This is a genomic window from Labrenzia sp. CP4 (genome assembly GCF_001579905.1).
GTDB classification, from domain to species: Bacteria; Pseudomonadota; Alphaproteobacteria; order Rhizobiales; family Stappiaceae; genus Roseibium; species Roseibium algicola.
This window is the reverse complement of sequence record NZ_CP011927.1, coordinates 118889-173513: the sequence shown is the minus strand read 5'-3', so window position 1 is coordinate 173513 and position 54625 is coordinate 118889. Positions and strand designations below refer to the sequence as shown.

General features: G+C 60.3%; 59 protein-coding genes (2 of these 59 cut by a window edge). 34 read left to right on the top strand and 25 right to left on the bottom strand.

Annotated elements, in window-relative coordinates:
* The 3 genes from rho to hemE all read right to left on the bottom strand — a co-directional run.
* Positions 1–373: the 5' end (the start) of a transcription termination factor Rho gene (rho, locus tag ACP90_RS00825; RefSeq protein WP_023002463.1), read on the bottom strand. It extends 893 nt beyond the left edge of the window; 373 of the gene's 1266 nt are visible here — the first part of the coding sequence; its start codon is at positions 371–373; the stop codon falls past the left edge of the window.
* Between the two features lie 299 nt (positions 374–672).
* Positions 673–1101, bottom strand: coding sequence for a protoporphyrinogen oxidase HemJ (hemJ, locus tag ACP90_RS00820; protein WP_062486008.1), 429 nt, complete (start codon positions 1099–1101; stop codon positions 673–675).
* A gap of 4 nt (positions 1102–1105) precedes the next feature.
* On the bottom strand, positions 1106–2134 hold the full coding sequence (hemE, locus tag ACP90_RS00815) for a uroporphyrinogen decarboxylase (protein ID WP_023002461.1): 1029 nt from the start codon (positions 2132–2134) through the stop codon (positions 1106–1108).
* Positions 2135–2558: 424 nt separating this feature from the next.
* Between hemE and ACP90_RS00810 the strand changes: the two genes are divergently transcribed.
* The 5 genes from ACP90_RS00810 to dnaQ all read left to right on the top strand — a co-directional run bounded on the left by ACP90_RS00810 (position 2559) and on the right by dnaQ (position 6462).
* Entirely contained in the window at positions 2559–3419 is an 861-nt protein-coding gene (locus tag ACP90_RS00810) for a pyruvate, water dikinase regulatory protein (RefSeq protein WP_077291365.1), read from the top strand.
* A 12-nt stretch (positions 3420–3431) separates the two neighbouring features.
* Positions 3432–4031, top strand: coding sequence for a Maf-like protein (locus ACP90_RS00805; RefSeq protein ID WP_062486005.1), 600 nt, complete (start codon positions 3432–3434; stop codon positions 4029–4031).
* Positions 4028–4876, top strand: a complete 849-nt coding sequence (locus ACP90_RS00800) for a shikimate dehydrogenase (protein ID WP_201030442.1) — start codon at positions 4028–4030, stop codon at positions 4874–4876. The genes ACP90_RS00805 and ACP90_RS00800 overlap by 4 nt, the downstream gene beginning before the upstream one ends.
* On the top strand, positions 4873–5460 hold the full coding sequence (gene coaE / locus ACP90_RS00795) for a dephospho-CoA kinase (protein WP_062486002.1): 588 nt from the start codon (positions 4873–4875) through the stop codon (positions 5458–5460). Before ACP90_RS00800 ends, coaE begins: the two co-directional genes overlap by 4 nt.
* Positions 5461–5748: 288 nt before the next feature.
* Entirely contained in the window at positions 5749–6462 is a 714-nt protein-coding gene (dnaQ, locus tag ACP90_RS00790) for a DNA polymerase III subunit epsilon (protein ID WP_023002456.1), read from the top strand.
* Between the two features lie 33 nt (positions 6463–6495).
* Here dnaQ and ACP90_RS00785 read toward each other — a convergent pair whose 3' ends face one another.
* Positions 6496–7389: an aminoglycoside phosphotransferase family protein gene (locus tag ACP90_RS00785; RefSeq protein ID WP_062486000.1), complete on the bottom strand. Its 894-nt coding sequence runs from the start codon at positions 7387–7389 to the stop codon at positions 6496–6498.
* 21 nt (positions 7390–7410) lie between these two features.
* Positions 7411–8397 (bottom strand): D-glycerate dehydrogenase, encoded by a 987-nt coding sequence (locus tag ACP90_RS00780; RefSeq protein ID WP_062485997.1) that lies wholly within the window; start codon positions 8395–8397, stop codon positions 7411–7413.
* Between the two features lie 288 nt (positions 8398–8685).
* Here ACP90_RS00780 and ACP90_RS00775 point away from each other — a divergent pair, with 288 nt between their 5' ends.
* Positions 8686–9183: an SH3 domain-containing protein gene (locus tag ACP90_RS00775; RefSeq protein WP_031269978.1), complete on the top strand. Its 498-nt coding sequence runs from the start codon at positions 8686–8688 to the stop codon at positions 9181–9183.
* A 125-nt stretch (positions 9184–9308) separates the two neighbouring features.
* Here ACP90_RS00775 and fabI read toward each other — a convergent pair whose 3' ends face one another.
* The 3 genes from fabI to fabA all read right to left on the bottom strand — a co-directional run bounded on the left by fabI (position 9309) and on the right by fabA (position 12001).
* Positions 9309–10121 carry an enoyl-ACP reductase FabI gene (gene fabI, locus ACP90_RS00770; protein ID WP_023002452.1) on the bottom strand — a complete coding sequence of 271 codons (813 nt, stop codon included), beginning with the start codon at positions 10119–10121 and terminating at the stop codon, positions 9309–9311.
* A gap of 10 nt (positions 10122–10131) precedes the next feature.
* Complete coding sequence (fabB, locus tag ACP90_RS00765; protein WP_031269976.1) at positions 10132–11355, bottom strand: beta-ketoacyl-ACP synthase I; 1224 nt, start codon at positions 11353–11355, stop codon at positions 10132–10134.
* Positions 11356–11494: 139 nt separating this feature from the next.
* Positions 11495–12001 carry a 3-hydroxyacyl-[acyl-carrier-protein] dehydratase FabA gene (fabA, locus tag ACP90_RS00760; RefSeq protein ID WP_023002450.1) on the bottom strand — a complete coding sequence of 169 codons (507 nt, stop codon included), beginning with the start codon at positions 11999–12001 and terminating at the stop codon, positions 11495–11497.
* Between the two features lie 420 nt (positions 12002–12421).
* Here fabA and irrA point away from each other — a divergent pair, with 420 nt between their 5' ends.
* Positions 12422–12856, top strand: a complete 435-nt coding sequence (irrA, locus tag ACP90_RS00755) for an iron response transcriptional regulator IrrA (protein ID WP_023002449.1) — start codon at positions 12422–12424, stop codon at positions 12854–12856.
* 25 nt (positions 12857–12881) lie between these two features.
* Here irrA and ACP90_RS00750 read toward each other — a convergent pair whose 3' ends face one another.
* Together ACP90_RS00750 and nth are read right to left on the bottom strand one after the other, a co-directional pair.
* The gene (locus ACP90_RS00750) at positions 12882–13403 is read right to left on the bottom strand and encodes a GNAT family N-acetyltransferase (protein WP_158514150.1); all 522 of its coding nucleotides are present in this window, start codon (positions 13401–13403) and stop codon (positions 12882–12884) included.
* 23 nt (positions 13404–13426) lie between these two features.
* Positions 13427–14242, bottom strand: a complete 816-nt coding sequence (nth, locus tag ACP90_RS00745; protein WP_023002447.1) for an endonuclease III — start codon at positions 14240–14242, stop codon at positions 13427–13429.
* Positions 14243–14264: 22 nt separating this feature from the next.
* On the opposite strand from nth, the gene ACP90_RS00740 reads away from it, so the two are divergent.
* On the top strand, positions 14265–14786 hold the full coding sequence (locus tag ACP90_RS00740) for a DUF2244 domain-containing protein (protein WP_062485991.1): 522 nt from the start codon (positions 14265–14267) through the stop codon (positions 14784–14786).
* Here the strand turns inward: ACP90_RS00740 and ACP90_RS00735 are convergent.
* Together ACP90_RS00735 and mutS are read right to left on the bottom strand one after the other, a co-directional pair.
* Complete coding sequence (locus ACP90_RS00735) at positions 14783–15970, bottom strand: MFS transporter (RefSeq protein WP_062485988.1); 1188 nt, start codon at positions 15968–15970, stop codon at positions 14783–14785. The two genes, ACP90_RS00740 and ACP90_RS00735, sit on opposite strands and share 4 nt — an antisense overlap.
* A gap of 184 nt (positions 15971–16154) precedes the next feature.
* The gene (gene mutS, locus ACP90_RS00730; RefSeq protein ID WP_062485985.1) at positions 16155–18881 is read right to left on the bottom strand and encodes a DNA mismatch repair protein MutS; all 2727 of its coding nucleotides are present in this window, start codon (positions 18879–18881) and stop codon (positions 16155–16157) included.
* A 134-nt stretch (positions 18882–19015) separates the two neighbouring features.
* On the opposite strand from mutS, the gene ACP90_RS00725 reads away from it, so the two are divergent.
* The 5 genes from ACP90_RS00725 (at position 19016) to ACP90_RS27860 (ending at position 24389) form a co-directional block, all read left to right on the top strand.
* Positions 19016–21298 carry an NADP-dependent malic enzyme gene (locus tag ACP90_RS00725; RefSeq protein ID WP_023002443.1) on the top strand — a complete coding sequence of 761 codons (2283 nt, stop codon included), beginning with the start codon at positions 19016–19018 and terminating at the stop codon, positions 21296–21298.
* 176 nt (positions 21299–21474) lie between these two features.
* Positions 21475–21762 (top strand): GIY-YIG nuclease family protein, encoded by a 288-nt coding sequence (locus ACP90_RS00720; protein ID WP_062485982.1) that lies wholly within the window; start codon positions 21475–21477, stop codon positions 21760–21762.
* A gap of 233 nt (positions 21763–21995) precedes the next feature.
* Entirely contained in the window at positions 21996–22652 is a 657-nt protein-coding gene (locus tag ACP90_RS00715) for a phosphoribosylanthranilate isomerase (protein ID WP_062485979.1), read from the top strand.
* A 32-nt stretch (positions 22653–22684) separates the two neighbouring features.
* Positions 22685–23890, top strand: a complete 1206-nt coding sequence (gene trpB, locus ACP90_RS00710; RefSeq protein ID WP_088665219.1) for a tryptophan synthase subunit beta — start codon at positions 22685–22687, stop codon at positions 23888–23890.
* Positions 23891–24218: 328 nt separating this feature from the next.
* Entirely contained in the window at positions 24219–24389 is a 171-nt protein-coding gene (locus tag ACP90_RS27860; protein WP_082809627.1) for a DUF1127 domain-containing protein, read from the top strand.
* A 12-nt stretch (positions 24390–24401) separates the two neighbouring features.
* Here the strand turns inward: ACP90_RS27860 and ACP90_RS00705 are convergent, their stop codons facing one another.
* Positions 24402–24653, bottom strand: coding sequence for a hypothetical protein (locus ACP90_RS00705; RefSeq protein WP_088665214.1), 252 nt, complete (start codon positions 24651–24653; stop codon positions 24402–24404).
* Positions 24654–24872: 219 nt separating this feature from the next.
* Between ACP90_RS00705 and ACP90_RS00700 the strand changes: the two genes are divergently transcribed.
* The 5 genes from ACP90_RS00700 (at position 24873) to ACP90_RS00680 (ending at position 29824) form a co-directional block, all read left to right on the top strand.
* On the top strand, positions 24873–25055 hold the full coding sequence (locus tag ACP90_RS00700; protein ID WP_023002437.1) for a hypothetical protein: 183 nt from the start codon (positions 24873–24875) through the stop codon (positions 25053–25055).
* 136 nt (positions 25056–25191) lie between these two features.
* Positions 25192–26025, top strand: a complete 834-nt coding sequence (gene trpA / locus ACP90_RS00695; RefSeq protein WP_023002436.1) for a tryptophan synthase subunit alpha — start codon at positions 25192–25194, stop codon at positions 26023–26025.
* A gap of 92 nt (positions 26026–26117) precedes the next feature.
* The gene (gene accD, locus ACP90_RS00690; RefSeq protein ID WP_055660282.1) at positions 26118–27074 is read left to right on the top strand and encodes an acetyl-CoA carboxylase, carboxyltransferase subunit beta; all 957 of its coding nucleotides are present in this window, start codon (positions 26118–26120) and stop codon (positions 27072–27074) included.
* Between the two features lie 137 nt (positions 27075–27211).
* Positions 27212–28528, top strand: a complete 1317-nt coding sequence (locus ACP90_RS00685) for a folylpolyglutamate synthase/dihydrofolate synthase family protein (protein ID WP_062485970.1) — start codon at positions 27212–27214, stop codon at positions 28526–28528.
* Positions 28529–28561: 33 nt separating this feature from the next.
* Positions 28562–29824, top strand: coding sequence for a hypothetical protein (locus ACP90_RS00680; RefSeq protein WP_062485967.1), 1263 nt, complete (start codon positions 28562–28564; stop codon positions 29822–29824).
* 198 nt (positions 29825–30022) lie between these two features.
* On the opposite strand, the gene ACP90_RS00675 is transcribed toward ACP90_RS00680, so the two are convergent.
* Together ACP90_RS00675 and ACP90_RS00670 are read right to left on the bottom strand one after the other, a co-directional pair.
* Positions 30023–30940, bottom strand: coding sequence for a bifunctional helix-turn-helix domain-containing protein/methylated-DNA--[protein]-cysteine S-methyltransferase (locus tag ACP90_RS00675; RefSeq protein WP_062485964.1), 918 nt, complete (start codon positions 30938–30940; stop codon positions 30023–30025).
* A gap of 161 nt (positions 30941–31101) precedes the next feature.
* Positions 31102–31563 (bottom strand): Lrp/AsnC family transcriptional regulator, encoded by a 462-nt coding sequence (locus ACP90_RS00670; protein WP_023002430.1) that lies wholly within the window; start codon positions 31561–31563, stop codon positions 31102–31104.
* A gap of 130 nt (positions 31564–31693) precedes the next feature.
* On the opposite strand from ACP90_RS00670, the gene rocF reads away from it, so the two are divergent.
* The 3 genes from rocF to ACP90_RS00655 all read left to right on the top strand — a co-directional run bounded on the left by rocF (position 31694) and on the right by ACP90_RS00655 (position 34566).
* Positions 31694–32635: an arginase gene (gene rocF, locus ACP90_RS00665; protein ID WP_082809881.1), complete on the top strand. Its 942-nt coding sequence runs from the start codon at positions 31694–31696 to the stop codon at positions 32633–32635.
* Between the two features lie 11 nt (positions 32636–32646).
* Positions 32647–33732 (top strand): ornithine cyclodeaminase, encoded by a 1086-nt coding sequence (locus ACP90_RS00660; protein ID WP_062485961.1) that lies wholly within the window; start codon positions 32647–32649, stop codon positions 33730–33732.
* Positions 33733–34014: 282 nt separating this feature from the next.
* A complete protein-coding gene (locus ACP90_RS00655) occupies positions 34015–34566 on the top strand; it encodes a hypothetical protein (protein ID WP_062485959.1) in 552 nt (183 codons plus the stop codon).
* On the opposite strand, the gene pyrF is transcribed toward ACP90_RS00655, so the two are convergent.
* Together pyrF and ACP90_RS00645 are read right to left on the bottom strand one after the other, a co-directional pair.
* Positions 34510–35301, bottom strand: a complete 792-nt coding sequence (pyrF, locus tag ACP90_RS00650) for an orotidine-5'-phosphate decarboxylase (protein ID WP_062485957.1) — start codon at positions 35299–35301, stop codon at positions 34510–34512. The genes ACP90_RS00655 and pyrF overlap by 57 nt on opposite strands.
* Positions 35302–35376: 75 nt before the next feature.
* A complete protein-coding gene (locus ACP90_RS00645; protein ID WP_062485955.1) occupies positions 35377–36225 on the bottom strand; it encodes an SDR family NAD(P)-dependent oxidoreductase in 849 nt (282 codons plus the stop codon).
* Between the two features lie 178 nt (positions 36226–36403).
* Between ACP90_RS00645 and hisB the strand changes: the two genes are divergently transcribed.
* From hisB to coaA, 8 genes are all read left to right on the top strand, one after another.
* Positions 36404–36997 carry an imidazoleglycerol-phosphate dehydratase HisB gene (hisB, locus tag ACP90_RS00640; RefSeq protein ID WP_062485953.1) on the top strand — a complete coding sequence of 198 codons (594 nt, stop codon included), beginning with the start codon at positions 36404–36406 and terminating at the stop codon, positions 36995–36997.
* A gap of 15 nt (positions 36998–37012) precedes the next feature.
* Entirely contained in the window at positions 37013–37516 is a 504-nt protein-coding gene (locus ACP90_RS00635; protein WP_062485952.1) for a DUF2628 domain-containing protein, read from the top strand.
* On the top strand, positions 37513–38166 hold the full coding sequence (hisH, locus tag ACP90_RS00630; protein WP_023002422.1) for an imidazole glycerol phosphate synthase subunit HisH: 654 nt from the start codon (positions 37513–37515) through the stop codon (positions 38164–38166). Before ACP90_RS00635 ends, hisH begins: the two co-directional genes overlap by 4 nt.
* Positions 38167–38190: 24 nt before the next feature.
* On the top strand, positions 38191–38478 hold the full coding sequence (locus ACP90_RS00625) for a DUF1330 domain-containing protein (protein WP_023002421.1): 288 nt from the start codon (positions 38191–38193) through the stop codon (positions 38476–38478).
* Positions 38479–38484: 6 nt separating this feature from the next.
* A complete protein-coding gene (hisA, locus tag ACP90_RS00620; protein WP_062485950.1) occupies positions 38485–39228 on the top strand; it encodes a 1-(5-phosphoribosyl)-5-[(5-phosphoribosylamino)methylideneamino]imidazole-4-carboxamide isomerase in 744 nt (247 codons plus the stop codon).
* The gene (hisF, locus tag ACP90_RS00615) at positions 39225–40004 is read left to right on the top strand and encodes an imidazole glycerol phosphate synthase subunit HisF (protein WP_062485946.1); all 780 of its coding nucleotides are present in this window, start codon (positions 39225–39227) and stop codon (positions 40002–40004) included. Before hisA ends, hisF begins: the two co-directional genes overlap by 4 nt.
* Before the next feature lie 24 nt (positions 40005–40028).
* Complete coding sequence (locus tag ACP90_RS00610; protein WP_023002418.1) at positions 40029–40352, top strand: phosphoribosyl-ATP diphosphatase; 324 nt, start codon at positions 40029–40031, stop codon at positions 40350–40352.
* Positions 40353–40415: 63 nt separating this feature from the next.
* On the top strand, positions 40416–41381 hold the full coding sequence (gene coaA, locus ACP90_RS00605) for a type I pantothenate kinase (protein ID WP_023002417.1): 966 nt from the start codon (positions 40416–40418) through the stop codon (positions 41379–41381).
* Between the two features lie 21 nt (positions 41382–41402).
* On the opposite strand, the gene ACP90_RS00600 is transcribed toward coaA, so the two are convergent.
* Together ACP90_RS00600 and ACP90_RS00595 are read right to left on the bottom strand one after the other, a co-directional pair.
* The gene (locus ACP90_RS00600; protein ID WP_062491221.1) at positions 41403–42227 is read right to left on the bottom strand and encodes an alpha/beta hydrolase; all 825 of its coding nucleotides are present in this window, start codon (positions 42225–42227) and stop codon (positions 41403–41405) included.
* Between the two features lie 179 nt (positions 42228–42406).
* The gene (locus tag ACP90_RS00595; RefSeq protein ID WP_062485943.1) at positions 42407–42805 is read right to left on the bottom strand and encodes a RidA family protein; all 399 of its coding nucleotides are present in this window, start codon (positions 42803–42805) and stop codon (positions 42407–42409) included.
* A gap of 169 nt (positions 42806–42974) precedes the next feature.
* On the opposite strand from ACP90_RS00595, the gene ACP90_RS00590 reads away from it, so the two are divergent.
* Positions 42975–43553 carry a TetR/AcrR family transcriptional regulator gene (locus tag ACP90_RS00590; RefSeq protein ID WP_201030441.1) on the top strand — a complete coding sequence of 193 codons (579 nt, stop codon included), beginning with the start codon at positions 42975–42977 and terminating at the stop codon, positions 43551–43553.
* A 78-nt stretch (positions 43554–43631) separates the two neighbouring features.
* Here ACP90_RS00590 and ACP90_RS00585 read toward each other — a convergent pair whose 3' ends face one another.
* From ACP90_RS00585 to ACP90_RS00570, 4 genes are all read right to left on the bottom strand, one after another.
* Positions 43632–45320 carry a cache domain-containing protein gene (locus ACP90_RS00585; RefSeq protein WP_062485938.1) on the bottom strand — a complete coding sequence of 563 codons (1689 nt, stop codon included), beginning with the start codon at positions 45318–45320 and terminating at the stop codon, positions 43632–43634.
* 176 nt (positions 45321–45496) lie between these two features.
* Positions 45497–47377, bottom strand: coding sequence for a hypothetical protein (locus ACP90_RS00580; RefSeq protein ID WP_062485934.1), 1881 nt, complete (start codon positions 47375–47377; stop codon positions 45497–45499).
* Between the two features lie 100 nt (positions 47378–47477).
* Entirely contained in the window at positions 47478–48035 is a 558-nt protein-coding gene (locus ACP90_RS00575) for an ActR/PrrA/RegA family redox response regulator transcription factor (RefSeq protein ID WP_031269958.1), read from the bottom strand.
* 15 nt (positions 48036–48050) lie between these two features.
* Entirely contained in the window at positions 48051–49457 is a 1407-nt protein-coding gene (locus ACP90_RS00570; RefSeq protein ID WP_023002410.1) for an ActS/PrrB/RegB family redox-sensitive histidine kinase, read from the bottom strand.
* A 198-nt stretch (positions 49458–49655) separates the two neighbouring features.
* On the opposite strand from ACP90_RS00570, the gene secB reads away from it, so the two are divergent.
* Entirely contained in the window at positions 49656–50156 is a 501-nt protein-coding gene (gene secB / locus ACP90_RS00565; protein WP_031269955.1) for a protein-export chaperone SecB, read from the top strand.
* A gap of 140 nt (positions 50157–50296) precedes the next feature.
* On the opposite strand, the gene moeB is transcribed toward secB, so the two are convergent.
* Entirely contained in the window at positions 50297–51100 is an 804-nt protein-coding gene (gene moeB / locus ACP90_RS00560; protein WP_062485931.1) for a molybdopterin-synthase adenylyltransferase MoeB, read from the bottom strand.
* 96 nt (positions 51101–51196) lie between these two features.
* Positions 51197–52270 (bottom strand): heat-inducible transcriptional repressor HrcA, encoded by a 1074-nt coding sequence (gene hrcA / locus ACP90_RS00555; protein WP_031269953.1) that lies wholly within the window; start codon positions 52268–52270, stop codon positions 51197–51199.
* Between the two features lie 171 nt (positions 52271–52441).
* Between hrcA and rph the strand changes: the two genes are divergently transcribed.
* The 3 genes in view from rph to hemW are tightly spaced (at most 15 nt apart) and all read left to right on the top strand, a layout consistent with a single transcriptional unit that may run on beyond the window.
* Positions 52442–53155 (top strand): ribonuclease PH, encoded by a 714-nt coding sequence (gene rph / locus ACP90_RS00550; RefSeq protein WP_023002406.1) that lies wholly within the window; start codon positions 52442–52444, stop codon positions 53153–53155.
* Between the two features lie 11 nt (positions 53156–53166).
* Positions 53167–53805, top strand: coding sequence for an RdgB/HAM1 family non-canonical purine NTP pyrophosphatase (gene rdgB / locus ACP90_RS00545; RefSeq protein ID WP_062485928.1), 639 nt, complete (start codon positions 53167–53169; stop codon positions 53803–53805).
* Positions 53806–53820: 15 nt separating this feature from the next.
* Positions 53821–54625, top strand: the 5' portion of a protein-coding gene (gene hemW / locus ACP90_RS00540; protein WP_062491220.1) for a radical SAM family heme chaperone HemW. Its footprint extends 350 nt past the window's final position; only the first 805 of its 1155 coding nucleotides appear in the window; the start codon lies at positions 53821–53823; its stop codon lies beyond the right edge, outside the window.

Genomic DNA, 54625 nt, shown 5'->3' with positions numbered 1-54625 from the left:
CGAAATTGATGGTGTTGACTTTGAGAAGGGCAAAATACCGTTCGCCCTCTTTGGGGCTGCGGATCTGGCCTTCAACGGTGTCCCCTGTCCGCAGCGAAAAGCGGCGGATCTGCGAGGGCGAGACGTAAATGTCGTCCGGGCCCGGCAGATAGTTCGCATCCGGAGACCGGAGAAAGCCGAAGCCGTCCTGAAGGACTTCAACGACGCCTTCGCCGATAATCTCCACATCCTGAGCAGCTAGGTTCTTCAGGATGGCGAACATCAGCTCCTGCTTGCGCATGGTGCTGGCGTTTTCGACTTCAAGCTCCTCAGCAGTCTGGAGCAGCTCTGTCGGTGTTTTTTCTTTTAGGTCTTTGAGTTTCATTTCCCGCATCGAGTTGGGGTCTTTTTTTGTGTTGTTATGGATTTAGGTTTGGAAAGGTCGTTCTGCGCCGGATGGATGGGTCGGCCAGAAGATATCTGAGAGACTTTTAGGCGTGTCCAGATTGTACGGCGACTGCGGAGCGATTGAAAACGAACACTGTGCCGTATGAAGATGCGCGAAAGATACGTTGATTTGCAATAAAGCGCAAGCCCGGAATTCTGCCGGTTTTTTAGGCCACACTTAGAATTCGAAAGGTGAAAATGACGGCCGCATGTCTGCGGCTGTCTCTATTGCCTGTTTCGTGCCGCTTAAAACGGTTTGACGATGACGAAGATGACGATCCCGATCATCAGGACAGTCGGAACTTCGTTGAGTATCCGGTAGTAACGCTGCGACCTTTTGTTCTCGTCGCGGGCGAATTTCTTCACACAGCTGCTGAGATGGCCGTGAACACCGGACATGATCAGGACAAACGTGAACTTGACGTGGAACCACCCGTCCTGCCAGGCCTGCAGTTCCCAGGCGAGCCACAGGCCAAACCCCCAGGAGGCGATCATGGCCGGATTGATGATGGCCTTCAGCAGCCGCCGTTCCATGATCTTGAAGGTCTCGGACTGTTCCGACCCGATTTCCGTGGCCGCATGGTAGACGAACAGCCGCGGCAGATAGAGCATGCCGGCCATCCACGCGATGATCGAGATGACGTGGAGCGCCTTGATCCAGAGAAACAGATCCATGCGCTTATCCCTTCCTGACCAGCTCGACCATGCGGGCAACGTTTTCCGGATCCGCGTCCGGCGTCACACCATGCCCCAGGTTGAAGACCAGCGGACCCTTGTCGAAGGTGTTCAGGATATGGGCCACGCCCTCTTCCAGCGCCTTGCCGCCAGCCACCAGCCGCATCGGATCGAGATTGCCCTGGATCGGGACCTTCTTCTGAATATCGAGAGCAACCTGGTCCGGAGCCGTCCAGTCGAAACCGACCGCATCCACACCCGTACCTTCCACGAATGCCATCATCCGAGCCGAGGAAGCTTTCGGGAAACCGATGATCTTCGCGTCCGGTCGCACGGCCCGAACACCGTCAACGATCCGGCGGGTCGGTTCTATCGACCAGCGCTTGAAACCGGCTTCATCCAGTACGCCTGCCCAGGTATCGAAAATCTGGACCGCATCCGCGCCCGCATCCAGCTGTCGGATGAGATAGCGGATCGAGGCGGTGACGAGCTGATCGACGAAACGCTGCATCAGGTCAGGATCGCGATAGGCGCCCACACGAGCGGCAACCTGATCCTGGGTGGTGTGGCCGGCAACGGAATAGCAGGCAACCGTCCACGGAGCCCCACAGAAGCCCAGAAGCGTCGTTTCCTCTGGCAGCTCCGCACGCAGGCGGGAAACCGTCTCTATGACCGGTTTGAGATGATCCTCGGCACGATCCTGTTCCAGACGATCCAGAAGATCGGCAGACAGCGGTTCCAGAACGGGACCACGTCCTTCTTCAAAACGAACCGGGTACCCGATGGCGTCCGGTACGACGAAGATGTCGGAAAACAGAATGCTTGCATCAAAACCATACCGGCGGATCGGCTGGAGAGTGACCTCTGTTGCAAGGTCGGGCGAATAGCAGAACTCCAGAAAGTTTGCCGCCTTCGAACGCACTTCGCGATATTCGGGAAGATAGCGTCCGGCCTGACGCATCATCCAGATGGGAGGCGGCCAGAGCTTTTCTCCGGAGAGTACCCGCATCACGGACCTGTCTTGGGATTTCATGAGGTCGCCTTTCCCACATTTCAAATCAATAAAGATTCTTATTTTGAATCTGTTTTTTCTATTTGTGCGTGGATTACCGGGATCATTTTCTATCCACAATCCATCAGCCTGATTTTCTCGGCGGGAAAAAATCCGCTACTTGTTAAGCAGATTTCCTCCCCAGGAGTCGATAACAGGATTACGAATTGAATTACAATCACTTGTCCGCTTGTTTACGTTTCGTTAAGGAATTGGGCGGCAGTGGACAATCTGTCGATATGTCACAGCGCCTTTGTGAATCCACATCCATGCACAACCGTTTCGGGATCAGTTTCCGCTCGTTTAAGCATTGTTAATAAATTCGGCTGAGCGGGCATAAACTTCGTGCTAGGCACTGGGTGGCAGACATCTTACCCAAATCATCAACAGGCCTGGGGATGACAACGTGAACAAGTCGAGACACTACTTCCATCTCCATCTCGTGTCCGACTCCACCGGCGAAACGCTGATGACAGTGGCCCGTGCGGCAACGGTCCAGTACGAGAACGTGCAGGAAATCGAGCATGTCTATCCGTTGGTGCGCTCCCAGAAGCAGCTCGACCGGGTAATCACTGAAATCGAAAAGGCACCCGGCATCGTCCTCTATACCCTGGTCGATGTGGAAATCGCCGGCCGGCTGGAACTGAAGTGTCGCGAGCTGGGTGTGCCCTTCGTCAATATCCTGGATCCGGTCTTCGCGGTCTTCCAGTCCTATCTCAATGTCACCCAAACCCACCGGGTCGGCGGACAGCATGAACTGGATGCGGAGTATTTTCGCCGGATGGAAGCGCTCAACTACACCATGTTGCATGATGACGGTCAGATCTGGGACGATCTGGAATCCGCCGATATCGTGCTGATCGGCATTTCGCGCACATCCAAGACGCCAACCTGCATCTATCTGGCCAACCGGGGCATCAAGGCTGCAAACGTGCCGCTGGTCCCGGGCATTGCCCTGCCCGAACATGTGAAGAAACTCAAGCAGCCGATGATTGTCGGTCTGATCGCTTCTGCCGAACGCATTCAGCAAATCCGCCGCAACCGTGTGCTGTCATTGAATTCGGAAGGCTATAACGACACGTATGTCGACCGGAAGGAGATCTCCCAGGAGATCAACATGACCCGCAGGCTCTGCACGGAACATGGCTGGCCGCTGATTGACGTTACGCGTCGTTCTGTCGAGGAGACAGCTGCGGAGATCCTGACCCTTTTCAAGGAATTCAAATCAGGGCAGGAAGGCGGAGGAGAAACCGGGCGCGCCGGATAACCAACAAAAGGGATGGAAATGGCACTTGTCTTGGCAAGCGGAAGCAGGATCCGCGCTGATCTTCTGAAAAACGCCGGGCTCGACATCGAGGTCGACCCGGCCGATGTCGACGAGCGTGTTGTCGAAGCTCCGCTCCTGGAAGCAGGCTTTCCTCCGGAAGACCTGGCAAGCGTTCTGGCGGAAGCCAAGGCGAATGACGTCAGTGACCGCCGCGCCGGAGATCTTGTCATCGGTGCCGATCAGATTCTGGCGTTCGAAGGTGAAAGACGCACAAAACCGGAGGACATGGAAGCTGCGCGCCGGCAACTGCTCGCCTTTTCCGGCAAGACCCACGAACTGCATTCCGCCGTGGTGATTTCAAAGGATGGCGAAGCAATCTGGCGCCACGTTTCCACGGCACGGCTGACCATGCGCGAACTGAGCCCGGCCTTCATTGGCCATTATCTGGCTGCGGCCGGTGAGGACGTGCTTTCCAGCGTCGGCGCCTATCAGCTGGAAAGTCTCGGCGTGCAGCTTTTTGAAAAGATAGATGGCGACTATTTCACCATTCTTGGCCTGCCGCTTTTGCCTCTTCTGGCAGAACTGCGCAGCCTGAAGGTGATCGAAACATGAGCGGATCCGTGAAAAAAGCGGCCATCACAGGCCATCCGGTCACACACTCCCGCTCTCCGCTGGTGCATGGATACTGGTTGAAGAAGCATGGTATCGCCGGAGAATATGGCCGGGTCGATGTTCCGCCGGAAACTGCCGAGGACTTCTACCGGAATTTTGCTGACGCGGGTCTGTCCGGCGCCAATGTCACTGTTCCGAACAAGGAAGTGGCTGCCGCAGCCTGCGACTGGCTGGACGATGCGGCAAATTCCATGGGGGCTGCCAACACGATCTGGCTGGACGACAGCGGCCGGCTGTGCGGGGCCAATACGGATGGTCTCGGCTTTCTCGGCAATCTTGATCAGCTCGCCCCCGGGTGGGACGTTTCACGTGAATCTGCCGTGGTCCTGGGGGCAGGCGGAGCCGCACGTGCCGTAGTGTGGGCATTGCTCTCACGGAAATTCACAAGAGTGCATATCGTCAACCGGACATTCGAAAAAGCAAAAGCCATTGCGGATATGTTTGGGTCCGGAACAATTGCCCATGAATGGGACAACCTGGGGACAGTGCTTGAAGAAGCTGATCTTCTGGTGAACACCACTTCGCTCGGCATGGCCGGCAAGGCGCCGCTGGAAATCGACCTGTCACCCTTGCCGAAGACGGCAATCGTCACTGACGCAGTCTATGCTCCACTTGAAACCGATCTGCTGCGCAGCGCGAAGGCGCGGGGCAACCAGACTGTGGACGGCCTTGGCATGCTGCTGCATCAGGCCGTCCCGGCTTTCGAACGCTGGTTCGGGGTTCGGCCGGAAGTGGACGACACCCTGCGCAACCTCATACTCGAAGACCTTGGAGTAACCGTGTGATCCGGATCGGCCTCACCGGCTCCATCGGCATGGGCAAATCGACAACGGCAAAAATGTTCGCCGCTGAAGGTGTTCCCGTGCACGACGCCGATGCCACGGTTCACGCGCTCTATTCGGGCCGCGCCGCACCGCTGATCGAGGCGGCGTTTCCCGGCACGGTATCGGACGGCAAGGTCGACCGTACGCTGCTCTCTCCGCATGTGCTTGGCAAGCCCGAGGCCATGAAAAAGCTCGAAGCCGTCGTTCACCCCCTGGTGCGTGAGGAAGAGCAGCTCTTTCTGCAACGCGCCCGGGCGGACCACCGGCGTATCGTCATGCTGGATATTCCGCTGCTGTTTGAAACCGGCGGTGAGGCCCGTGTGGATGTCGTCGTTGTTGTCACCGCCGATGCGCAGGTTCAGCGAGACCGTGTCCTCGCCCGACCTGGCATGAGCGAAGACAGGTTCGAGGCGATCCTCGCCAAGCAAATGCCAGACGCAGAAAAACGCCGCCGCGCGCATTTCCTGGTCGATACCGGCCGGGGCATGGAAGCGGCCAAGCGGCAGGTGAGAGCGATCCTGAAGGCACTGGCCGCGACAGGGTGACGTCTCTCTGATCTCCTCTTGCACCGAAGCTCTTTTCAACTTCGCCCTCATCCTGAGGAGGGCCTGTAAGGCCCGTCTCGAAGGATGGGCGGCATACTCCGAAACCAGTAACCCATCCTTCGAGACACCCGGCAATGCCGGGCTCCTTTGAATGAAGTGTTGGACGGAACAGGCACGGGGGCACTGGGATCAAACGCCAGAACCCCAGAACACCGGGGAAAACCGCGCGCAACTCTTGCCACTCACCCTGCAAGCTGCACAGTGAATCCATAGGCAAAAGGCGGAAAAATGCGCGAGATCTCGTTCGATACGGAAACAACAGGCCTGAACCCGCGCGGAGGCGATCGGCTGGTGGAAATCGGCGGTGTGGAGTTGATCAACCACATCGCGACGGGCAATTCCTATCATGTCTACATCAACCCGCTGCGAGACATGCCGGAAGAAGCTTTCCGGGTTCATGGCCTGTCGGCGGAGTTCCTGTCCGACAAGCCCTTGTTCGAGCACGTTGCGGATGAGTTTCTGGAGTTCGTTGGCGATGCCACGCTGGTGATCCACAACGCGGCTTTCGACATGGGCTTCATCAACATGGAGCTGGAACGGGCCGGACGGCGCACAATTCCGAATACCCAGGTGCTCGATACGCTGGATCTTGCCCGCCGCAAGCACCCATCGGGGCCGAATTCGCTGGATGCGCTGTGCTCTCGCTATGGCATCGACAACTCCAAGCGCATCAAGCACGGCGCTCTTCTGGATGCGGAAATCCTGGCCGAAGTCTATCTGGAGCTTATCGGCGGCCGTCAGACGGCCCTTGGCCTGATGACGGACGAGGAAGAAACCTCTTCTGCAGGCTCCAGCTTCGAACCTGGCGAACTCGGCACCTTTAACGCCCGCCAGCGTCCCTCGCCGTTGCAGCGCCTGCTGCAGGAAAGCGAACTTGAAGCCCACAAGGCCTTCATCGAAGGCATGGGCGACAGTGCGATCTGGTCAAAATACAACGGCTGAGGCTCGAAAGACCTCTTAAACGGATTTGGTGGATCAATTGTCCGCCAGCAACCAGCGCACTGTTTCAAAGTGCCGCTCGGCATAGCTGCTGCTGAATGCCCAGGCCATGGTCTGGCCGATGGTCCAATATCTTGCCCGCTCCCGGTCAAGCTCCAGTTCTTCCGACAGTCGGTCCAGGCGGTAACGCGCTTCGGCTTTCGAATGTCCGAATTCGAAGCTCCTGACGATCGGGCTTAGCGCAAAGGCAGGATCGCCGGCGAGAGGCTTCGGGTCGATGGCAAGCCAGGTATCTCTTTCAGAGGACAGAATGTTGTGTCCGTGCAGGTCCTGGTGGAGCAGGACCTCTTCCGACTCTTTCTCAAGACAAAGGTCCTGCAAGGCCTTGCGCGCAGCGTCCGCGAGATATTGCTCGCAAGGCTTCCCGGCAGCCATCCAGTTATGGTCGAGGCTATCCCGCCACCGTGCGGCTTCATCGCTGAGGCGGGTAAACGGATCACCGGCGGGGATTGTCAGGAGACGCAGCAACCCTGCAACAACGCCAATCCGGTCAATTTCGGTGTCGTCAGCCAGAAACTGTCCCGGCCTGCAGCGCTCCAGCAGCAGTGCGCCCAGTTCCGGCGCATGCTTCAAAAGCCGAACAGCACCCTTGCCGTTCCAGCACCCCAGTGCCTCGGCTTCGTGGCGGCATTCGTGATCGGGAAACTGCAGTTTGAGGACAACATCCTCACCGTCGTGTCTTGCCGGAACGACGAGAGATACATTACCGCCAGAAAACGGGCTCCCAATTTCTGAAAGTCCGAAGTGTTCGCAAGCGGTTTCAAGCAGCACCGGCAGCCTGTCGAGCCAGATACGGCCGGTTTCGGTCGCCCTCAGCCAGTCGAGACTGGCCGGCACGGCAACCGCGCTGCCGATGAAACGATCAGCCAAGACATGAGACTCGCAAACGGGTCAAAGCATCGATGGCAGAACACGATCCGGCGGGCGGTGTCCGTCCATGAAGGTCTTGATGTTGATGATGACCTTCTCGCCCATTTCGATACGGCCCTCGATTGTGGCCGACCCCATGTGCGGCAGCAGCAGAACGCTTTCCAGCTTGGCCAGCTTCGGATTGACCGCGGGTTCGTGCTCGAACACGTCCAGGCCGGCGCCGGCAAGCTCACCGCTCTCGAGCATCCGGATCAGGGCGTTTTCGTCGATCACCTCGCCACGGGCGGTGTTCACCACGTAGGCATCCTTTTTCAGAAGCTTCAGGCGGCGGGCGGACAGAAGGTGGAACGTTCCCGGCGTGTGCGGGCAGTGGATGGAGACGACATCCATGCGCGCCAGCATCTGGTCAAGGCTGTCCCAGTAGGTTGACTCAAGCTCTTCCTCGACACTTTCGGCAAGGCGGCGGCGGTTGTGATAGTGGATCGACATGCCGAAGGCCTTGGCACGGCGCGCAACGGCCTGGCCAATGCGGCCCATGCCGATGATACCCAGGCGTTTTCCCCAGATCCGGTGGCCAAGCATCCAGGTCGGCGACCAGCCGGCCCAGTCGCCGGCTTCCAGCGCCTTGATGCCTGTGGCAAGTCGACGCGGCACGGCCAGGATCAGCGCCATGGTCATGTCCGCGGTGTCTTCGGTCAGCACGCCCGGCGTGTTGGTGACATTGATTCCCCGGTTGTTGGCACTCACGACATCGATGTTGTCGACACCATTACCGAAGTTTGCAATGAGCTTCAGGTTTTCACCAGCCTGCGAGAGGACGGATGAGTCGATCCGGTCGGTAACGGTCGGCACCAGAACATCGGCGGTTCGCACCGCTTCCACCAGTTCCGCCTGGCTGAAGGGCCTGTCATTATCATTGAGACGCGTCTCGAAAAGCTCACGCATCCGTGTTTCGACCACGTCCGGAAGCTTCCGGGTCACCACAACGACAGGCTTCTTTTTCGCCATACCAATTGCCTTTCGCGCTTCGTTGAGGACTTGTTAACCTCAACGGTACCACTTTGACGCTGCGCGTTGCGCGAGCGGATGAGACCACCCCTTTTCCTTACCAGATGGTCCGGCAGAAACAAGGGATCGGTTTCAATCGCTGCGGATCGCCAACCGGCCAAATCGACCAAGCTGGTTTTCGCGCAAATTTTTCGGTAGAGATTTGCCTCAAATCAAAGATCAATAACAATTGGACAACCGGACAATATGGCTCGCTCGTTCCAGGCTACCCGGATCTTCCTCACTGTGATGACATTGCTGTGCGGTCTGCTCGCAACTTCGGTCGCTTCGCAGGCCCAGGGCACCACGACCGGCGCAAGCGGCCTGCCGGTGCCGAGATTTGTCAGTCTGAAGTCCGACCGGGTCAATGTGCGCATCGGGCCTTCGCGCGAACATGATATCGCGTGGACCTTCGTGCAGTCCGGTTTGCCCGTGGAAATCGTCGGTGAATTCGAGAACTGGCGCCGCATTCGCGATTGGGAAGGCAAGCAGGGCTGGGTGTTCCGCTCGCTGCTGTCCAGCCGCCGCACGGCTCTCGTCACCCCATGGGAAAAAAGCGACCGCACACCGCTGCGCTCCCGCTCCCGCTCCGACGCCGATATTGTTGCCGAACTGGATCCCTTCGTGCTGACGACGGTTTCCGAATGTGCCGGAGGCTGGTGCCGGGTCAACGGCGAGAACTATGACGGCTGGCTGGATCAGACCCGCCTGTTCGGTGTCTATCCGGACGAGCTGATCGGAGACTGACGTCCTCCTCCCTCGATTGCCTGGGTTTCCTGATCCCTCATCCTGAGGAATACGGCGCGGAATTTCTGAAACAAAAAAGGCGGCCATCCGGCCGCCTTTTGCATGTTTGGATTGTTGGACAGGCCTCAGTCGGCCTGAACTTCCTGAACCTTGAGCTCTTCCAGACGCGGCATCGACATGATGTTGTAGCCACTGTCGACAAAGTGCACTTCACCGGTCACGCCACCGGAAAGATCCGACAGGAGATAGAGGCCGGTTCCGCCGATTTCGTCCAGGGAAACGGTCCGGCAGAGCGGAGAATTGCGCTTCTGGAAGTTGAACATCAGGCGGGCATCGGAAACGCCGGATCCTGCAAGGGTCCGAACCGGGCCTGCGGAAATCGCGTTCACGCGGATGTTCTGCTCACCGTAGTCCACCGCCAGGTAACGGACGGAAGATTCCAGAGCAGCCTTGGCAACGCCCATCACGTTGTAGTTCGGCATGACCTTGGTGGAACCGCCATAGGTCAGCGTCACCATGGAACCGCCATTGGTCATCAGAGCGGCAGCTCGCTTGGCGATTTCGGTGAAGGAGAAGCAGGAGATCAGCATGGTGCGGGAGAAATTCTCCCGCGTGGTATCGGCGTATTTCCCGCGTAGTTCCGTCTTGTCGGAAAAGGCGATCGCATGCACCAGGAAGTCGATGCTGCCCCACTCTTCCTTCAACGTGTCGAACACGCTGTCGACCGATGCAATGTCTTCCACGTCGCACGGCACAAGGATCTTGGAACCGACGGAATCCGCCAGCGGCTTGGTACGGCGGCCGAAAGCCTCTCCCTGATAGGTGAAGGCAAGTTCGGCACCGTGATCGGCGAGCGTCTTGGCAATACCCCAGGCAATGGAGTGGTCGTTGGCAACGCCCATGATCAGGCCGCGTTTGCCCTTCATCAGATCAGACATTCAAAACTCCTCAGCCGTGAAAGCGCGACAGCGCGAGCGACGCGTTGGTGCCGCCAAAGCCGAAGCTGTTGGAAAGAACCGTGTCGAGGCCTGCATTGTCCACGCGCTCGGTCACGATCTCGCCCGGCTTCAGGGCCGGATCCAGCTCGTTGATGTTGGCAGACGCGGTCATGAAGTCGTTCTGCAGCATCAGCAGGCAGTAAATGGCTTCCTGAACGCCGGTCGCACCCAGGCTGTGGCCGGTGAGCGACTTGGTCGAAGACACCGGCGGCTGGTTTTCACCGAATACGCGGCGGATCGCTTCGATTTCGCCGATATCGCCGACGGGTGTCGAAGTGCCATGGCTGTTGATGTAGTTGACCTTGCGGTCGCCCAGGGTCGAGGTGGCAAGGCGCATGCAGCGCTCGCCGCCTTCACCGGAAGGCGCCACCATGTCGTAGCCGTCGGAGTTGGCTGCGTAGCCGGTAACCTCGGCATAGATTTTCGCGCCGCGCGCCTTGGCGTGTTCCAGTTCTTCCAGAACCACCACACCGCCACCACCGGCGATCACGAAGCCGTCGCGGGTCGCGTCATAGGCCCGCGATGCGGTCTGAGGGGTGTCGTTGTACTTGGAGGACATGGCGCCCATGGCGTCGAACAGGCAGGACAGGGTCCAGTCGAGTTCCTCACCGCCACCGGCAAACATGACGTCCTGCTTGCCGAACTGGATCTGTTCGGTAGCTGCACCGATGCAATGCGCCGAAGTGGAGCAGGCCGACGTGATGGAATAGTTGATGCCCTTGATCTTGAACGGCGTCGCCAGGCAGGCAGAGTTGGTGGAGCTCATGCCGCGGGTCACCATGAACGGGCCCATGCGCTTGGGCGACCCTTTTTCCAGCACGATCTGGTGTGCCTGGAACAGGTTCTTGGTCGACGGACCACCGGAACCCATGATCAGGCCGGTGCGCGGGTTGGAGATGTCGGTTTCTTCCAGACCGCTGTCGGCAATCGCCTGCTGCATGGAGATGTAGTTATAGGCGGCACCGTCGCCCATGAAGCGCAGCTGGCGCTTGTCGATGAGCGAAGCGATATCGACATTCGGCATGCCGTGTACCTGGCTTCTGAAGCCGTGTTCCGCGTAATCCGGAGCGAAGCTGATGCCGGACTTGCCTTCTCGAAGGCTGGACAGCACTTCTTCGGTGTTTGCTCCGATGGACGACACGATACCCATGCCGGTGACGACAACGCGTCTCATTGCGGTCTCCTATTGTCTTGACTGCACCACAGCTCTCAGGGGGTGTGTCGAGAGCCTGCAGGCACATACATAATATGCAAACCGGCGCCCCCAATGAAAAAGAAGCGCCGGTGCCATCAATTGATCCTGCGAACGGGTGTCAGGTCTTTGCCAGGCCGACGCGCAAATCGGTCGCCTTGTAAATCTGTTCACCGTCCGCCTTCAACCAGCCGTCGGCAATGCCGAGAACCAGGCGACCCTTCATGACCCGCTTGAAGTCGACACCGTATTCCACCAGCTTCACGTCCGGCGTAACCATGCCCTTGAACTTCACTTCACCGGTCGACAGGGCCATGCCCTTGCCTTCAAGGCCCAGCCAGCCAAGGAAGAAACCGGTCAGCTGCCACAGGGCGTCGAGACCAAGGCAGCCCGGCATCACCGGATTTCCCTGGAAATGGCACGGGAAAAACCAGAGATCCGGCTTGATGTCGAACTCGGCGCGAGCGAACCCCTTGTCGAATTCACCGCCGGTTTCGGAAAGTTCCGTGATCCGGTCGAACATCAGCATCGGGGGAAGAGGCAGCTGGGCATTGCCCGGGCCAAACAGCTCGCCGCGGCCGCAGGCGAGAAGTGCTTCATAATCGTAGCTGGAGCGGCGATCGGTCATTCGGGATCCGTGTTTTGTCTCCTGCCAGGGAAATTCCCAAGGCAGGTTCGGTTTGTTTTCGGTTCGTTTGAGGCGCCTTCCTAACACAGGGGAACCATGACCGAAAGATGTCACTTGCGCGAAGTTACTCGGTTTTTTCGGGCGTTTCGCCAAGTTTTGTGCGTATTCGACGTAATCTGCGCATCCGGCTCCGGGACACCGGCTTGCGGCTGTTTGGTCAGCGCTTGCACGAACCTTCCGAACGCGCCGCAGTTGCGCCCTGATTTCCGCTCAGGTTGCCCTTTACGTTTAAAACTTGCATCTTGGGTACAAGAAATGGCAGATATAGGCCAATGTTAGTGAAAACGGCCCGGCGCAACGTTTGCGCGGTATATATTTGCGCCGTTTCAAGAAGCGACCCTGGACCTGGATCGGATCGGAATGACAACACTTGTGGTGCATGAAACCGGCGACAAGAAGAATGTGACCGACATGCTGCGGTCTGCAGGCCTTCGGCCGACGCGCCAGCGTGTCTCGCTTGCAGAAATTCTGTACTCCCGGGGCGATCGCCACATCTCGGCCGAGCTGCTTCATGAAGAGGCGGTCGACGCCGATGTGCCGGTCTCTCTCGCCACGGTCTACAACACGCTGCACCAGTTCACCGAAGCCGGTCTGCTGCGCGAAGTCGCGATCGACGGCAACAAGACCTACTTCGACACCAATGTGTCCGACCACCATCACTTCTTCATCGAAGGCGAAAACCGGGTGATCGACATTCCGGGCGAAGGCGTGGGCATCGGCGCTCTGCCGAAAGCACCCGAAGGCATGGAAATCGTTCGTGTCGACGTGGTCGTACGCGTTCGCGAGAAACGCTGATCGTCACGATTGATTGCGGCGGCCCTCAGGCCAGACCGCTTTCCACATAACGCAATTTCCATTCGTAATAGTCGGAGGTCGTCCCGATCTCCGCCAGATGCCGCTGGCCATCCGGCTCGAAGCCAAGTTTCTTCAGGAGGTTGGCGGAGCGGACGTTCTCCGGATGCGTGATCGCGCACAGCGTGCGCAGCTTCAGTTCCCGGGTAACGAAGTCCAGCACGCTCTGCCCGGCCTCTCGGCCGAACCCCTTTCCGCGGTGGTCTTCCAGAAAGGCAAAACCAAGGTCCGGGTACTTCAGTTCCTTGCGCACCACCAGACCGCACACACCAACCGGTGTCAGCGACGGTTTCAGATCCAGGATCCAAAGCCCGACTCCATGGGCGGCAAAGCGCGCCAGCGTCTTGTTCTTGATGTAGTTGGCCGCGTCTTCCTCGGTCTTGATACCGTGGTCGGCGATAAATCGGATGTAATCCGGCTCATTCATGAGCTGGTGGTAAAAAGCGGCATCATTGCTGGAAGGCAAGCGGAAGCGAAGCCTCTCGCTCACGGGAAATGGTCCAAGCGGGAAACTCACGCAACTGTTTCCTTTTCAATAAGGGCTTTGGTGCGCAGGGCAATATCCGGCACCGCATCAAAAAGTTCTTTCTCCGTGCTTCGGCACAGATCGTAAATCACGCAGCGCCGGCACTCCGGTTTGCGCGCCTTGCAGATGTACCGGCCATGCAGGATCAGCCAGTGGTGGGCATGGAGCGCAAATTCCACCGGCACGACCTTCTCCATGGCTTTTTCCACGTCAAGAGGCGTCTTGCCGGGGGCAATGCCTATGCGGTTGCCCAAGCGAAACAGATGCGTGTCGACGGCAATGGTCGGGTGGCCGAAAAAGATGTTCAGAACCACATTCGCGGTCTTGCGGCCGACACCGGGCAGCGCTTCCAGCGCTTCGCGGTCTTCCGGAACCTCGCCGCCATGGTCGCGGATCAGCTGCTCGGACAACAGGATGACGTTCTTGGCCTTGTTCTTGTAAAGGCCGATCGTCTTTATTTCCTCCCGCACCCGGTCCTCCCCGAGCGCCACCATCTTTTCCGGTGTGTCGGCAATCTGGAACAGGTGTCTTGTTGCCCGGTTCACACCAACGTCGGTTGCCTGGGCCGACAGCACCACGGCAACCAGAAGCGTGAAAGCATTGACATAATCCAGTTCGCCCTTCGGTTCCGGGTTGTCGGCATGGAAGCGCTGGAAGATCGCAAAGGTTTCCGCCTTCGTATAGCGGGACCGTTTCAGCACCTTGCCGGGGTTGTCCACGGAGGGTGCTTTTCTCCGGGTCTGTTTGGATTTTGCGGGCCGGCGTGCTGCCGCAGTCTTGGAAGGGCTCTTTGCTTGCGTCATCTTCTCTCTATAATCATGCCTCATGAGCGAGAACAATCCGAAACCCCTGCAGGATGGCGAATTGCCGGATCAGGACCGGCCGTTTTTCACTGCCGTTCTGACCCCTCACCGGTCTCTGGGGCCAAACGGATTCCTGGTTCTCATGTGCTTCTTCGGCGGTGTCAGTTTCATCGCCGGTATTCTGTTTCTGCGTATCGGCGCCTGGCCGGTTTTCGGGCTCTTCGGACTTGATATCGCGCTGCTCTGGTTTGCCTTTCGGATGAACTACCACTCCGCACGAACTTTCGAGGAAGTGGTCGTCTCGCGGCACGAGATCGCGATCCGCAAGGTTGGTCCGGGCAAGAAATACCAGGAATACCGTTTCAATCCCTTCTGGGTCCGCCTGACGGTGGACCGGATCGAGGACGAAGGGGTCGTCAAGGTGACCCTCCTCAGCCGGGGTGAACAGGTCGATCTCGGCAATTTCCTGAATCCCGATGACAGAACGAGTTTTGCCGGTGCCATGGCCAATGCGTTGTCCGTCGCCAAGTCAGGCGGTGTCTAGGCTCCTTCTTCAATGACTTTGGGCTGCACCTTGAGCGTTGCAAGCAGAACGGCCAGGGCCGCGGTTGCAGAAAGCGCCGCGGTGTAAAGCACGGTTTGAAAGCTGGCCGCACTGGCGATGAAACCCATCGAAATGCTGCCGATCATGCCACCGAGGAACAGGCTGTTCATGTAAACCGCCGTTGCCCGGCCCGGCCGGTCCGGTGCGAAGCTCTGCACGAAGCTGATCGCGACACCGGCAAACAGGCCATAATAAGTCCCTTCCAGTACCGCGATGGCCAGCACCTGCCAGAGTGCGGTCACCTGGGCAAACAGCACCATGCTGACCGCGGCAAGGCACGCTGCCAGCATCAGCACCTGGCGAATGCCGATGCGCTCGGCAAGGCGAACCGAGCCGAAGATGACAAAGACTTCCAGCAGGCATTTGACCGACAGTGCCAGGCCTGGCGTTGCGCCGGGCAGATGTGTTTCCTGCACGAAGAACAGCGGCATCGCCGAGACGAACAGAGAATTGGTGATGACAAAGCCAAGGCAGGTCAGCCCGGCAATCTGAAGACCCCAGTTGATCGGCGCCTTGCCGTTTGTCTTGGAACGCTCTCGTGCTGACCTGAAGTCAGCCGGAACGACAATGTACCAGAGCATCAGGTAGACAATGCCGATTGCAAAGGCGCACAGGAAGGCGGCGGCGAAGCCGAAGGCTGCAACCACCGAAAAGGAGACCGCCGGCCCGATCATCCACGCAAGTGAAACCATCATGCGCAGCCAGGAATTGACCCTGGCAACGTCCATGCCCTCCTGTTCGGCAAAAAGGCGGCCGAAGGTAAAGACGACACCCGCGCCCATGTTGGAAAGGCTCATCAGGGGGGCGATCAGAACGAGCAGCATTGCAAGACTGCTGATCTGGGTCAGCAGTGCAGCGAGTGTGATATAGGCGACAACAGAGACGACCAGCAGGCTCTTGACCGGGAAACGGTTGTCCAGCCGTTCGCCTGCCCATCGATTGACGGCCAGCGTCAGCGGCATCACCAGACCGGAGTAAAGCCCCACCTGCCAGGGTTCGGCGCCCAGCCCTTCCACAATGAAAAAACTCATCAGCGGCACCAGCGCCGAAACGCCGAGGCTGTTGGTGAATTGAAGAAGCAGAATCAGCAATGCCTGTCGGGGCAGTTGCAGGAGGGACAACATGACGATCGCCGGAAAAGTGAAATAAGCAAGAATTACAACCTAACTGGGTTGTATCGCCCCGTCACCGCTTTTTTTGCCGAACGCGCGTCTGCCGATCGCGCAACCGGTTTCGGAAAGTTTCGAAAACCAGACAATCCCGAACGCTATCGTCACTCAAATCAGCGGCACAATTCGAACCTGACAACTAGTCGTCCGGGGTCAATCGCAATGTCTTCAGCCGGTACAGCGCTTCCAGCGCTTCGCGCGGGGTCATGTCATCCGGATTGATTGCCTCGAGAGCGACCGAAACAGGATCGGGTTCCGCAAACCCTGCCGGAGCGCTGGGCGCAGGCGCGGTCAGGCTGGCGAAAAGCGGCAGTTCGTCGATCAGGCTCTCAGCCGGCGAGCGGCGGTCCTGCTCTTCCAGCTGGCTGAGCACCTGCTTGGAGCGTTCGACGACGGATACCGGCAGACCCGCCAGCTTGGCTACCTGAATGCCGTAGGACCGGTCGGCTGCGCCGGGAACTATCTCGTGCAGGAAGATAACGTCGCCTTTCCATTCCTTCACCGAGACGGTGGCATTTGAAAGCCGGGCCAGCTTGGCGGAAAGGGCAGTCAGTTCGTGGTAGTGGGTCGCAAACAGGGCACGGGACCTGTTGACCTCATGAAGATGTTCGATCGTCGCCCAGGCAATGGACAGGCCGTCGAACGTCGCAGTGCCACGGCCGATCTCGTCCAGGATCACGAGTGAGCGGTCGCCAGCCTGATTGAGAATTGCAGCGGTCTCGACCATCTCCACCATGAAGGTGGATCGGCCACGCGCAAGATCGTCTGCCGCGCCGACGCGGGAGAACAACCTGTCGACCACGCCGATATGGGCTGCTGCTGCCGGCACATATCCGCCCATTTGGGCCATCACGGCAATCAGTGCGTTCTGGCGCAGGAAAGTCGATTTACCGGCCATGTTCGGACCGGTAATCAGCCAGATATGGCCGATATCCTCGTCCGCTTCCGGACCGAGATTGGCATCATTGGCAACAAAACTGTCACCGCCGGATTTCTTCAGCGCCTTTTCGACCACCGGATGACGTCCACCCTTGATGTCGAAGGCGCGGCTGTCATCGACGACGGGCCGGACATAGCTTTCTTCCTGGGCAAGTTTCGCAAGCGCCGCCGAAACATCCAGAATGCTGAGGCCGTGGGCGGCGGCCTTGATTGCTTCCCCTGCGTCGATGATCGCCTTGGCAAGCCGGTCGAAGATTTCCAGCTCGATGGCAAGCGAGCGTTCGCCGGCACTGGCGATCTTCGATTCCAGATCCGCAAGCTCCGTGGTGGTGAAGCGCATGGCGCCGGCCATGGTCTGGCGGTGGATGAACCGGCCGGGATCTCCGGTCAGCTTTTCCGTCTGCGCGGAAGGCGCCTCGATGAACCAGCCGAGCACATTGTTGTGCTTGATCTTCAGCGACCTCAGGCCGAGTTCTTCCGAATAGTCTGCCTGAAGCTTCGCGATGACCTTTCGGCTTTCGTCGCGCAGGGAGCGCAGTTCGTCCAGATCGGCGTTGTAACCGGTGGCGATGAAACCGCCGTCGCGTTTCAGAAGTGGCGGCTCTTCTTTCAGTGCCATCGTCAATTCGCTGCCGAGATCGTGCGGGGCCTGTTCCAGACTGGCGCGCGCAGCAGCGATTTCCGCCGGAATCGTTCCCGCCGTCGCACTGGTCTGGTCGAGCACTGCCCGCGCGGCCTCAAGCCCCTGGGCAACCGACAGGATATCGCGCGGCCCGCCGCGGTTGAGCGCAATCCGCGACAGGGCCCGGGCCATGTCCGGGGCGCCTTTCAGTATCTGGCGCAGGCCTTCGCGCATGATTTCGTTTTCAAGAAAGAAGGCAACGCCGTCGAGCCTGTGCTGGATCGCATCGACATTGACCAGCGGTCCGGCCAGGCGGCTGGCGAGCAGGCGTGAGCCGCCGCCTGTCACTGTCCGGTCGATTGTCGCCAGCAGCGAGCCCTGCTTTTCGCCCGAAAGCGTGCGGGACAGCTCGAGATTGGCCCGGGTTGCCGGATCGATCAGCATGCGCCCGGCGCCGGCCTCGCGCACGGGCGGATCCAGTGGAGGGCGTTCGCCGAGCTGGGTCTTCTCGATGTAGGCAAGAATGCCGGCGGCGGCGGAAAGCTCCGCCCGGCTGAAGGTGCCGAAGCCGTCGAGGGTCTTCACACCAAAGTAATGCGCAAGCCGGTCCGTGGCGGTGGAACTGTCGAAAAAGGCACGTGGCACCGGTGACAGCGCACCGCCCGCCTGTTCGGCTGTCAGGCGCAACTCGCTTTCCTGCAGCAGATTGTCCGACAGGATCAGTTCGCGCGGGGAAACCTGGGCAAGGTCGGCGGCAAGGCGCTGATGATCGGTTTCCGACACCTGGAAGGAGCCGGTGGACATGTCGATCCAGGCAAGGCCATAGACCGCGCTGCCGTCCAGCGAGCCGCCCTTCAACCGGGTCAGCGCCATCAGGTAGTTGTTGGCACCGGCATCCAGCAGGCGTTCTTCCGTCAGCGTTCCGGGGGTGACGAGACGCACGACATCGCGCCGGACGACGGATTTGGAGCCGCGTTTCTTGGCCTCGGCCGGATCTTCCGTCTGTTCGCAGACCGATACCCGGTGCCCCTTGGCAATCAGCTTGTTGAGATAGTCGTCGGCTGCATGCACCGGCACGCCGCACATCGGTATGTCGGCACCCTGGTGCTTGCCACGCTTGGTCAGCGTGATGCCGAGCGCGGCGGAGGCAACCTCGGCGTCTTCAAAAAACAGTTCGTAGAAATCGCCCATCCGGTAGAACAGAAGGCTGTCCGGATTGGCAGCCTTGATCTCCAGGAACTGGGCCATCATTGGCGTGACCTTGCTGTCCGCCGGGGTGATTTCTTGCGCGCTCTGTCCACTCATGCCTGATACCTAGCAAACTGAGCGGACCATTCCACCAAGGGCCTATTCCATCTTGGCTTGAGGCTTCATTTTCCAGGGGATAAGGTCGGGCTCCCGCCCCGTAAAGAGAGCGCGCAAGAGGAAACGCCCAAACCATGTCCGCCGACAAGAAACCGACCAAGACCAATGTCAGCTTCACCGACCAGGAAGCGCTGCAATTCCACCAGGAAGGCCGCCCCGGGAAGCTGGAAATTGCGCCCACCAAACCGATGGCGACCCAGCGCGACCTGTCGCTGGCCTATTCGCCCGGCGTGGCGGTGCCGGTGCGGTCGATCGCGGAAGACCCCAGCCGTGCCTACGACTACACCACCAAGGGCAACATGGTTGCGGTGATTTCCAACGGCACGGCCATTCTGGGCCTCGGCAATCTGGGCGCGCTTGCCTCAAAGCCGGTGATGGAAGGCAAGTCTGTCCTGTTCAAGCGCTTTGCCGACGTCGATTCCATCGATCTGGAAGTCGATACCGAAGAGGTCGATGAATTCATCAATGCGGTCCGCTATCTCGGTCCTTCCTTCGGCGGGATCAACCTGGAGGACATCAAGGCGCCGGACTGTTTCATCATCGAACAGCGTCTGCGCGAACTGATGAACATTCCCGTCTTCCATGACGACCAGCATGGCACGGCCATCATCGCGGCGGCGGGTCTCATCAACGCCCTTCACCTGACCGGTCGCGACATGAAGGACACGAAGGTGGTCTGCAATGGCGCGGGCGCGGCCGGCATTGCCTGCATCGAACTCGTGAAGGCAATGGGCATTCCGAACGAGAACGTCACTTTGTGCGACACCAAGGGTGTCATCTACAAGGGCCGCGAAGAGGGCATGAACCAATGGAAGTCCGCCCATGCGGTCGAAACCAAGGCACGTTCGCTCTATGACGCCCTCAAGGGCGCTGACGTTTTCTTCGGCGTTTCTGCAAAGGGCGCGTTGACGCCCGACATGCTGCGGGTCATGGCACCGAACCCGATCATTTTCGCCATGGCCAACCCGGACCCGGAAATCACGCCGGAAGAGGCGGCGGAAGTGCGCGACGATGCAATTGTCGCAACCGGGCGTTCGGACTATCCGAACCAGGTCAACAATGTGCTCGGCTTTCCCTATATTTTCCGCGGCGCGCTTGATGTTCAGGCCACCACGATCAACGACGCCATGAAAGTTGCCTGCGCTCACGCACTGGCGGAACTGGCGCGTGAGGAAGTGCCGGACGAAGTTGCGGCGGCCTATCGGGGCAATCGGCCGAAGTTCGGTCCGGAATACATCATTCCGGTGCCCTTCGATCCGCGCCTGATCCACACCATTCCGCCCGCGGTCGCCCAGGCTGCGATGGAGTCCGGCGTCGCCCGCAAGCCGATTGTCGATATGGAGGCCTACAAGCACCAGCTCTCCGCCCGCCGCGATCCTGTCGCCGGCACCTTGCAGCGGATCTTCTCCAAGGTGCGCCAGCAGCCCAAGCGGGTCGTCTTCGCCGAGGGCGAGGAAGAACCGGTCATCCGCGCAGCGACAAGCTTCGTGTCGCAGGGCCTGGGTGAGGCCATCCTGATCGGCCGCGAGGACGAGATCAAATCCATGGCCGAACGCGCCGGCATCGACATCGACCGGCCGGGCATTTCCATCCAGAACGCACGGCTTTCCAACCGCAACAGCGACTACGCGCAGTATCTCTACGGCCGCCTGCAGCGCCGGGGCTACCTGCTGCGCGACTGCCAGCGCATGGTCAACAACGACCGCAATTACTGGGGTGCGATCATGGTCGCACGCGGCGACGCCGATGCCATGGTAACCGGTCTGACGCGGAACTACTCCGTCGCCCTCGATACGGTGAAGGCCACCATCGATCCGAAGCCCGGTCACCGGGTCATCGGCGTGTCGCTGGCACTCGCCCGCGGCCGTACCGTATTGATCGCCGATACGGCGGTGATCGACATGCCGACATCGGAAGAGCTGGCGGACATCGCCGAGGAAGCGGCGCATGTCGCACGCAAGTTCGGCTACGAGCCGCGTGTTGCCATGCTGGCCTATTCCACCTTCGGCCATCCGAAGGGCGAACGCTCGGAAAAGGTCATCGAGGCGGTCAAGATCCTCGAACGCCGCCGGGTCGATTTCGAATTCGACGGAGAAATGGCCGCCGACATCGCGCTCAACATGGACCGAATGGCGGCCTATCCGTTCTGCCGCCTGTCGGGTCCAGCCAATGTTCTGGTCATGCCGGCGTTCCACTCGGCATCCATCTCCACCAAGATGTTGCAGGAACTGGGCGGCGCCACGGTCATCGGCCCGCTGCTCGTCGGCTTCGACAAGTCGATTCAGATTGTTCCCCTTGGCGCCAAGGACAGCGACATCGTCAACATGGCCGCCATCGCGGCGTTCAATGTGACGTGAGGTGGTTGATTATTCCGCTGAATTAGGGGCACCCCGATCCCGGGTCGCGCTTTGCTTGCCCGGGATGACAACTGAAAGGTTTTTAGCAGACCTATCTTCGTCATCCCGGACGCAGCGCAGCGGAGATCCGGGATCGGGGAGCCACCCAACCTCTCGAAACCTGGAGTGACCATCGCTTGACAGCCTGGGTCTATATCCTTGCCTCGCGACCGTTCGAAACTCTTTACACGGGCGTAACGACGGACTTGGCCCGCCGGGCTTACGAGCACCGCGAAGGTCTGATTGAGGGTTTTTCCAACCGATACGGAACGAAATCCCTGGTCTGGTATGAACAGCACGAAGAGACCGGGGCTGCGATTGCCCGCGAAAAACAGATCAAGCGTTGGCGCCGACAATGGAAATTCGATCTGATCGAGAAGATGAATCCGGGCTGGCAGGATCTCTATCTGGAGCTCAATCGGTAATCATTGTCCGGACACCTATCGTCGTCATCCCGGACGCAGCGCAGCGAAGATTCGGGATCGGGGAGTCCCAAAGCGCTGCCGCAACACACATGGAAATCCAAAGTCCGGTGTCTCGTCGTACCCAAGTTGAAAGTCACTCGACAGGGGTGCGATAGCGTGCAATTGCGCCTTTTCGCTTCGCGACAGCTAATCTTTTTTGACAAACCCTGCCCCAACGGCGATACCTCGAAACCATGACGGATATTAAAGTCAAAATCTGCGGTCTTTCGACCGAGGACACCATGGCGGCGGCGCTGGATGCCGGTGCCGATATGGTCGGGTTGATGTTCTTCCCGAAGAGCCCGCGTCATGTGTCGCTCAGCCAGGCCTGCCGGCTGGCCGATATGGCGCGCGGCCGGGCGGAGATCGTGGCGGTAACCGTCAACATGGATCTCGACGGCCTGTCCCGTATCAACGAGCTGGTGAAGCCCGATACGTTCCAGTTTCATGGCGAGGAAGCTCCGGAAGCCCTGGCAGCGGCCAAGGTGATGCAGGGCACCAAGGTCATGAAGGCGATTTCGATTTCCGACCGTTCAGATCTGGAGCAGGCGCACTATTATGCTGTTGTGGCAGATCGTCTCCTGTTCGATGCCAAGCCGCCGAAAGGGTCCGAACTGCCTGGCGGTAACGGCGTTTCCTACGACTGGACGATCCTGAAAGACCTTGACCTGAAGAAGCCCTTCATGCTTTCCGGAGGACTTGATCCGGAGAACGTCGCTGAGGCGATCCGTTTGAGCGGCGTCAGCGAGGTGGATGTTTCCTCCGGCGTCGAGCGGGAAAAGGGCGTCAAGGACAGTGGTCTCATTCGCGCATTCTTGGCGGCGGCCAAGGGCGTCAAGGTTCCGGGCTGAACCCCGGGTGAAGGAGTAAACGCGTGAACGATATGGCTAACAGCATCCGGACCGGTCCGGACGATCGCGGGCATTTCGGTATTTTTGGCGGCCGCTATGTTGCCGAAACGCTGATGCCGCTGATCCTGGACCTGGAACAGCACTACAAGGACGCCAAGAACGATCCGGCTTTCAAGGCCGAGATCGAGACGCTGAACAAGCACTACACCGGCCGTCCGTCGCCGCTTTATTTTGCCGAGCGTCTGACGAAGGAACTCGGCGGTGCCAAGGTCTACTTCAAGCGTGATGAGCTGAACCACACCGGGTCGCACAAGATCAACAACTGCGTCGGTCAGATCCTGCTCGCCAAGCGCATGGGCAAGACCCGCATCATCGCGGAAACCGGCGCTGGTCAGCACGGTGTTGCGACAGCGACAGTCTGTGCCCGCTTCGGCCTGCCCTGCGTTGTCTACATGGGCAAGACCGACGTGGAACGGCAGAAGCCGAACGTCTTCCGCATGAAACTTCTGGGCGCGGAAATCGTGCCGGTGACCGCCGGTGCCGGTACCTTGAAGGACGCCATGAACGAGGCGCTGCGTGACTGGGTGACCAACGTCGAGGACACCTACTACCTGATCGGTACCGCCGCGGGCCCGCATCCCTATCCGGAAATGGTGCGCGACTTCCAGTCGGTGATCGGCAAGGAACTGCGCGAACAGATGATGGAAGCCGAAGGCCGGCTGCCGGATGCGCTGGTTGCCGCCGTCGGTGGTGGTTCCAATGCCATTGGCCTGTTCCATCCGTTCCTGGACGACAAGGACGTCAAGATTTACGGCGTCGAAGCTGGTGGTCGCGGCCTGCAGGGGGAAGAACACTGCGCTTCGCTCACTGCAGGCAAGCCGGGCGTTCTGCACGGCAACCGCACCTACCTGCTGCAGGACGACGACGGCCAGATCCTGGAAGGTCACTCGATTTCCGCCGGTCTCGATTATCCGGGCATTGGACCGGAGCATTCCTGGCTGAAGGAAATCGGCCGTGTGGACTATGTACCGGTAATGGACGACGAGGCTCTGGACGCTTTCCAGATGCTGACGCGCGTTGAAGGCATCATCCCGGCGCTGGAACCGGCCCACGCGCTGGCCCATGTCGTGAAACTGGCCCCGCAGATGGACAAGGACCAGATCATCGTCATGAACCTGTGCGGCCGAGGCGACAAGGACGTCTTTGCCGTTGGCCAGATGCTGGGCTTCGATCTCTGATAGCCCGCTTCGAACGGAATCCTGGAAAACCGCGTATCGAAAGGTGCGCGGTTTTTCTTTTGGCCGCTCCGGAGTGTCATCCCCTCCGCCAAGAGAAAGACCTCGCGCCTGCTCGTCATCAATGCGGGTTTTGGATAGGGCCGACGTTCCGCCTTGACCGCGATGACAACGCGGCTTGCCACCGGCCCCTAACGCCGGTTAACCAGCCCCGCCAGTTTGGAAATGCTGCAATGCAAACTTGTGCGTTGTGAATCCGCCGGGAAAGACTAAATCAGCCGCGAATGAAACAGGGTCGGCGCTATTGCCGGCCGCTTGAGGAAACCCCGAAATGGCTTTCGATCTTCTGACCGGCTTCGTCCGCGACTTTCGCGCTTCCCGCAAGGTTGCCGGCGAAATCGCACGCATGAACCACCTGAACGACGCCCAGCTTGCCGATCTCGGCCTGGAACGCAGCGAAATCACCAGCCGCGCCTTCGTCCGTCATTTCAAACGGCGCTAAGGCTGCAGCCGGTCAGGCGCTGCGTTTGAAAGCAGCGCGCGGTGGCACGGCTATGGGTTTTGCCGTCAACATGGCTTCCAGCAACTGCTGGCGGCCCCGGGCGTCCAGACCGGTCGCCTGTTGTGCCAGCGCTGGGTCTGATTGCTCGGAAGAAACTTCGGCAACACCCTTGCGCTGGGCAAAACCCAGGTGAAAATCCCTCATCCGGCGCCACAGCTTTTCAGTGAAAGGCTGAGGAGCGGGTTCGAACAGGGAATGGGCCATTTTCAGCTCCTTATTTGTTTGGTGGCTCAGTGGTTTGTTTTACAATAGGTGCACGCAGTGCATTTTTCTAGGCGCAATTTGTGCACATTTCGCCTATCAGCCATGCATTTTTCGCGGGTCTGACCTGCGCTTCCAGAGCTTGCTGCACTGCAAAAAAGCCATAAGGTGCGGCCCGGTTGCGATTCCGGATCGCGGCATCAATCTTTTTTGGTTTTTGAGATGAGCACCTTGCAGGCCCTCCATATCAGCGCGCCATCGGCAGCGCCCCTCGCCACCGTGTTTCGCGGTGCCGGAAACCCGTTCACGCGCTCCGGCCGGGCGAAGCCCATGGGCAGCGAACATGTCTACCGGGCGGATGCCGCCCTGCGCGCTATCGGCCTGATCGACTATCCAAGCCGCTGACCGGTCTGGGTTCGGAGCCTGTTTCAACGCTCCGAATCTGCATGAGACAATTGACATTGCACGCACTGCCCCCGTACATCGCTGAAACGGAAACGCCCCGGAGGGTCCCGGATGGCGCGAAAAAGGGTAGCAGTGAATGACGGATACGCGTATCGACCGCCGTTTTAAAGCCTGTGCGGATGCCGGCCGGCCGGCCTTGGTCACCTTTATCACCGCAGGCGATCCGGATCTGCAGACCTCGCAAGCCCTCCTGAACGCCCTTCCGGCAGCAGGTGCCGACGTTATCGAACTCGGCATGCCGTTTTCCGACCCGATGGCCGAAGGCATCCCGATTCAGCTTGGCAATCAGCGTGCGCTGGCTGCGGGGCACACCATGGACAAGACCCTGGACATGGTTCGTGAGTTTCGCAAGCAGGACCAGGATACGCCGATCATCCTGATGGGGTATTACAATCCGATCTACGTGCGGGACCCGAAGGTTTTCGTGCAAGTAGCCAAGGACGCTGGTGTCGACGGCTTCATCATTGTCGATATTCCGGCAGAAGCAGATGACGAACTCTGCATTCCGGCCCTGGAAGCAGGTCTCAATTTCATTCGCCTGGCAACACCCACCACTGACGACAAGCGTCTGCCTGCCGTTCTGGCCAACACCTCCGGTTTCGTTTATTACGTCTCCGTGACCGGCATCACCGGCGCCAATATCGCCGATACCGGTCGGGTGACCACCGCGGTCAAGCGGATCAAGGGCCACACGGACCTGCCGGTTGCCGTCGGTTTCGGCGTGAAGACCGCAGACCAGGCAGCGGAAATCGGCAAGGATGCCGACGGTGTCGTGGTCGGGTCGGTTCTGGTCAATGCCATCCGTGACAGCCTCGATGAGGCCGGCAAGGCGACTGACAAAACCGTTCAGACCGTCGTCGACCTGGTGTCCGACCTGGCCTCCGGATGCGCCCGGTCAAGAACAGCCTGACTGGTCAGCCATCGGCTGGTCTGAATTGAAGGATTTCGGACGGACCCCATATCTCCGTCCAATGGTAACTCGAGTAGCGGGACGCGTTTGACGTGAACTGGATCAATTCTATCGTACGCCCCAAGATCCGTGATCTTTGGAAAAAGCGCGAAGTTCCGGAAAACCTTTGGATCAAGTGTCCGGAAACCGGTGAAATGGTGTTTCACCGGGATCTGGAAGCCAATCTCTGGGTGATCCCGAATTCCGGTCATCACATGCGCATCCCGGCGCGCAAACGCGTTGAGGCTTTGTTTGACGGCGGCAAATACACCGAGGTCGATACCCCGGAAGTGCATGCCGATCCGCACAAGTTCCGCGACAGCAAGCGCTACACCGACCGCCTGAAGGAAGCCCGCACCAAATCCGGCGAAGACGAAGCCGTGATCGTGGCCCAGGGCCAGGTCAACGGCATGCCGCTGACCATTGCCGTGCAGAACTTCGATTTCATCGCCGGCTCGCTCGGCATGGCCGCGGGTGAAGCGATCCTTGCCGGCATGCTGAAAGCGGTCGAGGACAAGACGCCTTTCGTCATGTTTGCCGCTTCCGGCGGTGCACGCATGCAGGAAGGCATTCTGTCGCTGATGCAGATGCCGCGCACCACGGTCGGTGTGCAGATGCTGCGCGAAGCGGGACTGCCCTATATCGTCGTACTGACCAACCCGACCACGGGCGGCGTCTCGGCCTCCTACGCCATGCTTGGCGACGTGCACATTGCCGAACCGGGTGCCCAGATCGGCTTCGCAGGCCGCCGCGTGATCGAACAGACCGTGCGCGAAAAGTTGCCGGACGATTTCCAGACTGCCGAATATCTTCTCGACCATGGCATGATCGACATGGTGGTGCCGCGCCAGAAGATGAAGGAAACACTGGCACGCATCTGCGGTATCCTGATGAAGCGGGAAGTCGAACTGCCGAAGCTTGAAGCGCCGAAGGAGCCGGCACCGGAAGCCGAAGCCAAGCCTGCCGAAACGGCTGCGGAGCCTGCCAAGGGCGCGGAAGCTGCCAGCTAGGTGGCTTCGTTACACGAATACGTCGCGAAAGCGGCCTGACACGACATTTCCGGGCTGTCCGCTTGTCTCGCGGGCGGCCTTCCCGTAAAGGCGTTAGTCAAACGCAACCGGGAAAAAGGGACCCTGCGGAGGGCGCCTTGGATCAAATCACGAAAATTCTGGACCGTTTGCTGGCGCTGCATCCGAAGGAGATAGATCTCTCGCTCGGTCGCATGTACCGCTTGCTGGAAGCGCTCGGGCATCCCGAACAGCGCCTGCCGCCAGTGATTCACGTCGCCGGTACCAACGGCAAGGGCTCGGTTACCGCCACAATGCGGGCGATCCTGGAAGCTTCCGGAAAACGCTGCCACGTCTACACCTCGCCGCACCTGGTTTCCTTCAACGAGCGCATTCGGCTCGGCTCGGATGGCAAATTCGTCTCCGATCCGGTCCTCTATGAGGCCCTGCACCGCTGCGAAGAAGCCAATGGCGGTGAGGAAATCACCTTTTTCGAGATCACCACCGCTGCTGCCTTGCTCCTGTTCGCAGAAAATCCCGCAGATGTGCTGCTGCTTGAAGTCGGTCTCGGAGGCCGTCTTGACGCGACCAACGTGATCGACCGGCCGCTTGCCACGGTGATTACCCAGGTTTCGATGGACCACGAGAAGTTTCTGGGCGACGACCTGTCGGTGATCGCTGCCGAAAAGGCCGGAATCATAAAGCCGGGCGTGCCGGTCATCTGTGCTGCGCAGGAAGACAGCGCCATGGCAACGATTGCGCGTCAGGCGGCGCGCAACAAGGCGCCGATCGAAGTGTTCGGGCAGGATTTCGCAGCGCAGGAAGACCATGGCCGCATGGCGTTTCAGGACGAGGACGAGTTGATCGACCTGCCTGTGCCCGTGCTTGGTGGCCGTCACCAGTTCTCCAATGCGGCTGTCGCCATTGCGGCATTGAAGGCGGCGGGCATGTTGCCGGATGGCGATACGATTGCCCACGGCCTGAAAACGGTCAACTGGCCCGGACGGCTGCAGCCGATCACCAGCGGACCGTTGCATGACCTGTGTCCGGAAGGGTCGGAAGTCTGGGTCGATGGTGGCCACAATCCCGGCGCGGGCATTTCGATCGCCCAGTTCATGGGCGAACAGGAAGAGCGCTCACCCCGGCCGCTCTACCTCGTGTCCGGCATGCTGACGACAAAGGATCCCGTCGGATTCTTCCGTCCGTTCCACGGACTGGCACGCCATGTCGGCACGGTGCCGATCACCACGACACCCACCGCAAGGGAGCCGGAAGACCTGGCCGATCTTGCCCGCTGTGCGGGACTTGAAGCGACGCCGTTTCAATCACTGGACGCAGCGCTGGCAGATGTGGCAGCTTGTGCGGCAAAAGATGGCGAGCCGCCCCGGATTCTGATTTGCGGGTCGCTCTATCTGGCTGGTGAAGTTCTGGCGCGCAGCGGTCTGGCGCCGGTCTGAGGCGTCACCGGCCTCTGCCCGAGGAGGCCCTGAATGTTCGGTTTTGAAACCTGTCGCCCAAAGCTTGCAGGCGCTTTCCTGGGCGCTCTGCTCTTGAGCGTGCCTGCAAACGCGCTCACCGAACAATATGAGACGCCACCGGAGCAGGATCCGGCCACACTTCTCGACGGTAAGGAACTCGGCCCCGGCTATGCGGTACTCTCGCCGGTGCGCGGCGACGGTTTCCTGCGGATTTACCAGGTTCAGACCGATCTCGGCGTCGAGCAGATCGAAGGCGACGGCATGCTCAAGCTGCGCCTGCACGAAATCCAGGTGCTGATTGCCCTCGACAGTCTGAAAAACGACGCAAGCTTCGTTGACGGCCTCAAGCAGGCGGCCATGAAGCCGGTCGAGTTCGTCGAAAGCACGGTGACCGATCCTGTGGGAACCGCAAAGAACACCGTTTCCGGTGTCGGCCGCATGTTCGGCCGCCTCACCAAGGGCGTCGAGGCCGCTGTCAGCGGCAAGGGCGGATCTCCGGCAGAACTTGCCAAGTCGATCACCGGCCAGGCCAAGGCCCGGCGCGAACTTGCGGTCGATGTGGGCGTCGACCCCTATACGTTCTATCGGCCGCTATCGGAAAAGCTCGACGAAACTGCCAGCGTGACCACGGCAGGCAACTGGACGGTGAGCGCAATTACCAGCCTCCTGCCCGGCGGCATCATCGTCAACGCCGCGCGGCAGGCAGACAATTTCCGCAATCTCATTGTCGACAGCACGCCGACCGAGCTGCAGGAACGCACCTCCAGCGTTCTGCGCGCCGTAGGCGTGCCAGAGGTGACGAACGCCAAGCTCATGGGCAATCCGTTCTACACGGCTTCGGAAAAGGCCGCGATCGCCTATCAGATGCAGGCAATGCCCGGTGTGAAGGACCTTTACCTGATTGCCGAAAAGGCGGCTGATGCCGACAGCCGGGATCTTGCCTATTTCCAGCTTCGCCGTGTCGTTCTCATGGAAACCTACAACAGCACGGTTTCGCCGCTGGGAGACATCAAGCTGGTGTCCGGCATCCCCGTCGCCCTGCGCCGTGACGGCATGGCCGCCATCGTCATGCCTTTCGATCATGTGGCCTGGACGCAGACCGTGGCGCAGACCTTCTCCGCCATGCACGAAGGCCTCGGCACCTTGCCCTTCCCGCCTACGGGTGTCGACTTCCTGATCACGGGCGACGTCACACCCATGGCCGCCGAACGCATCGCCGCATTCGGCTGGGAAATCACCGGCAACTATCCGATGCCGAAGGGGCCGGTGTTTTAGGACATCCGGCTGTCATTCCGGACAAGTGAGGCGAGCCGAACGCAGATCCGGAATCCAGATGCTTTTCGCGCCGAATGCGCGGCCGCTTCTTCTTTCAAGCGGGTTTCGCTTCGCTCATGCTGATGTCTGGATTCCGGATCTGCGCGCATCGACGCTGCGCTTGTCCGGAATGACGGACAGTGGGTTCATTTGCCCCCCTCAAACACACTCCAGAACCGGCCCGGACAAGCCGCTTTCCCAGCCGAGGATGGCGCGTTTGCGGGTGAGGCCCCAGTGGTAGCCGCCGAGTTTGCCGCCTTTTGCGAGCACCCTGTGGCAGGGGACGACGAAGGAGAGCGGGTTGCGGCCGACTGCGGTGCCGACAGCGCGGGATGCCTTCGGGTTGCCGAGGCAGGCGGCGATGTCGGAATAGGTGGTGGCCTTGCCCATCGGGATCTTCAGCAGGGTCTGCCAGACCCTGATTTCAAAATCGGTACCAATCATAACGATGTTGAGCGGTTGATCCTCTTGCCACTTTTTCGGATCGAAGACGCGCCGGGCAAATTGCGCCGTCGCTTCCTGATCCTGGACGAAAACGGCTGCGGGCCAGCGCTCGCACATGTCTTCCAGGGCAGAGGTTTCCTCGCCCGGATCGGCAAATCCCAGGCCGGCCAAACCCTTGTCGGTGGCCATCACCAGAACCTGGCCAAAGGGGGAAGGATGAAAGCCGTAGGCAATTGAAAGACCCGCGCCACGATTGCGGTAATCACCAGGCGTCATGGCTTCATGCGTGACGAAAAGGTCGTGCAGCCGGCCGGATCCGGACAGGCCCACTTCGTAGGTTGCGTCGAGAACACTGGCGGACTCGCGCAGCAGCGCCTTGGCGTGATCCAGCGTGATTGCCTGCAGGAACTGCTTCGGCGTCAGCCCCGCCCAGCGCGAAAACACACGTTGCAGCTGGATGGGTTGAAGACCGGCTTCCCTGGCCAGCTGGTCCAGCGTGGGCTGCTCGCGCCAGTCTTCGGTGATCCGCTTCAAGGTGCGGCGAACGACGTCGTAGTGCTGTGCAGCCTCCTCGCCGATGGAGATCGGGGTCGGTTCGGACGTCAGGCTGGTAAGGTCGAGCGCTTTGGTCATGGCGGTTTCTTCATGCTGAACTTGAAGTCTGCTCCGATCTTAGTCGGCGAACAACAGGGGATCGACCCGATTTGCGATCCGTCTCATGATCCTTGGCGCTTTGGTACCAGTTTCCGCTTCACTCGGCCGGAATGACTGCAAAGAAACCGGGACTGGCGTTCCTACCCCAGAACATCCTTGAATTCGCTGGCCGAAACCGCCGGTCCCTTGCGGGTGGTCAGAAGCAGGCTCGTCTCCGTGCCGGTAATACCCTCGATCAGGCGAATGCGATTGAGTGCATCGTCAAAGGCAGCAAGATCGCGTGTGGCGACGTCCAGTACCAGATCCCACTTGCCGTTTGTGGAATGGATCGCGCGAACCTCCGTCATGGCGCTGAGCGAGCGGATCACCGGTTCGGTGTTGTGGCCGTCTACGACCACCAGCGTCACCGCGCGGATTGGAAGATCGCGCCAGTCGTCGCGCAGGACGGCGGTAAATCCCAGGATTTCTCCCGTGTCGACCAGCTTCTCCATGCGAGAGCGCACGGTGGCGCGTGAGACCTTCAGATCACCTGCCAATTCGGACACTGACCGTCGCCCGTCATGGCGCAGAAGCGAGATCAATCGAAGATCCAGATCGTCCATTTTTCCATTCCGATAAATTGAGCTTATCAAAATGATAAATCTGGCTGCTCTTTTGATCAAGTGTCCGGATTTACTCCGCCGCGGCGTTTCAGCACACTTTTGACAGTTGAATTTTGGGGCGGAGCAGGACGTGAACGTCGTTGAGAAACAGATTGTGCTGGTTGGAGCTCCGGTGGATGAAGGCGCCGGTCAGCGCGGCTGCCTCATGGGTCCGGACGCCTATCGAACCGCCGGCCTGCAGGAGACGCTACAGGAACTCGGCCATTCGGTCGTCGACCACGGAAATCTGAGCCCGGCGGAGGTTGGCAGCCTCACCCCTCCCAACAGGATACTGCGGAATTACCGCGCCTATGTTGCCTGGACCCGGGCGCTCCACCAGAAGGCGGCGGAACTTGGCGAAGGACCGGGTTTTCCGATCTATCTTGGCGGCGATCACGCCATGGCGGCGGGCACCGTTTCGGGTCAGGCAAGGGCAGCAGCTGCACTCGGGCGCCCGTTGTTCGTGCTTTGGCTCGATGCGCATTCGGATTTTCACACGCTGGACAGCACCGCCAGCGGCAACCTTCACGGTACGCCGCTCGCGTTTCTGTGCGGCCTGCCCGGATTTGACGATCTGCTTGGCAGCCCGCTGGAACACACCCTGAAACCGCAGAATGTCGAGATCCTCGGTGTTCGCTCGATCGATGATGCCGAGCGCAACCTGCTGGTCAGCCACGGCGTCGGTGTCAGCGACATGCGCCGGATCGATGAGGAAGGCATCGGCACTCTTCTGAAGCCGTTTCTGGAGCGCGTAAAGGCCGAAAACGGCCTTCTGCATGTCAGCCTGGATGTCGATTTTCTGGATCCGTCAATCGCCCCGGCCGTCGGCACTACCGTTCCGGGCGGCGCGACCTTCCGCGAAGCCCATCTGGTGATGGAGATGCTGCATGACAGTGGTCTCGTCACCTCTCTCGACCTGGTCGAGCTCAATCCCTTCCTGGACGAACGCGGAAAAACCGCGCGTCTGATGGTCGAACTGACCGGCAGCCTGTTTGGCCGCCGGGTCTTCGACCGGCCGACAAGAAGCTTCTAGAGGACCGAACAATGTCAAACAGCCCCATCAATCTCCTGCCGTCGGATCTGGCCTATGTGCCCTTCGTCAGCGTCGACAACATGATGCGCAATGTCCGCGCGATTGGCGTCGAAACCTTCATGCGTGGCATCGCCGAATATATCGAGCAGGATTTCCTGCGATGGGAAAGCTTCGACAAGAAACCGCGTATTCCGGCGCATGCGCCTCAGGGTGTCATCGAGCTGATGCCGACCAGTGACGGCAAGACCTTCGGCTTCAAGTATGTCAACGGTCATCCCGGCAACACCCGTGATGGTCTGCAGACTGTTACCGGCTTCGGTGTTCTGTCGAACCTGACGACCGGCTATCCGGTGCTGTTCACCGAGATGACCATCCTGACGGCCTTGCGCACGGCAGCCAACTCGGCGCTTGCCGCCAAATACCTGGCACCCAAGGGGTCCACCACGATGGCGATCATCGGCAATGGCGCACAGTCCGACTTCCAGTGCCTGGCGTTCAAGGACATGCTCGGGATCACCGACATCCGCGCCTACGACATTGATAGCGCCGCCAGCTTGCGCCTTGCCCGCAACCTCGCCAATTCCGGACTGAACGTGACCATCTGCAAGACGCCGGAAGATGCGATCGAAGGCGCGCAGATCATCACCACCGTAACCGCGGACAAGAAATCGGCGACGATCCTGACCGACAACATGGTCGGCACCGGCGTTCACATCAATGCGGTCGGCGGCGACTGCCCGGGCAAGACCGAGCTGCATCGCGATATCCTGTTGCGGTCAGATATCTTTGTCGAATTCCCGGATCAGACTCATATCGAGGGTGAATTCCAGCAGCTCGACCGCGATCATCCGGTTACCGAACTCTGGCAGGTCTACGCCGGCAAGGCCGAAGGCCGCACTTCGCAGGACCAGATTACGCTGTTCGACAGCGTCGGCTTTGCCATCGAGGACTTTGCCGCCCTGCGCTACGTCCGCGATCTTCTGCCCAGAACCGGTCACTTCGAGAAGCTCGACCTGCTGGCTGATCCGGACGACCCGCGTGACCTCTACGGCATGGTTCTCCGGTCTGCGGCCAATGGAGACAACCAGGCAGCGTGACCTCAGATCACGTGATTGTAGCAAACTGGACCACCGCTTCGGCGGTGGTTTTTTTCTTCTGGCCTTGGTCAACCGGCCGCTACCCCTGCTTTCCAGGGGAAAGAAACGGTTCCGGCAAGCACTTGTGTCATCCCGGGCAAGCATGGCGGAACCCGGTTCGCGTGGTTCAGGAGAGGAAGTGGGACCAGACAAGGTTGATGCCAAAAACGCCTGACGTCAGTCACTTATTTTAAGGTTTTCGATGTTGAGTGAGCGTCATCCTACCTTTTCGGGGACTTTTTGATGACATTCAGAATTTTGACCGGCCTCGGACTCGGCCTGCTTGCCGCTTCCGCTGTTCAGGCCAAGGAACAGTATTTTTCCTACAAGGACTGGAATGTAGAGATTCAGTCGTTTGATACGGGCGAAGACTTTCGTATCAACTGCACCATGTGGACTGGCGGCGACGGACTGCCCACCGTAGGCTTCGCGACGTCCAACAGCGATGCATTGCCGCCGGACTTCTTCCCCGGTATCCAGCTAACGGAACGTGCCGTCCGCGGCCACGCGACGGTTCTTCAGAATGACCAGAAGGTCAATTTCGTCTTTGATGACGGCGACAGCGCGCAGGCAACGGTCCAAGCCTATTTCGATGAAGACGGTTTCGCCGTCGCCAAGACCAATTTCCCGATTGAGGACGCTCAGCGCGTCCTGCAGGCGATGCAACGGAACGGGCAAATCGATATCGTCGGACCGAGTGGCCTCATCTATACCGCTTCCCTGAGCGGATTTACCGCGTCATATCGAAAAGTTGCCGAAGGATGCGGCTTTCCGGTTACCGGTGTTATCGACTAGCGGCGGCAGGTTCAGCGCCTCTTCTATTTCGGCAACCACGGCATCGGCCGCCGCACCCGGATCTTCGGCCCGGCTGATCGGGCGGCCGACCACCAGGTAGTCACTACCAGCCTGAATCGCGTCCGCCGGGGTCATCACCCGGCGCTGGTCTCCGGCGTCGCTGCCGGCAGGGCGGATGCCGGGGGTGACGATCACAAGCTCGTCTCCAAGGATGGCCCGCATTTTTGTGGCTTCGGTGGCGGCGCAGACGATGCCGCCCATGCCAGCCACACGGGCGTCCTTCGCCCGCGCTTCCACCACATCGGCAATCGGGCCGCGATACCCTGCATCGACCAGGTCCTGTTCGTCCATGGAGGTCAGCACCGTCACCCCGAGCAGGCACAGATCGGGATTGCCCTCTTCCCGCAGGCCTTTCACGGCAGCACGCATGGTTTTCGGGTAGCCGTGCAGGGTCATGAAGGTCATGCCCATCTTGGCGACGTTGCGTACGGCCTTTTCGATGGTGTTGTCGATATCGTGCAGCTTGACGTCCAGAAAGATCTTCTTGCCGTCACGCGCCAGGTCACGGGCGAATTCCAACCCGCCGGCAAACTGAAGTTCCATGCCGATCTTGTAGACACCGACCTTGCCTTCAGTCTGCTTTACCAGCTTCTCGGCCTCGGCAACCGTCGGCACGTCGACAGGCAACATCAGGCGATCCAGAGCGGTTTTCGGGGAGAAAGGGCTGGTCGGCATGGGCAGATCCTCGGATTTTGGGGCAGGTGCCAGTGCATAGCACCAAGGATCGCCCAGCGCCAGAACTACCCAGAACTACGCCTTGCCTGTGCGCTCGAATTCCGCGAAGGCATCCTTGTAGTCGTCATGCCAGCGCGACAGCGGCGGCCGGTTTTCAATGATATCGCCGATGGCCCATTCTGCCCGGCGATTGTCCCTGGTGCTGTCGACGTCATTGTCCGGGCACAGGATGTAGAAATCGCCCGCTGACATCCGTTCGATGAAGTGATCGACGGTCTGCTCGCTGGTCCAGGCCGAGGCCGGCTTCTCCGGAAAGTGGCTTGCGGTCATGCCGGTGTAGGTGAACCCCGGAACGAACAGATGCACCGAAATGGGCGCTCCGGCCTGCCGCAGTTCATGGGCAAGCTGTTCGCTGAGCACTTTCACGGCTGCCTTGGTGGTGTTGTAGCCGGGGTTTCCCGGAGGTGTCGTGATGCCCTGCTTCGATCCGGTGTTGACGATGACCGCCGGGCGGGCAGCCTCGATCAGGCGCGGTGTGAAGGCATGGACACCGCGCAGGACGCCGTAGAAATTGATGTCCATCAGGCGGACCCAATTGTCGAACCCCTCCCAGGCAGAGGTCGGCAGGCTGATACCGGCGTTGTTCATCAGGACCGCAACCGGCCCGGTCTGAAACGCCTTTTCGGCCAGGGCTTCTACCTGCGCCATGTCACCGACATCGGTCGGAACCGCGAAAATATCGACACCGACCGTACCGGCGGCACGCACCTTTTCCGTTGCCTCTTCAAGGGCCGGACCGGGCAGATCGGCAAGAATGACGCCCAGTCCTGCCTGGGCGAAGCGGGTGGCAGCGGCCAGTCCGACGCCGCTGGCAGCACCGGTAACGACGGCAATCCCGCCTTCTGAAATGGCTTTTTTGTACATGATGGATTTCCCCCAAAATGGATTTCAGGAACGCGGCGACAGACGAATGCCGATTTGCCTGTCAGCAAGATAGTCCGGCCACAGAACCCTTTCACTATGAAACCGCTATTTTCTTAGACGGTTCAGGCTGCTACAACACCGCGGTTCTTCTTTCCCATTACCCACGGGGCATCAGCACATGCGCACAGCGAGTGTATCGCGCGACACCAAGGAAACCCGCATCGCGGTCGAGATCAACCTGGACGGCACGGGCGCATACGACGTCCAGACCGGCGTCGGGTTCTTCGACCATATGCTGGAGCAATTGTCGCGACATTCGCTGATCGACATCAAGGCCCGTGCCGATGGCGACACTCATATCGACTTTCACCACACGGTCGAGGATACCGGCATTGCGCTGGGCCAGGCAATTTCCGAAGCGCTGGGCGACATGGCGGGCATCACCCGTTATGCCGATACCCATCTTGCCATGGATGAAGCGCTGACCCGCTGCGCGCTGGATGTGTCCGGCCGTCCCTTCCTGGTCTGGGACGTCACCTTCGACCGGGACAAGATCGGTGAATTCGACACGGAGCTGTTCGAGGAGTTTTTCCGGGCATTTGCGATGAATTCCGGGATTACCCTTCATATTGCCAACCTTTATGGCTCCAATTGCCATCACATCGCCGAAACCTGCTTCAAGGCGGTTGCGCGCTCCTTGCGCAAGGCGGTGGAGATCGATCCGCGGCAGGCAGACCGCATTCCGACCACCAAGGGCCAGCTCGGCGGCTAGGGCAGGAAACGGCGCATGAGCACATATGTTGTGATGGCTCCGCCAGAGTTTGAGGATTTGGCTGGCGATCCACGCCAGACCGACCGGCTTGCCTTCATTCCGGACGGCTTCTCGACGCTTGCGTTCCTGTTTGCCGTCATCTGGCTGCTGGTCAACCGGATGTGGCTGGTGCTGCTCGGCTATCTTGCCGCGACGCTGGCAATCGAAATCCTGGCGTTGTCTGTCAGTCAGGAAGCCATGACGGTTGTCGCTCTTTTCACCTCTATCCTGTTCGGTCTGGAAGCCCAGGCGCTGCGCCGCTGGTCGCTGGCGCGCAAGGGCTGGCGTGTTGTCGGCATCGTCGACGCGCACAACAAGAGCGAAGCCGAATTCCGATTTCTCCACAAGGCGGCTGACCGAGTGTCGCCGCCCAGACCTCAAATCGACCGGCAACAGCGCCCCGCCTCCCAACCGATCATCCCGAGGATCGGTAGCGAGCAGGTGGTGGGCCTGACTCTCGGTCCGGAGACCCGTCAATGACAATTGCGATTATCGATTACGGCTCGGGCAACCTGCGCTCGGCCGAAAAGGCGTTTGAGCGCGCGGCCCGCGCCCACGCCCACACGCCCGACGTTATCGTGACGTCCGACCCCGAAAGGGTACTGAAGGCCGACCGTGTCGTGCTGCCGGGTGTCGGCGCCTTTGCCGACTGCAAGCGCGGCCTGTGGGCTGTCGAAGGCATGCCCGAGGCGCTGGAACAGGTCGTGCGCAAGGACGGCAAGCCTTTCTTCGGCATCTGCGTCGGCATGCAGCTGATGGCAAGCCGCGGCCTGGAATTCGAGACCGTAGAAGGCCTTGGCTGGGTCGAAGGCGACGTTACCGCCATGGAACCGGCAGACAAGACGCTGAAAATCCCCCACATGGGCTGGAACACCATTGAGGTCCGCCCGGAAAGCCACCCGGTTTTCAAGGGGTTGGAAACGGGGCCGGATGGCCTGCACGCCTATTTCGTGCACTCGTTCCACTTTGCCTGCGCCAGGGCGGAAGACCGCCTGGCAACGTTCGATTATGCCGGCACCTTCACTGCCATGGTGGCGAAGGACAACATGATCGGCACCCAGTTCCACCCGGAAAAAAGCCAACGGCTCGGTCTGGAGCTGATCGCCAATTTCCTGGACTGGACCCCTTAAACAAGAAGCGCCTGGGAGGCCAACATGAGCAAAGGTTACTGGATCGCCCGTGTCGACGTGCATGACGCCGACGGATATCCGGCATACGTGGAAACGGCAAAGCCCGCCTTCGAGCGGTTCGGCGCCAATTTCCTTGCCCGCGGCGGCAAGACCGATGCCATCGAAGGCCCGGGCCGGGCACGCAACGTTATCATCGAATTTCCGAGCTTCCAGCACGCGGTTGATTGCTATAATTCGCCGGAATATCAGGAAGCGGTGAAAATCCGCCAGAAAGTAGCCGATGGCGAAATCGTCATCGTTGAAGGAATTTAAAGCGACATGATCCTCTTTCCCGCCATCGATCTGAAGGATGGCCAGTGCGTTCGCCTGAAACTGGGCGACATGGACCAGGCAACCGTGTTCAACGACAACCCGGGTGCGCAAGCCCGGGCGTTCGAGGATCAGGGCTTCGAATGGCTCCATGTGGTCGATCTCAACGGCGCCTTCGCCGGCGAGAGCGTCAACGGCGCGGCTGTCGATGCCATTCTGGGGGCAACGAAGAACCCGGTGCAGCTGGGTGGCGGGATCAGGACGCTGGAACATATCGAAACCTGGCTGGACAAGGGCATCAGCCGCGTCATCCTGGGCACTGTTGCGGTGCGCGATCCGGACCTGGTGAAGGAAGCCTGCCGCAAGTTCCCGGGCAAGGTTGCCGTCGGCATTGATGCCAAGGGCGGCTATGTCGCCGTCGAGGGCTGGGCGGAAACGTCCGAACTTACCGCAGTCGATCTTGCCCGGCAGTTCGAAGATGCAGGCGTTGCGGCGATCATCTACACCGATATCGATCGCGACGGCGTCCTGAAAGGCCTCAATATTCCCTCGACGCTGGAACTTGCCCGCGCCGTCTCCATTCCGGTCATTGCCTCGGGCGGCCTTGCGTCGATCGACGACATTCACCGCCTGCTGGAGCCGGACTGCGCTATCCTGGAAGGGGCAATCTCCGGCCGTGCGCTCTACGACGGCCGTCTCGATCCGAAAGAAGCCATGGAATTGATCCTGGCCGCGCGGAGCAAAGCATCATGACCTTGAAAGCCCGTGTCATTCCCTGTCTCGACGTCAAGGACGGCCGTGTCGTCAAGGGCGTCAACTTCGTGGATCTGGTTGATGCCGGTGATCCGGTGGAAGCCGCCAAGGCCTATGACGCGGCCGGGGCGGACGAGCTCTGCTTTCTCGACATCACCGCCAGTCACGAGGGCCGGGACACGATCTACGACGTTGTCCGGCGCACGGCCGAAGCCTGTTTCATGCCGGTTACCGTCGGTGGCGGCGTGCGCACGGTGGAAGACATTCGCAAGCTGCTGATTGCCGGAGCCGACAAGGTGTCGATCAACACGGCGGCCGTTACCAATCCGGATTTCGTGCGCGAAGCGGCGGAAAAATTCGGCGCGCAATGCATCGTCGTTTCCATCGATGCCAAGCAGGTCAACTCTCCGGGCGAACCGGAAAAATTCGAGATCTTCACCCATGGCGGCCGCAATGCCACCGGCATCGATGCTGTTGAGTTCGCCAGGAAGGTTGTCGAACTGGGCGCCGGTGAACTGCTGGTCACGTCCATGGACAGGGATGGCACCAAGTCCGGCTACAATATCGCCCTCACCCGGGCAATTGCCGATGCGGTGCCGGTGCCGGTGATCGCCTCGGGCGGTGTCGGCAATCTGGATCACATGGTGGAAGGCATCCGTGATGGCCATGCCACTGCGGTGCTGGCCGCCTCGATCTTCCACTTTGGCGAATATACCATTCAGGAAGCCAAGCACTACATGAACGACGCCGGCGTACCGATGCGCCTCGACGCCTGAAACGGCCTCAAGGGAACTAGCCGAATGACCGACTTCACTTTGGAAGATCTGGACGCCATTATTGCTGCACGTGCGAATAGCGCGGACGACAAGTCCTATACGCGCAAGCTCGTCAACAAGGGCGTTGCCAAATGCGCCCAGAAGCTGGGGGAAGAAGCGGTTGAGGCGGCGATTGCCGCCGTTCAGAAGGACCGGCAGGAATTGACGGCCGAGGCCGCCGATGTGCTTTATCACTTGTTGGTGGTTCTCAATGTCTCCAATGTCCCCCTCGGGGATGTTATGAAGGAGCTTGCGAGCCGTACGGGACAGACCGGACTGGAAGAAAAGGCGTCTCGGCCTCAGGAATAATCCAGGGCCTGCAGGCTCTGTACCGGATCCGACGTTCAGCCGCGCAGCAGGAACTGCGAAGTAATGGATCAGAAAGTCGCCACGGCCCTGGACATGGATCTGTCCCCCTACCAGGTGTTCACCGAGCGCGAGTGGGCAAGACTGCGTGCGGACACGCCCATGACGCTGGATGCGCATGAGGTGGCCCAGTTGCAGGGCCTCAATGCGCCGGTCTCGATCGAGCAGGTCGAGACAATCTACCTGCCGCTCTCCCGTCTGCTTGCCTTTTATGCCGAAGCAACCATCAGCATCTTTCAGGCAACGCAGAACTTCCTCGGCACCCGCGACGGCAAGACGCCGTTCATTATCGGTGTTGCCGGGTCGGTGTCTGTCGGCAAGTCGACCACTTCGCGCGTCCTGCGTGAGCTTCTGGCCCGCTGGCCGGCCAGTCCCAAGGTCGACCTGATCACCACCGACGGGTTCCTGTATCCAAACGCGGTGCTGGAAGCCGAAGGGCTGATGTCCAAGAAGGGCTTTCCGGAAAGTTTCGACAGGCCACGTCTGCTGAAATTCCTGTCGGACATCAAGGCAGGCAAGCGGTTCGTCCGGGCACCGGTTTATTCGCACTTCTACTACGATGTCATGCCCGGCCACACGGTGACGGTCGACCGGCCCGATATTCTGATTGTCGAAGGCCTCAACGTGCTGCAGACGCGCGAATTGCCCAAGGACGGGCGGGCTGTGCCGTTCGTTTCGGATTTCTTCGACTTCTCGGTCTATATCGATGCCGATGAAACCCTGCTGCTGAACTGGTATGTCGACCGCTTCATGCGCCTGCGCGAGACAGCTTTCCGCGATCCGGGATCCTATTTCCATAAGTATTCGCGGATCACGGATCAGGAAGCCGTCACGACCGCCAATCGCATCTGGAACGACATCAATCTGGTCAACCTGCGCGAAAACATCCTGCCGACGCGGCCTCGCGCCGACCTGATCCTGACCAAGGATTCCAGTCACAAGATTGCCAAGGTCGCCCTGCGCAAGATCTGAGCTGCAGCTGACGCCTGTCCCTCAGAGGAAGGCACCCAGCTTGGCCAGAACAAGATCCGGCACTTCGAGTTGCGGCAGGTGGCCGGCGTTCGGCAGCGCTTCGAATGTCGACTGCGGAATGGCGGCGTGCAGAGCCCGGCCCCGGTCGATCGGGATCCACGGATCGTCCTGTCCCCACAGGATCTTCACCGGGCACCGAAGGTCGCCGTAAAGCGGTTCGATCTCGTTGGTATAGGCTTCGTCTGCCTGGGCGAACTGGCGATAGAAGCTGCCGCGGCCTTCTTCGGTCAGCCAGGGGCCAGCCAGTGCCGCGCGGGCCTCGGCCCCGATTTCGTTGACAAGGGCGCCGCCGATATAGGCATCGACAACCGCGCGGTGGATATGCGGCGGGAGCCCGACAAAGGCTTCCACATGGCGGCCGACATGATCGAAGAACTCCGACCCCCAGGGGCTGAGGGCAACGACGTTCATCAAGACGTATTTCCCGAAATCGCAGCCGTGCAGAAGATGCGCCCGCAACGTTGTTGCCCCGCCAAAGTCATGGGCCACAACCGAGGGCCGCTCGAGTTGCCAATGATCGAGCATTTCGGCAAAGACCTTGCCCTGAATGTCTAGGGACGTGCGTTGGTCAGCTGACTTTGCCGACTGGCCGTATCCAGGCATGTCGTACCAGTGGACGCGGAACTTCCTGGAGAGTTCCGGAATGAGCCGATGCCAGGACCAGGACGACCACGGCCAGCCGTGTGCGAGCACCAGCGACGGCCCTTCACCCGCCCGGCCCGCCATGACGACACCGGCAGATGTCCGGATTTCTTCGGAAAGGTGCCAATTCGTGGTGTCGTTCATAATCTGGTCTCCATTGAACATGCATCGGCAGACATGCGCTGGAGAAGGTCAGTGTCCGTCTCCCAGCGCTTTCCGCACGTGGTGTGCCACGTCGCTGCTTGCAACCGTTGAACGGTTGGATTCGGTCCGGCCTGCCTTCAGGCTCGATGAAACCGGAAGGCAGGTTTGCCGAAAAGGTGTCAGGCGTCGCCGGGAATTCGTGCGATGACCTTGATTTCAAAATCGAAACCGGCCAGCCAGTTGACGCCGACAGCCGTCCAGTTCGGATAAGGCGCTTCTTCGAAAACCTCGTCCTTCACCTTCATCAGGCTCTCGAACTGGTTTTCCGGGTCCGTGTGGAAGGTCGTGACGTCGATAATGTCGTCCAGTCCGCAGCCGGCCGCTTTGAGCACGGCTTGCAGGTTTTCAAAGGCCAGGCGCACCTGGTCTTCGTAGTTTGGTTCAGGCGTGCCATCTGCACGGCTGCCGACCTGACCGGATACAAAAAGTAGGTCGCCGGAGCGAAGAGCGGCCGAATATTTATGCGTGTCATAAAGGGCGTGACGGCCCTCCGGGAAAACGGGTTGGCTCTCGGTCATGTTCTGTCCTTTCAGGGTTGGAGCTTCGGTGTGAAACCGGGCTTAACGGGGAGCGCTTATTGAGATACGCTGCGTATGTGAATAACTCACATACGCGCCGTATGTCAACTGACATACGCGCCGTATGCGAATTTGCGAGGTAAGGATGGCGCCGGGAAAACGAGCCGAAATGATGGAGGAAACGCGGGCAAAGCTGATAGCGGCAGGGCGAAAAGCCTTTGCCGAACAGGGCTACGCTGCTGCGTCCATGGATGAACTGACCGCTTCTGTCGGCCTGACGCGCGGCGCGCTTTATCACAATTTCGGAGACAAGAAGGGCCTGCTGCAGGCGGTGGTCAATCAGCTCGATGGCGAAATTGCAGCCGAAGCCAAGGAAGCCGCCAGCCGGCTTGGTGGGAGCGAATGGGAGTCTCTCATGGCAGAAGGCATTGCCTATATCGAGATGGCTCTGAAGCCGGAAGTGCAGCGTATCGTGCTGCTGGACGGACCATCCGTACTTGGCGATCCGTCACAGTGGCCGAGCCAGAATGTTTGCCTGCAGACAACGACAAGTGCGCTTGAACGTCTGATCGCCGAAGGCCTGGTAAAACCCGTCGACGCGGAAGCCGCTGCGCGGCTACTGAACGGCGCTGCCTTCAATGCAGCGCTCTGGATTGCGGCAAGCGATGACCCGCAAGCGGACCTGAAGAAGGTGATCGACTCTTTCAAGGTTCTTGGAGAAGGCCTTCTGACGACACCGCCGGGCTGACATACCACTTGGAAGCTGACACGAAAAAGCCCGCAGTCTTTGAGGGACTGCGGGCTTTTTGCGTCTGGTGTCCGGACCTTAGGCCACGGAGCGCTTGCGGACTTCCTGCAGGAAGGTGCCGACCTGATTGCGCAGCATCGAGGCGTTTTCCTTCAGCTGCTGGGCCGAGCTGTCGACCTTTTCCGCTGTATCGCGGGTGTTTTCGGCAGCCGCTGCAACGGTCTCGATGTTCGTGGTCACTTCAACCGTGCTACGCGAGGCTTCGGTCGCGTTGCTGGCGATTTCCTGTGTCGCGACGCCCTGCTCTTCCACGGAAGAGGCGATGGACGAGGCGATTTCGTTCATGTTGTTGATGATCTCGGTAACCGAGGAGATGGCACTGGCCGCATGACCGGTCTCATCCTGGATCGCCGTGATCTGGCTGGAGATTTCCTCGGTCGCCTTGGAAGTCTGGGTGGCCAGCTCTTTGACTTCCGCAGCAACGACCGCAAATCCCCTGCCGGCTTCGCCTGCGCGTGCCGCCTCGATGGTCGCGTTAAGCGCCAGGAGGTTGGTCTGCTCGGCGATCGCCTGGATCAGGTTCACGACCTCGCCGATGCGGCTGGCGCTTTCGGAAAGGCCATGCATGCGCTGGTTGGTTGCCTGGGCTTCTCCGGCAGCGCGGGCCGCAATCTCGCTGGAAGACTGCACCTGACGGCGGATTTCGTTGACCGAGGCCGACAGTTCTTCCGCCGCCGCCGCAACGGTTTCAACGTTGTGGGCTGCCTGGGAGGAGGCGTTGGAAACGCGACCGCTCTGTTCCGTGGTCTGTGCCGCGACGCCGGTCATGTCGGCGGAAGCAGCCTGCAGGTTCTGCACGGAGCTGTCGATGATGTTGAGCATTTCCATGATCTGACGATCGAAGTCGCCGCTGAGCTGCTGGATTTCGGCTCCCTTGCGGGCAGCGTCTTCCTGGCTGGAATTCTGCTGCTCTTCAAGTTCGCGCCGGGCAGCTTCGTTCCGGACGAAAACCTCCATGGCGCTTGCCATCTGGCCGATTTCGTCGCCGCGGTCGGTGCCGTCAATGGTGATGCTGGTGTTGCCATCGGCCAGCAGGCTCATGTTGTCGGTCAGCGCGCGCAGCGGGCGAACCGTGTTTCGGACGGCGACAAAGGCAATGCCGATCGCAATCAGGGCACCAACAAGCGCCAGAGCGATGATCGAAGTGGCAGCGCTCCAGTAGGCAGCTTCGAGATCGTCAACGTAAACCCCGGTGCCGATCATCCAGCCCCAGGGTTCGAAACCGGAACCCCAGCTATATTTTTCAATCGGTTCTTCGCCGGCTGTGCGCGGCCAGTAATAGAGCAGCGAACCGCCGCCGGCCTTGGCATCCTTGATCAGTTCGGCAACGATCTTCACACCCGTCTTGTCGGAGAAGCCGATCATGTTGGTGCCGACGAGCTTTGCGTTCGGATGAACCAGGTTCATGCCCTGGTAGTCATAGGCGAAGACATAGTTGTCGCCTTCGAACCGGATGGCGCCAATGGCTTCCCGGGCTGAGGCCTGGGCCTCTTCGCGGGTCATTTTCCCGCTTGCTTCCTGGCCATGGTAATAGGCGGCGATCGAAACCGCGCCTTCGGTGATTTCTTCAATCTTTTTGAGGCGTTCCGCGAACATCGCCGAATAAAGACTGTTGAGACTGACCACACAGATCGCGGCTGTGAACAGCAGGATGGTTGCGATCGGGAGGCTGATCTTCCAGGTAATGGGCCAACGGGCGAAGGACATGGTTAAGTGATTCCTATCGAACTCTGTCCGACAAGGTTTCCTCTTAATGATTGACCAAATGCTTAAGAAGACAGCCGATTTATGCCGTTAAAACGATTAGGGCACCAAAAACTGTCAGACAGTCCGGATTTCTATCAAGTATAAACCCTGTCGTTTTTTACAGGCGTGTCTGAAATCTATCTGCGGGCGCAGAACACGTCCCGCAATCCGGGACGGGACCAGGTGGCATTCTGAACCTGCCCCTTCAGCACATGCCCCTGGGACTCGTAATAGAACGTGTTGGCGCTGCCCTGTCTCTGCAGGGTGACGGCGCCATAGCCCATTTCAGCAACGGTTGCGGACTGCATGTCCGGCGAAAACACGACATTCAGGTCAATGCCGGCGGTGCACAGGTAGTCGGCCACATTGGCGCGAGCCGTCTGCTGTTGCTGGAAATTCGGCTGGTTTGAGCCTTCGATGGATCCCGGGGGGACGGGACCGGACGGGAAATCGTTGCCGGGCTGACCGTCGAAGCCGCCACCGTTGGGTGCTCCCCAGGTACCGCCATTGTTGTCGAAGCCGTTGTTGCCGAACCCGTTGTTACCAAAGCCGTTGTTACCGGGGGCACCGAAGTTCGCCGGTCCGTTGATCACGACCTCCCGGTACGGGGTCTTGGTGACATAAATACCCCGGCATTCGCCACTGGAGCCGCGCACGGTCCAGGCGTGGGAAACATAGGTCTGCTGTTCCAGGATCTGCCCCGGTTCCAGGCGCGCGTAGGGCCGCTCGCCACCGCGATAATCCACCCAGCTCACCTCGATGGGCTGACGGCTGGCGTTGCGGAACACGATCTGACCAGGCCGGACGGCTTCGACCGACCGCACCCGGCCGGCCTCGGAGCAGGAAAGATCCGAGTTCGCTTCTTCCGCACCGCTGCCGTAGGCGTCGTCCGAAACGATCTGCTGAGGCTGGGCGCAGGTGGCAACGAACAGGCGCACCGGGTTGGCGCTGCCTTTCAGGGAAACTTCGTGTGCAGGCAGACCTTCGACCGCGATCGACAGGGCAGACTGCTTGATCATGGCCTCCCACAGCGGGTCGGTCATTTCAATATTGACTTCGGGCAGCGATATGCCGGCTTCATTGGCGCTGGAGGAGCCGAAAGCATTGTAGACGCTGTCGAATTCGCCTGCAGAAATGCGCACTGCCTGCGGCATGCCTTCCAGAAGTCCGGCGGGAGCCTGCTGGAACGTGATCTTGGCAAACCCGGACTGAGTGGTGCAATCGGCCCGGAAATCCCGGTCGTCGGTTTGCGCAACGGCGTGCTGCAGCAGCGATGGTGTTCCGGGCTGCGTACCCGGTTCGGCCAGCCACTCGCGCGCCTCGTTCGGGCTTACCAGAACCGGCTCGGAATTGGCGGCACCCGGATAACCGTCACCGGTAACCGTGTCGATGTCATCAGGCAGGGAGGCCGTTTCGGTGCCAGGTGTGGAAATGGGAGTATCGACCTGGTCGAGCGGCTTCAGTCCGCCCTCTTCGGCAGGCGGATCGATTTCCTCGACGGATGGGGTCGATGATCCGTTGGAGTTGGAAGCGGTCTGCTGTCCTTCGGCAGGTCGATCCTGCTGGGAAGACTGTGTTGCCGCCGGAGCATTGGAAACCGGGCCGGCGGCCGTTCCGGAAGTTGTACCGACGATGCGGGCGACCGCGCCCGGCTTGCCGTCGTTCGAGACGTCGACCACAAGCGTGCCGCCGGAGCAGAAGCTGGCATCCCGATGCAGGACGCGGCTGTTTTCCAGAGTGACTTCAAGCTTGACGTCACAGGGCGGCAATTTGTTGTCGCTGCCCATCGTGTCGATGACGACACCCTTGTCGTCGCGGCTGATGATCGGCCGGTATTTCTTGTTCACGGTGATGGACCGGATGCCGGGTTGCGGCGGTTCCACGTTGATGCGCACGGTTTCGGGAACCGATTGAGCCTGTGCAGGCAAAGCCGACATCATAAGAACCACACTGCACGCGGCCAGCAGGCCGGATTTCAGCGCGGGGGTAACAAGAACATGGGCAGCATCAAGCCGCATAAGCGATCTCCGTGGGAGCGCAGGTTAGCACCGTTTGGGAATACTTAGGCAAAGTGGCAGTCTAAGGGCAAGCCCGCAATGGCGGGAAGCCCCGGCTTTCTCAGCGCGGCGCGCGCTTTGCCAGGATCCTTTGCAGGGTTCGGCGGTGCATGTTCAGCCGGCGTGCGGTCTCCGAAACATTGCGGTCGCAAAGCTCGTACACCCGCTGGATATGTTCCCAGCGGACCCGGTCGGCCGACATCGGATTTTCCGGCGGCTGCGCCTTGTCTTCGGGCTTGCGCGCAAGCGCGGCAACGATATCGTCCGGATCGGCGGGCTTTGCGAGATAGTCGATGGCCCCCAGTTTGACCGCCGTGACCGCTGTGGCAATGTTGCCGTATCCGGTCAGCACGATGGCGCGGGCATCCGGACGGCGCTGGCGAAGCTGTTCGATGACATCAAGACCGTTGCCGTCTTCAAGCCGCATGTCGACAATGGCGAAGGCCGGGGCATTCTGGGCAATCTTGCCGGCTGCGTCCTGAACACTGTCGGCTGTTTCCGTCGTAAAGCCGCGTTTTTCCATGGCGCGTGCGAGGCGCTGCTGAAACGGCTTGTCGTCGTCAACGATCAGGAGGGTCATGTCCTCCGAACTGTTCAGGGCAGGTGTCTGGTCCGTCATTTGGCTCTACCGGTCTTATTCTTGCGTCTTCTCCTGCACCCCGGATGGATTCACGGGCACAGCATGCATTGTTTGCGCTTTATTGCCGTTATGGGGTGAAAAAGCCGTTTCGTCCACTCTGCCGTCCTGTTCAAACACCTTGCGCGGCCAGCTTACGCGGATGTGAGCCCCTGTCTGGGGTGGGGCCGAATTTTCCAGATGCAGCTTGGCACCCGTGCGTTCCAGCAGGGTTTTGGCAATGAAGATGCCAAGACCAAGCCCTCCGCCGGTGCCACGTTGCGGCGACTTTCCGCCGCGCACGGAAACGTAGGGGTCGCCGATCTTGCCCAGAATTTCGACCGAAAATCCGGGACCGTCGTCCTTGATGGAAATCGAGAGTGTCGTTTCGTCCCAACTGGCGGACACATCGACGCGGGTCTTGGCGAAGTCGACGGCATTTTCCAGCAGGTTGCCAAGTCCGTAACGGATTGCCGCGTTTCGTGTGCCCACCGGCTCGGCGCCGGTACCGGACCCGGTGGAGTGGATCGCAACGCCCGTGCCCCGGTGCGGGTCGACCACATCTTCCAGCAGTTGCGACACCGGCATGCGTTGGTAGGTCCGGTCTTCCTCGCTCGACAGGCTCGTGAGCTGACGCAGGATCGACCGGCAGCGCTCGGCCTGTGAGCGGATCAGGTCCACGTCCTCGGCCCTGGGGTCGCTCGCCTCGAATTCGTCCGTCAGTTCCTTGGCCACCAGGTAGATGGTGGCAAGCGGTGTGCCGAGCTCATGCGCGGCCGCGGTTGCCAGCCCGTCAAGCGCGTTGAGATGCTGCTCACGGGCAAGCACGAGTTCGGTTGCCGCAAGCGCGTCCGCCATCTGGCGGGCCTCTTCGGCCACACGGAACGCATAGATCGCCATGAACCCGAGCGTGGAGACCAGCGCGGTCCAGATGCCGACGGAATAGACGATCGGAAGCGAGAAGTCGTCGCCCACCGGCCATGGCAGAGGCAGGTGGAAAACCGCAACCAGGCTGGCGCAAACCGTGGCCAGAATACCGAGGATCACCGTGTAACGGGCCGACAGGCCCGTCGCGGACACCATCACCGGTGCCATCAGCAGGAACGCGAATGGATTGCCCAGACCGCCGGTCAGGAACAGAAGCCCGCTCATCTGCAGGATATCATAGGCAAGCTGCAGGGCTGCGGCGCGTTCCGACAGGCGCATGGCCGAGGGCCAGCGGATCTTCAGGAAGATGTTGAGCCAGGCGGACAGGGCCACCATGGCAAAGGCAGGTCCGGCCGGCGTCGGATAGCCCAGACCGACATGCACGACCAGGAGCGCTGCGGACTGGCCGCCCACGGCAAGCCAGCGCAGGCGCACCAGCGTGTCGAGTTTCAGGCGCCGGTGCGGCAGGGTGATATTGGATGTCGGTTGTTCGTGCATCTGGACTTCTTGGAGAACGGCAACTTCCCTCTTTTGAAGCGGATTCCGGCGGCTGGCAAGGCCGGGGCTCTTGTGCCGACAAGGCGTAAGTGGTAGCCACCCGCTAACACGGCTGTCCGGATCACGCGGGCCGGCGGCCAGCCGGAGGGATTTAATAGCTCTTCATTTCAGATCAGCACCGCGCAACGGAATGAGATGATGACCGACACCAATGACGGCGGCGCTCAGCCGCAGGCGGAAAGCGCAGCAGCGCCGGGCATGCACATCCTTGGCCAGTACATCAAGGACCTGTCTTTTGAAAACCCGAATGCGCCGCGCTCCCTGGCACAGGGCGACCAGCCGAAGCTCGATATCAACGTCAACGTCGGTGCCCAGCAGATCGGTGACGATCAGTTTGAAGTCGTCCTGACCCTGACCGCCAAGGCAGAACGCCCGGACATGGTGATGTTCAACGTCGAGCTGGTCTACGCAGGCCTGTTCAAGATCACCGGCGTGCCGAAAGAGCACATGCATCCGTTCGTGATGATCGAGTGCCCGCGCATGATCTTCCCGTTCGCCCGCAACATCCTTTCCGAAGCGACCCGTAACGGCGGCTTCCCGCCGCTGATGCTCGACCCGATCGATTTCGCTCAGCTCTACCGCCAGAACATGGCCCAGCAGGCCGCTGCCCAGCAGGCGACCGAGCAGAAGCCGAACTAAGGTCAGTCAGACCACAATTTCACGGAACCCGTCCCGGGCAACCGGGGCGGGTTTTTGTTTGCCCGAAAGACTGTCCGGTCAGACTTGAGGGAAGCGGCCAACAGCAGGTTTCTCACTCCCTGCGGGAGGGCGAACTCGTGTCACGCCTCCTCCAGCAGCTCCGCCCAGGTTTTCGGCGTGTCGCCGTTGAGTGGGTTCTTCGCGGAACGCTTGTAGCGAATGGTTTCCATGCGCACGGTTCTGGCGTCGAAGAGGATCATCCGTCCAACCAGCCCCTCGCCCGTTCCGGTCAGCTCCTTCAGCACTTCCATGGCCTGCATGGCGCCAATGATGCCCGTCAGCGCACCCAGAATGCCGGCCTGGGCGCAGGTCGGCAGCAGGCCGTCGCGCGGCTTTTGCGGGAAGAGGCAACGGTAGGTCGGGTTGGCCGTGCCGTCCGGGCCGGTTTCAAAGGGCTTCAAGGTGGTCAACGAGCCGTCGAACTGGCCAACGGCGGCCGTCACCAGCGGTTTTTGCGCAAAGAAACAGGCATCGGACACCAGGTAGCGGGTGTCGAAATTGTCCGACCCGTCCACCACGAGGTCGTACCGGGAAACGAGCTGCATGGCATTGTGGCCGGCAAGGCGGGTGGGGTGCGGCTCGACCTTCACATTGGGGTTTAGCCGCGCAATCGCTTCTGACGCACTGGCAACCTTGGGCTCGCCCAGCTGGTCGGTATCGTGGATCACCTGCCGCTGCAGGTTGGAAAGAGACACCGTGTCGTCGTCGGCAACGCCGAGCGTGCCGACACCGGCGGCTGCCAGATATTGCAGCACCGGCGCGCCGAGGCCGCCGGCACCGATCACCAGCACGCGGGCATTTTTCAGCTTCTGCTGGCCGGCACCGCCGATCTCCTGCAGCACGATGTGGCGGGCGTAGCGTTCCAGTTCGGCGGGCGAAAGCATGTCAGGTCCTGTCTGGCTGGTCTCGGGTACACATGGGGGTGGCGGCGGCGGCAGGTCAAGCCCGTGCCCGCTCGGGAAATCCGGTATCCGGCAGGTTTATCCGAGTATCCGGCTCACCAGCCGGGCGGTGTAGTCGACCATCGGGATCACCCTTGCATAATTCAGCCGGGTCGGCCCGATGACACCGAGAACACCGACGATGCGCTGGTTGCTGTCCCTGTAGGGCGACACCACCAGGGAGGATCCGGACAGCGAGAACAGGTTGTTCTCCGAGCCGATGAAAATGCGCACCCCGTCGCCCTGTTCGGCAAGACCCAGCAACTGGATAAGATCCTTCTTGCTTTCAAGATCGTCGAACAGCAGGCGAATGCGCTCCAGATCCTCAACGGCGTCCAGATCGGTCAGGAGATTGGACCGGCCCCGCACGATCAGCGTGCCCGGATCGGTGGCGCTTTCCCCGCCCCAGACCGCAAGACCCGCATCAATGACCTTCTGGCTCAAGAGATCCAGTTCGGCCTGGTCCGCATCGCGGACCTTTTCCAGTTCGGAGCGGATTTCCGACAGGGTCCGGCCCTTGATCTGGGCATTGAGGTAGTTGCTTGCCTCCACCAGAGCCGATGACGGCAGGTCGCCCGGCAGATCGACAACGCGGTTCTCGACGGACCCGTCTTCGCTGACGAGGATCGCCAGGGCCTTCAGCGGTTCGATGCGCACGAATTCGATGTGTTTCAACCGCATGTCCGACTTGTGGGTCAAGACAACGCCGGCGCCCATGGACAGGCCGGACAGCATCTGACTGGCTTCCGTCAGCACCTGCTCGGCCGAATTCGCCTTTTGCGACGCCCGCACCTGGGCATCGATCGCCCGGCGCTCGTCCTGGGTCAGGTCGCCCACTTCCAGAAGGGCATCAACGAAGAACCGAAGCCCGATTTCGGTCGGCAGCCGGCCTGCGCTGGTATGCGGCGAATGCAGCAGGCCCATATGTTCCAGATCAGACATCACGTTGCGGATCGAGGCAGGGGACAGCGAAATGCCGAGCTTGCGCGAAACGTTCCGGGACCCGACGGGTTCGCCGGTCTCCAGATAGGTTTCCACGATCGAACGGAAGATTTCACGGGATCTCTTGTCGAGGTCGCTGAGGCTCAAGGCTTGTTCTCCGAATGTGACCACTCACCGGGGTCGACCGGGCTTTCATCAAAAAGATATAGGCGCAAAAGGGGGCTTGCGTGAAGTATCACAACGCAAGGCCTTTACGGCGAAGGAAGTTGGGGTCTACAAGGCCCCAACGAATACACTGGAGAAACGGCGGTTTTTCCGGAACGAAAGTCGAAAGGGATATGCATGCGTCCGTCCAAACGCGCAGCCGATGAACTCCGTGCGGTCACACTGGAGCGCGGGGTCTCCAAACATGCCGAGGGGTCCTGCCTCGTCAAGTTCGGCGACACCCACGTTTTGTGCACGGCCAGCCTGGAAGAGCGGGTTCCGCCCTGGTTACGCGGACAGAACCGCGGCTGGGTGACGGCTGAATACGGCATGCTGCCGCGCGCCACGGGCGACCGCATGCGCCGCGAAGCCAGTGCCGGCAAGCAATCCGGCCGGACGCAGGAAATCCAGCGTCTCATCGGCCGGTCGCTGCGCGCCGTCGTCAATCTGGAAGCCCTCGGCGAAAACCAGATCACGGTGGACTGCGACGTCATCCAGGCCGATGGCGGCACCCGCACTGCGTCCATCACCGGTGCCTGGGTTGCCCTGCGCGACTGCATCGAGTGGATGAAGGCCCGTGACATGGTCTCCGGCGAGGTCCTGAAGGATCACATTGCTGCCATTTCCTGCGGCATCTACGAAGGTGCCCCGGTGCTCGACCTCGACTACGCCGAGGACAGCACAGCTGAAACCGACGCCAACTTCGTTCTGACCGGGTCCGGCGGCATCGTCGAAATCCAGGGAACGGCCGAAGGTGCACCGTTCTCCGAAGAAGAATTCGGCAAGCTCATGGGCCTGGCCAAGCTGGGCATCGGCAAGCTGGTCGATCTTCAGAAAATGGCCATTCTCTAAGGGCGCAAACCATGAGCCATCGCAAGTTGGAACCGGGCAAACTGGTTGTCGCAAGCCACAACAAGGGCAAGATCCGCGAGATCAACGAACTGCTTCAGCCTTATGGCTTCGAAGTGATCTCCGCCGGAGAGCTGGACCTGCCGGAACCGGACGAGACAGGTGTCACGTTCGAGGAAAACGCAGCCATCAAGGCCCATGCGGCGGCCAAGGCTTCCCGCTTGCCGGCCCTGGCTGATGACAGCGGCTTCTGCGTTGCGGCACTGAACGGCGATCCGGGCATCTATTCCGCGCGCTGGGCAGGGCCTGACAAGGACTTCGCGATGGCCATGCGCACTGTCGAGGAAAAGCTTCAGACCCTGGGCGCAACGACGGACGACAAGCGCCGGGGATCCTTTGTTGCCGTGTTGTGCTTGGCCTGGCCGGACGGCAGCGAAGAGTTCTTCCGCGGCGAGGTCGAGGGACAGATCGTCTGGCCGCCGCGCGGTACGCAGGGCTTCGGCTACGACCCGGTTTTCCAGCCGGATGGCCATCAGCGGACCTTCGGCGAAATGACCTCGGAAGAAAAACACGGCTGGTCGAAGGAAGGATCCGCCCTTTCACACAGGGCGCGGGCATTCCAGCTCTTTTCTGCCGGCTGCCTGGAAGGATAAAAAGACGTGACAGGTGTGGGGGCAGCCGAAGGAGGCTTCGGCATTTATATTCATTGGCCGTTCTGCGCGGCCAAATGCCCTTATTGCGACTTCAACTCCCATGTCCGTCACCAGCCGGTCGACCAGGCCCGTTTCGCGGCCGCTTTCGAACGGGAACTCTCTCATTTCGCCGATTTGACGAAGGGCAGGACGGTTCAGTCCGTGTTCCTGGGCGGCGGCACGCCTTCGCTCATGGAACCGGCGACGGTGGACCGCATCCTGAAGGCGGTTTCCGATCGCTGGTCGTTGGATGAGAACGTCGAAATCTCGCTGGAGGCCAATCCTTCGTCGGTCGAGGCCGAGCGCTTTCGCGGCTACCGGGCAGCAGGTGTCAACCGGGTCTCGCTGGGCGTGCAGTCGCTCATCGATACGGATCTGAGACTGCTTGGCCGCCTGCATGATGCGCGCACGGCCCGCACCGCCATCGAAACCGCGCGGGCAACCTTCCCGCGCCTGTCGTTCGACCTTATCTATGCCCGGCCGGGTCAGACACTGGCCGGTTGGGAACAGGAACTGAACGAGGCCATCGCACTCGCCGCCGATCACCTGTCGCTCTACCAGCTCACGATCGAGGAAGGCACGCCCTTCCATACGCTGTTTCACGCCGGCAAGCTGAAGATGCCGGATCAGGATCTCGGCGCCGAATTCTATGAACTGACGCAGGATGTGACCGCTGCTGCCGGTCTGCCCGCCTATGAAGTCTCCAACCACGCCCGTCCGGGCGCCGAATGCCGGCATAACCTCGTCTACTGGCGCTACGGCGATTATGTCGGCGTCGGGC

What these genes read in the sequence shown, in the direction of transcription:
- hemJ (WP_062486008.1), bottom strand. Translation starts at nt 1,101, where the DNA reads ATGGATCTGTTTCTCTGGATCAAGGCGCTCCACGTCATCTCGATCATC.
- hemE (WP_023002461.1), bottom strand. Translation starts at nt 2,134, where the DNA reads ATGAAATCCCAAGACAGGTCCGTGATGCGGGTACTCTCCGGAGAAAAG.
- ACP90_RS00805 (WP_062486005.1), top strand. Translation starts at nt 3,432, where the DNA reads ATGGAAATGGCACTTGTCTTGGCAAGCGGAAGCAGGATCCGCGCTGAT.
- ACP90_RS00800 (WP_201030442.1), top strand. Translation starts at nt 4,028, where the DNA reads ATGAGCGGATCCGTGAAAAAAGCGGCCATCACAGGCCATCCGGTCACA.
- dnaQ (WP_023002456.1), top strand. Translation starts at nt 5,749, where the DNA reads ATGCGCGAGATCTCGTTCGATACGGAAACAACAGGCCTGAACCCGCGC.
- ACP90_RS00780 (WP_062485997.1), bottom strand. Translation starts at nt 8,397, where the DNA reads ATGGCGAAAAAGAAGCCTGTCGTTGTGGTGACCCGGAAGCTTCCGGAC.
- ACP90_RS00775 (WP_031269978.1), top strand. Translation starts at nt 8,686, where the DNA reads ATGACATTGCTGTGCGGTCTGCTCGCAACTTCGGTCGCTTCGCAGGCC.
- fabI (WP_023002452.1), bottom strand. Translation starts at nt 10,121, where the DNA reads ATGTCTGATCTGATGAAGGGCAAACGCGGCCTGATCATGGGCGTTGCC.
- fabB (WP_031269976.1), bottom strand. Translation starts at nt 11,355, where the DNA reads ATGAGACGCGTTGTCGTCACCGGCATGGGTATCGTGTCGTCCATCGGA.
- fabA (WP_023002450.1), bottom strand. Translation starts at nt 12,001, where the DNA reads ATGACCGATCGCCGCTCCAGCTACGATTATGAAGCACTTCTCGCCTGC.
- irrA (WP_023002449.1), top strand. Translation starts at nt 12,422, where the DNA reads ATGACAACACTTGTGGTGCATGAAACCGGCGACAAGAAGAATGTGACC.
- nth (WP_023002447.1), bottom strand. Translation starts at nt 14,242, where the DNA reads ATGACGCAAGCAAAGAGCCCTTCCAAGACTGCGGCAGCACGCCGGCCC.
- ACP90_RS00740 (WP_062485991.1), top strand. Translation starts at nt 14,265, where the DNA reads ATGAGCGAGAACAATCCGAAACCCCTGCAGGATGGCGAATTGCCGGAT.
- ACP90_RS00735 (WP_062485988.1), bottom strand. Translation starts at nt 15,970, where the DNA reads ATGTTGTCCCTCCTGCAACTGCCCCGACAGGCATTGCTGATTCTGCTT.
- mutS (WP_062485985.1), bottom strand. Translation starts at nt 18,881, where the DNA reads ATGAGTGGACAGAGCGCGCAAGAAATCACCCCGGCGGACAGCAAGGTC.
- ACP90_RS00725 (WP_023002443.1), top strand. Translation starts at nt 19,016, where the DNA reads ATGTCCGCCGACAAGAAACCGACCAAGACCAATGTCAGCTTCACCGAC.
- ACP90_RS00715 (WP_062485979.1), top strand. Translation starts at nt 21,996, where the DNA reads ATGACGGATATTAAAGTCAAAATCTGCGGTCTTTCGACCGAGGACACC.
- trpB (WP_088665219.1), top strand. Translation starts at nt 22,685, where the DNA reads ATGGCTAACAGCATCCGGACCGGTCCGGACGATCGCGGGCATTTCGGT.
- ACP90_RS27860 (WP_082809627.1), top strand. Translation starts at nt 24,219, where the DNA reads ATGGCTTTCGATCTTCTGACCGGCTTCGTCCGCGACTTTCGCGCTTCC.
- ACP90_RS00705 (WP_088665214.1), bottom strand. Translation starts at nt 24,653, where the DNA reads ATGGCCCATTCCCTGTTCGAACCCGCTCCTCAGCCTTTCACTGAAAAG.
- ACP90_RS00700 (WP_023002437.1), top strand. Translation starts at nt 24,873, where the DNA reads ATGAGCACCTTGCAGGCCCTCCATATCAGCGCGCCATCGGCAGCGCCC.
- trpA (WP_023002436.1), top strand. Translation starts at nt 25,192, where the DNA reads ATGACGGATACGCGTATCGACCGCCGTTTTAAAGCCTGTGCGGATGCC.
- ACP90_RS00680 (WP_062485967.1), top strand. Translation starts at nt 28,562, where the DNA reads ATGTTCGGTTTTGAAACCTGTCGCCCAAAGCTTGCAGGCGCTTTCCTG.
- ACP90_RS00675 (WP_062485964.1), bottom strand. Translation starts at nt 30,940, where the DNA reads ATGACCAAAGCGCTCGACCTTACCAGCCTGACGTCCGAACCGACCCCG.
- ACP90_RS00670 (WP_023002430.1), bottom strand. Translation starts at nt 31,563, where the DNA reads ATGGACGATCTGGATCTTCGATTGATCTCGCTTCTGCGCCATGACGGG.
- ACP90_RS00660 (WP_062485961.1), top strand. Translation starts at nt 32,647, where the DNA reads ATGTCAAACAGCCCCATCAATCTCCTGCCGTCGGATCTGGCCTATGTG.
- ACP90_RS00655 (WP_062485959.1), top strand. Translation starts at nt 34,015, where the DNA reads ATGACATTCAGAATTTTGACCGGCCTCGGACTCGGCCTGCTTGCCGCT.
- pyrF (WP_062485957.1), bottom strand. Translation starts at nt 35,301, where the DNA reads ATGCCGACCAGCCCTTTCTCCCCGAAAACCGCTCTGGATCGCCTGATG.
- ACP90_RS00645 (WP_062485955.1), bottom strand. Translation starts at nt 36,225, where the DNA reads ATGTACAAAAAAGCCATTTCAGAAGGCGGGATTGCCGTCGTTACCGGT.
- hisB (WP_062485953.1), top strand. Translation starts at nt 36,404, where the DNA reads ATGCGCACAGCGAGTGTATCGCGCGACACCAAGGAAACCCGCATCGCG.
- ACP90_RS00635 (WP_062485952.1), top strand. Translation starts at nt 37,013, where the DNA reads ATGAGCACATATGTTGTGATGGCTCCGCCAGAGTTTGAGGATTTGGCT.
- hisH (WP_023002422.1), top strand. Translation starts at nt 37,513, where the DNA reads ATGACAATTGCGATTATCGATTACGGCTCGGGCAACCTGCGCTCGGCC.
- ACP90_RS00625 (WP_023002421.1), top strand. Translation starts at nt 38,191, where the DNA reads ATGAGCAAAGGTTACTGGATCGCCCGTGTCGACGTGCATGACGCCGAC.
- hisA (WP_062485950.1), top strand. Translation starts at nt 38,485, where the DNA reads ATGATCCTCTTTCCCGCCATCGATCTGAAGGATGGCCAGTGCGTTCGC.
- hisF (WP_062485946.1), top strand. Translation starts at nt 39,225, where the DNA reads ATGACCTTGAAAGCCCGTGTCATTCCCTGTCTCGACGTCAAGGACGGC.
- ACP90_RS00610 (WP_023002418.1), top strand. Translation starts at nt 40,029, where the DNA reads ATGACCGACTTCACTTTGGAAGATCTGGACGCCATTATTGCTGCACGT.
- coaA (WP_023002417.1), top strand. Translation starts at nt 40,416, where the DNA reads ATGGATCAGAAAGTCGCCACGGCCCTGGACATGGATCTGTCCCCCTAC.
- ACP90_RS00600 (WP_062491221.1), bottom strand. Translation starts at nt 42,227, where the DNA reads ATGAACGACACCACGAATTGGCACCTTTCCGAAGAAATCCGGACATCT.
- ACP90_RS00595 (WP_062485943.1), bottom strand. Translation starts at nt 42,805, where the DNA reads ATGACCGAGAGCCAACCCGTTTTCCCGGAGGGCCGTCACGCCCTTTAT.
- ACP90_RS00590 (WP_201030441.1), top strand. Translation starts at nt 42,975, where the DNA reads ATGATGGAGGAAACGCGGGCAAAGCTGATAGCGGCAGGGCGAAAAGCC.
- ACP90_RS00585 (WP_062485938.1), bottom strand. Translation starts at nt 45,320, where the DNA reads ATGTCCTTCGCCCGTTGGCCCATTACCTGGAAGATCAGCCTCCCGATC.
- ACP90_RS00580 (WP_062485934.1), bottom strand. Translation starts at nt 47,377, where the DNA reads ATGCGGCTTGATGCTGCCCATGTTCTTGTTACCCCCGCGCTGAAATCC.
- ACP90_RS00575 (WP_031269958.1), bottom strand. Translation starts at nt 48,035, where the DNA reads ATGACGGACCAGACACCTGCCCTGAACAGTTCGGAGGACATGACCCTC.
- ACP90_RS00570 (WP_023002410.1), bottom strand. Translation starts at nt 49,457, where the DNA reads ATGCACGAACAACCGACATCCAATATCACCCTGCCGCACCGGCGCCTG.
- secB (WP_031269955.1), top strand. Translation starts at nt 49,656, where the DNA reads ATGACCGACACCAATGACGGCGGCGCTCAGCCGCAGGCGGAAAGCGCA.
- moeB (WP_062485931.1), bottom strand. Translation starts at nt 51,100, where the DNA reads ATGCTTTCGCCCGCCGAACTGGAACGCTACGCCCGCCACATCGTGCTG.
- rph (WP_023002406.1), top strand. Translation starts at nt 52,442, where the DNA reads ATGCGTCCGTCCAAACGCGCAGCCGATGAACTCCGTGCGGTCACACTG.
- rdgB (WP_062485928.1), top strand. Translation starts at nt 53,167, where the DNA reads ATGAGCCATCGCAAGTTGGAACCGGGCAAACTGGTTGTCGCAAGCCAC.